46 protein-coding genes and 1 other annotated feature (1 of these 47 only partly in view) are annotated in these 46502 nt (G+C 38.8%); of the genes, 3 read left to right on the top strand and 43 right to left on the bottom strand.

The window, feature by feature from the left end; all coding sequences use genetic code 11:
* Positions 1 to 116 precede the first annotated feature (116 nt).
* Positions 117 to 932, top strand: coding sequence for a Cof-type HAD-IIB family hydrolase (locus tag BM057_RS03690; RefSeq protein WP_047391473.1), 816 nt, complete (start codon positions 117 to 119; stop codon positions 930 to 932).
* Positions 933 to 1356: 424 nt separating this feature from the next.
* Here BM057_RS03690 and BM057_RS03685 read toward each other — a convergent pair whose 3' ends face one another.
* The 19 genes from BM057_RS03685 to BM057_RS03595 form a co-directional block, all read right to left on the bottom strand.
* On the bottom strand, positions 1357 to 2262 hold the full coding sequence (locus BM057_RS03685; RefSeq protein ID WP_081981939.1) for a YitT family protein: 906 nt from the start codon (positions 2260 to 2262) through the stop codon (positions 1357 to 1359).
* Between the two features lie 207 nt (positions 2263 to 2469).
* Positions 2470 to 2886 (bottom strand): OsmC family protein, encoded by a 417-nt coding sequence (locus BM057_RS03680; protein ID WP_177186163.1) that lies wholly within the window; start codon positions 2884 to 2886, stop codon positions 2470 to 2472.
* 55 nt (positions 2887 to 2941) lie between these two features.
* Complete coding sequence (locus BM057_RS03675) at positions 2942 to 3373, bottom strand: hypothetical protein (protein WP_047391355.1); 432 nt, start codon at positions 3371 to 3373, stop codon at positions 2942 to 2944.
* A 269-nt stretch (positions 3374 to 3642) separates the two neighbouring features.
* Positions 3643 to 3990 (bottom strand): 50S ribosomal protein L19, encoded by a 348-nt coding sequence (gene rplS / locus BM057_RS03670; protein WP_047391354.1) that lies wholly within the window; start codon positions 3988 to 3990, stop codon positions 3643 to 3645.
* 129 nt (positions 3991 to 4119) lie between these two features.
* Entirely contained in the window at positions 4120 to 4878 is a 759-nt protein-coding gene (trmD, locus tag BM057_RS03665; protein WP_092091542.1) for a tRNA (guanosine(37)-N1)-methyltransferase TrmD, read from the bottom strand.
* On the bottom strand, positions 4875 to 5390 hold the full coding sequence (rimM, locus tag BM057_RS03660; protein WP_245741789.1) for a ribosome maturation factor RimM: 516 nt from the start codon (positions 5388 to 5390) through the stop codon (positions 4875 to 4877). Before rimM ends, trmD begins: the two co-directional genes overlap by 4 nt.
* A 273-nt stretch (positions 5391 to 5663) precedes the next feature.
* Positions 5664 to 5906 carry a KH domain-containing protein gene (locus BM057_RS03655; protein ID WP_047391348.1) on the bottom strand — a complete coding sequence of 81 codons (243 nt, stop codon included), beginning with the start codon at positions 5904 to 5906 and terminating at the stop codon, positions 5664 to 5666.
* A gap of 17 nt (positions 5907 to 5923) precedes the next feature.
* Positions 5924 to 6196, bottom strand: coding sequence for a 30S ribosomal protein S16 (gene rpsP / locus BM057_RS03650; RefSeq protein WP_047391346.1), 273 nt, complete (start codon positions 6194 to 6196; stop codon positions 5924 to 5926).
* An 83-nt stretch (positions 6197 to 6279) separates the two neighbouring features.
* Positions 6280 to 7719: a signal recognition particle protein gene (gene ffh / locus BM057_RS03645; protein ID WP_047391344.1), complete on the bottom strand. Its 1440-nt coding sequence runs from the start codon at positions 7717 to 7719 to the stop codon at positions 6280 to 6282.
* Between the two features lie 21 nt (positions 7720 to 7740).
* Positions 7741 to 8079 carry a putative DNA-binding protein gene (locus BM057_RS03640; RefSeq protein ID WP_092091538.1) on the bottom strand — a complete coding sequence of 113 codons (339 nt, stop codon included), beginning with the start codon at positions 8077 to 8079 and terminating at the stop codon, positions 7741 to 7743.
* 621 nt (positions 8080 to 8700) lie between these two features.
* Complete coding sequence (ftsY, locus tag BM057_RS03635; RefSeq protein WP_092091536.1) at positions 8701 to 9708, bottom strand: signal recognition particle-docking protein FtsY; 1008 nt, start codon at positions 9706 to 9708, stop codon at positions 8701 to 8703.
* Between the two features lie 35 nt (positions 9709 to 9743).
* Entirely contained in the window at positions 9744 to 10559 is an 816-nt protein-coding gene (locus BM057_RS03630) for a Cof-type HAD-IIB family hydrolase (RefSeq protein WP_092091534.1), read from the bottom strand.
* A 38-nt stretch (positions 10560 to 10597) separates the two neighbouring features.
* Positions 10598 to 14152, bottom strand: a complete 3555-nt coding sequence (gene smc / locus BM057_RS03625) for a chromosome segregation protein SMC (protein WP_092091532.1) — start codon at positions 14150 to 14152, stop codon at positions 10598 to 10600.
* A gap of 25 nt (positions 14153 to 14177) precedes the next feature.
* Complete coding sequence (rnc, locus tag BM057_RS03620) at positions 14178 to 14873, bottom strand: ribonuclease III (protein ID WP_047391332.1); 696 nt, start codon at positions 14871 to 14873, stop codon at positions 14178 to 14180.
* Between the two features lie 288 nt (positions 14874 to 15161).
* Positions 15162 to 15401, bottom strand: a complete 240-nt coding sequence (gene acpP / locus BM057_RS03615; protein ID WP_047391329.1) for an acyl carrier protein — start codon at positions 15399 to 15401, stop codon at positions 15162 to 15164.
* Between the two features lie 112 nt (positions 15402 to 15513).
* A complete protein-coding gene (gene plsX, locus BM057_RS03610; protein WP_092091530.1) occupies positions 15514 to 16524 on the bottom strand; it encodes a phosphate acyltransferase PlsX in 1011 nt (336 codons plus the stop codon).
* A 30-nt stretch (positions 16525 to 16554) separates the two neighbouring features.
* Complete coding sequence (gene recG, locus BM057_RS03605; protein WP_245741791.1) at positions 16555 to 18594, bottom strand: ATP-dependent DNA helicase RecG; 2040 nt, start codon at positions 18592 to 18594, stop codon at positions 16555 to 16557.
* A gap of 538 nt (positions 18595 to 19132) precedes the next feature.
* Positions 19133 to 20767: a DAK2 domain-containing protein gene (locus BM057_RS03600; RefSeq protein WP_177186165.1), complete on the bottom strand. Its 1635-nt coding sequence runs from the start codon at positions 20765 to 20767 to the stop codon at positions 19133 to 19135.
* 96 nt (positions 20768 to 20863) lie between these two features.
* Entirely contained in the window at positions 20864 to 21226 is a 363-nt protein-coding gene (locus tag BM057_RS03595) for an Asp23/Gls24 family envelope stress response protein (protein ID WP_047391321.1), read from the bottom strand.
* 290 nt (positions 21227 to 21516) lie between these two features.
* On the opposite strand from BM057_RS03595, the gene rpmB reads away from it, so the two are divergent.
* Positions 21517 to 21705, top strand: a complete 189-nt coding sequence (gene rpmB / locus BM057_RS03590) for a 50S ribosomal protein L28 (RefSeq protein WP_047391318.1) — start codon at positions 21517 to 21519, stop codon at positions 21703 to 21705.
* Positions 21706 to 21773: 68 nt separating this feature from the next.
* Here the strand turns inward: rpmB and BM057_RS03585 are convergent, their stop codons facing one another.
* The 21 genes from BM057_RS03585 to BM057_RS03485 all read right to left on the bottom strand — a co-directional run bounded on the left by BM057_RS03585 (position 21774) and on the right by BM057_RS03485 (position 43447).
* The gene (locus BM057_RS03585; RefSeq protein WP_092091528.1) at positions 21774 to 22439 is read right to left on the bottom strand and encodes a thiamine diphosphokinase; all 666 of its coding nucleotides are present in this window, start codon (positions 22437 to 22439) and stop codon (positions 21774 to 21776) included.
* On the bottom strand, positions 22432 to 23088 hold the full coding sequence (rpe, locus tag BM057_RS03580; RefSeq protein WP_047391313.1) for a ribulose-phosphate 3-epimerase: 657 nt from the start codon (positions 23086 to 23088) through the stop codon (positions 22432 to 22434). The genes BM057_RS03585 and rpe overlap by 8 nt, the downstream gene beginning before the upstream one ends.
* Positions 23089 to 23098: 10 nt before the next feature.
* A complete protein-coding gene (gene rsgA / locus BM057_RS03575; RefSeq protein WP_092091526.1) occupies positions 23099 to 23998 on the bottom strand; it encodes a ribosome small subunit-dependent GTPase A in 900 nt (299 codons plus the stop codon).
* Between the two features lie 441 nt (positions 23999 to 24439).
* Complete coding sequence (gene pknB, locus BM057_RS03570; RefSeq protein WP_092091524.1) at positions 24440 to 26479, bottom strand: Stk1 family PASTA domain-containing Ser/Thr kinase; 2040 nt, start codon at positions 26477 to 26479, stop codon at positions 24440 to 24442.
* Entirely contained in the window at positions 26466 to 27227 is a 762-nt protein-coding gene (locus BM057_RS03565; protein WP_092091522.1) for a Stp1/IreP family PP2C-type Ser/Thr phosphatase, read from the bottom strand. The genes pknB and BM057_RS03565 overlap by 14 nt, the downstream gene beginning before the upstream one ends.
* 46 nt (positions 27228 to 27273) lie before the next feature.
* Positions 27274 to 28632 (bottom strand): 16S rRNA (cytosine(967)-C(5))-methyltransferase RsmB, encoded by a 1359-nt coding sequence (gene rsmB / locus BM057_RS03560; protein ID WP_092091520.1) that lies wholly within the window; start codon positions 28630 to 28632, stop codon positions 27274 to 27276.
* A gap of 1 nt (position 28633) precedes the next feature.
* A complete protein-coding gene (fmt, locus tag BM057_RS03555) occupies positions 28634 to 29575 on the bottom strand; it encodes a methionyl-tRNA formyltransferase (protein WP_092091518.1) in 942 nt (313 codons plus the stop codon).
* A gap of 16 nt (positions 29576 to 29591) precedes the next feature.
* On the bottom strand, positions 29592 to 32012 hold the full coding sequence (priA, locus tag BM057_RS03550) for a primosomal protein N' (RefSeq protein WP_092091516.1): 2421 nt from the start codon (positions 32010 to 32012) through the stop codon (positions 29592 to 29594).
* 8 nt (positions 32013 to 32020) lie between these two features.
* Complete coding sequence (gene coaBC / locus BM057_RS03545; protein WP_092091514.1) at positions 32021 to 33235, bottom strand: bifunctional phosphopantothenoylcysteine decarboxylase/phosphopantothenate--cysteine ligase CoaBC; 1215 nt, start codon at positions 33233 to 33235, stop codon at positions 32021 to 32023.
* 269 nt (positions 33236 to 33504) lie between these two features.
* The gene (gene rpoZ / locus BM057_RS03540; RefSeq protein ID WP_047391293.1) at positions 33505 to 33723 is read right to left on the bottom strand and encodes a DNA-directed RNA polymerase subunit omega; all 219 of its coding nucleotides are present in this window, start codon (positions 33721 to 33723) and stop codon (positions 33505 to 33507) included.
* Between the two features lie 5 nt (positions 33724 to 33728).
* On the bottom strand, positions 33729 to 34343 hold the full coding sequence (gmk, locus tag BM057_RS03535; protein ID WP_047391291.1) for a guanylate kinase: 615 nt from the start codon (positions 34341 to 34343) through the stop codon (positions 33729 to 33731).
* Between the two features lie 48 nt (positions 34344 to 34391).
* Entirely contained in the window at positions 34392 to 34622 is a 231-nt protein-coding gene (locus BM057_RS03530; RefSeq protein WP_047391288.1) for a YdbC family protein, read from the bottom strand.
* 302 nt (positions 34623 to 34924) lie between these two features.
* Positions 34925 to 35548 carry a V-type ATP synthase subunit D gene (locus tag BM057_RS03525; RefSeq protein WP_092091512.1) on the bottom strand — a complete coding sequence of 208 codons (624 nt, stop codon included), beginning with the start codon at positions 35546 to 35548 and terminating at the stop codon, positions 34925 to 34927.
* A gap of 6 nt (positions 35549 to 35554) precedes the next feature.
* Positions 35555 to 36934: a V-type ATP synthase subunit B gene (locus BM057_RS03520; protein ID WP_047391282.1), complete on the bottom strand. Its 1380-nt coding sequence runs from the start codon at positions 36932 to 36934 to the stop codon at positions 35555 to 35557.
* Positions 36927 to 38711, bottom strand: a complete 1785-nt coding sequence (locus tag BM057_RS03515) for a V-type ATP synthase subunit A (RefSeq protein ID WP_047391279.1) — start codon at positions 38709 to 38711, stop codon at positions 36927 to 36929. Before BM057_RS03515 ends, BM057_RS03520 begins: the two co-directional genes overlap by 8 nt.
* Before the next feature lie 12 nt (positions 38712 to 38723).
* On the bottom strand, positions 38724 to 39035 hold the full coding sequence (locus BM057_RS03510) for a V-type ATP synthase subunit F (RefSeq protein WP_047391276.1): 312 nt from the start codon (positions 39033 to 39035) through the stop codon (positions 38724 to 38726).
* Complete coding sequence (locus tag BM057_RS03505) at positions 39025 to 40029, bottom strand: V-type ATP synthase subunit C (RefSeq protein WP_047391274.1); 1005 nt, start codon at positions 40027 to 40029, stop codon at positions 39025 to 39027. Before BM057_RS03505 ends, BM057_RS03510 begins: the two co-directional genes overlap by 11 nt.
* 13 nt (positions 40030 to 40042) lie before the next feature.
* A complete protein-coding gene (locus BM057_RS03500) occupies positions 40043 to 40624 on the bottom strand; it encodes a V-type ATP synthase subunit E (protein WP_047391272.1) in 582 nt (193 codons plus the stop codon).
* Positions 40625 to 40668: 44 nt separating this feature from the next.
* Positions 40669 to 41148: a V-type ATP synthase subunit K gene (locus BM057_RS03495; RefSeq protein WP_047391270.1), complete on the bottom strand. Its 480-nt coding sequence runs from the start codon at positions 41146 to 41148 to the stop codon at positions 40669 to 40671.
* A gap of 30 nt (positions 41149 to 41178) precedes the next feature.
* The gene (locus tag BM057_RS03490) at positions 41179 to 43134 is read right to left on the bottom strand and encodes a V-type ATP synthase subunit I (protein ID WP_092091510.1); all 1956 of its coding nucleotides are present in this window, start codon (positions 43132 to 43134) and stop codon (positions 41179 to 41181) included.
* Positions 43121 to 43447, bottom strand: coding sequence for a hypothetical protein (locus BM057_RS03485; protein WP_047391266.1), 327 nt, complete (start codon positions 43445 to 43447; stop codon positions 43121 to 43123). The genes BM057_RS03490 and BM057_RS03485 overlap by 14 nt, the downstream gene beginning before the upstream one ends.
* A 50-nt stretch (positions 43448 to 43497) precedes the next feature.
* Positions 43498 to 43543, bottom strand: a sequence feature (sodium ion sensor (DUF1646 type); this cis-regulatory element may regulate processes involved in with the transportation of sodium ions).
* 225 nt (positions 43544 to 43768) lie between these two features.
* On the opposite strand from BM057_RS03485, the gene BM057_RS03480 reads away from it, so the two are divergent.
* On the top strand, positions 43769 to 44107 hold the full coding sequence (locus tag BM057_RS03480) for a hypothetical protein (RefSeq protein ID WP_092091508.1): 339 nt from the start codon (positions 43769 to 43771) through the stop codon (positions 44105 to 44107).
* A gap of 165 nt (positions 44108 to 44272) precedes the next feature.
* Here BM057_RS03480 and BM057_RS03475 read toward each other — a convergent pair whose 3' ends face one another.
* The 3 genes in view from BM057_RS03475 to BM057_RS03465 are tightly spaced (at most 18 nt apart) and all read right to left on the bottom strand, a layout consistent with a single transcriptional unit that may run on beyond the window.
* Entirely contained in the window at positions 44273 to 44956 is a 684-nt protein-coding gene (locus tag BM057_RS03475) for an ABC transporter permease (protein WP_081981938.1), read from the bottom strand.
* A gap of 2 nt (positions 44957 to 44958) precedes the next feature.
* Entirely contained in the window at positions 44959 to 45897 is a 939-nt protein-coding gene (locus BM057_RS03470) for an osmoprotectant ABC transporter substrate-binding protein (protein WP_047391360.1), read from the bottom strand.
* 18 nt (positions 45898 to 45915) lie between these two features.
* Positions 45916 to 46502, bottom strand: partial view of an ABC transporter permease gene (locus tag BM057_RS03465; RefSeq protein WP_047391264.1) — the 3' portion only. 49 nt of this gene lie beyond the right edge of the window; 587 of the gene's 636 nt are visible here — the last part of the coding sequence; its start codon lies off the right edge, out of view; its stop codon occupies positions 45916 to 45918.

Raw genomic sequence — 46502 nt, 5'->3', positions numbered from 1 at the left:
CATGTAGATACTCCTTACTTTGGTTTCGTCGCTTTAAAGTATACCGTATCTACATGGCTTTTTTATATTTTTTTCTTTATGCATTTCATTTTACAACTAACCAATTGGAGGAGAACATGAAAAGAAAACTGATTGCGCTTGATTTAGACGGCACAACTTTGAATAATCATTCTATTTTGACCGATCGTACCGCTGATATTCTGCAGCATCTTCAAAAAGCAGGACATATCGTGAGCATTGCGACTGGACGTCCTTACCGAAATAGTAAACAATACTACGAACAACTTCAACTTGATACGCCTATCGTTAACTTCAACGGTGCGCTTTGCCATAAACCAAAGGAACTGGCTTGGGAATCACAATATCACAAAACTTTAGATCGTGAAATTGCCCTTGATATGCTTTCTTTGAGAAAAGAAATGGACATTCAGCTTATTGCAGCTGAATTAAGGGATCAAGTCTATATTGATGATGACTTTATTCCTTATGCTGACTTCTTCCCAAATGAACAGCAGAAAAAAATGAAACTTTCTAAAGACAGCTTAAGAGAAGAACCTACTTCTGTCAGTGTCTTCACGGCTAAAGAAAACCAAACAACGATCACCGAGCGAATCATTGAGCGTTATGGAGATGCGGTGGAAGTAAGGACATGGGGCGGTCATGCACCCTGCTTGGAAGTTGTAGCTGCAGGTGTACAAAAAGCATTAGGTGTCGAGCGGATTGCCAGCGTCTATCATATTCAGCGCGAAGATATTTTAGCTTTTGGGGACGAAGCAAATGATTATGAGATGATTCAATATGCTGGTCATGGTGTTGCTATGAGCAATGGAATCGAAGAACTCAAAGCTGTTGCAAATGACGTTACCACGTTGACGAATCATGAAAATGGCCTAGCTCACTATTTAAAAAAATACTTCAAGCTATCCATTTAAAAAAGCTTTCCATTAAAATAAGACCGATGCAGAGGGGCAATAGCCTCAGCACCGGTCTTTTCTTTTCTATCTTTTTAGGTTCTTCCTCTTTTAACGTTGGTAAAGAGATTTTCTCCGGTCGATGGGCTACTGATGGAAAGCCATGAGAACACATGGAGCCGAAAATCGCGTCTCAATGATTGCAAGCTTCAAACTTAGTGTAACGGCTAAAGCCTAACACTAAGTGATTCACATTGCATCTTTTTTCATGGCTGTCAGTAGCCCTATGCGCCTCCTGAAATTTCTAGAAATAGGATTCTAATGAGTTTAGCATTAAAAAAATTGATTTTTTACAGACCAACGTTAACTATTGTAGAACCTCTTTTTACTCAAATCTTCATTTAAACAAATTTCTTAAATCAAACCGCGTTCTTCCTGTTAGGCTTTAAACGTGATTGTCTTGCTTTTTCCATTTCTTTTGCTGGTCACTATTCCAAAATTCACCTAATACTTTAGTCGTTTGCATAAAGTTAACAAAAGCAGCAGCATCTGCTTCTCGGACAGCTTGTTCCAAGTCATACATTTCATACCTTGTGATGACAGTCATTAAGACGGAACGATCCGTTTGACTAAAGGCACCTTTGGCCGGTATCACAGTGATTCCTCTGATCAACTTGCTGTGGATGGAAGAAACAATGGCTTGCGGATCTTGCGTTACGATCATCGCAGTAATCTTTTGATGACTAGTGTGGATCGCATCGATCACTTTCGTTACCACGTAAATGGATAATAATGTATAAAAGGCATATTCCCAACCATATAAAAAGCCTGCAATAATAACGATCATCACGTTGATCGCCATCATTAGCGTTCCTATTGTTTTTCCGGTCGTCTTAGCCAATACCATTGAAATGATGTCCATTCCGCCTGTTGAGAATCCATATTTCAAAGCAAATCCGATTCCAAGACCGGCAATCACTCCGCCAAACAAAGCGTTCATGATAGGATCAGGTGTCAGTGCTTTGACGGGAAGAATCAACATGAAAACAGAAATCAACAGAGAAGAAATAAAACTATATAAGGTAAATCTTCTGCCAATTTTTATCCATCCGATAATAGCGATAGGAATATTAAAGAGCAGAATCAATATCCCAACTTCGACTTTAAATTGAAGAAAGTCCCTCATTGCATCAGACATTAACTGTGCAACTCCAGTAATACCTGAAGCATAAACATTTGCTGGAATAAAGAAGTTATTCAATGCTACAGCGTTAGTAATAGCAGAAAAAAAGATAAAAAAGATAATTTTAAATTGTTCGACCCATTGGATCGGAGCTTTTAATTTTTTCATGTACAGACCTCCATTGATTTTTTCTTTGCATCTATTCAACTGTTTTTAGTTCGATGAAAAACAGTTTCAACAAAAAAGACGAATCTCTTTTGAACCAGATGATTCGTCTTTCTTTTTTCGATTCTAACATTTCTAGTATTGCAAATTCAATGTATTCAACATGACTTTACATTTCTCTTTCTTAAACAAAAATATAACCGTCATTTTTTAAGCGATTGTTTTGATTTCCACAGTTGAACTACCTTGAAGAAGTTTTGAAACAGGACAACGTTTTTCTGCTTGTTGGACAATACGTTGTGCGTTTTCAAACGGCATCTCTTTGATTTGTGCATACGCCACCACTTCGAAAAAATAGCCGCTGCCTGAAGGTTCTGGAACAAAATCAACATGTACTTCTACTGTACTCTCGTTCTCCAGGCCTCTGCCTTTCAATATTGCTTTGATCGTCGCATTTAAGCAAGTGCTTAACGACATACCTAAAAGTTCTTCAGGATTTGTACCTGGGTCTTTTGAAGTAGGACTGGAAACAGTGACACTTAGCCCACCATTTTTTACGTAAACTTTTCCATCTACGCCGTCCTGGTTAACCACTTCTGTATGAAATAAACTGTTTTCTATTTGCATCTTTTAAACCTCTTTTACTCCATGATTCTTAATAAATAGAACAATATTTATAATTTTATGCTGGATCTAAAACTTGACTGATCTCGGGCAGCAGCGCTTTTGCGATAGATGAGCCAAAAACCATCATTTCGTATACTGGTAAAATATCATCACTAGTCCTGCCAAGCAGTTTTAAATAAATTTCGCCGTCTCCACCTAGACAAACGGTATAATAACCAGATTTAAGCTGATTTAGTTCATTGATCAGATCTAGCACTGCTTCTCGTTTTGAATAATCCGCAACATAAGCCAATCGATGGTATGTAATTTGATAATCAATGACAGGATTGTCTTTGCTATCGAATACAATCCCAAATGGCAATGATTGTGTTTCTGACAAGCGAAAGTTTCCATTATACAGTATCTGCCCTTTTTGGATGACATTTTTTTTCAATGGTATTTTTTTTGAACGCAATAATTCTTCAAAGTTATCTGTTAAAGTTGTCAATTTAAATCCCCCTAATGATTCTTTTAGATGAATCTTATCTCCTAAGAGATCTCCGCCTTTTCCACCCTATCGATACGTCATTTTACTAGAAAAACTGAAGAACGTATGCTAAGAATTTTCTTTTTCGAAATCTCAATGTCTTTTCATCACTATTTAAAATTATAACGTAAACAACTGTAAAAAAACAATTGAAATGCGAGGAATCGATAAAAGAGCCCAAAACAAAAGACTCAAGAACATCTGTTGATGGCCTTGAGTCTTTTATTTTTTTAACGACGACGTTCTTGGATACGAGCTGCTTTACCATGCAAGTTACGGATGTAGTACAATTTAGCACGACGAACTTTACCATGGCGAGTAACTTCGATTTTAGCAACACGTGGAGTGTGTACTGGGAAAGTACGTTCCACACCAACACCGTAAGATACTTTACGGACTGTGTAAGTTTCGCTCACACCAGAACCGCGGCGTTTGATTACAACACCTTCAAAGATCTGTACACGTTCTCTGTCGCCTTCGACGATTTTCGCATGTACTCGAACAGTATCTCCAGGACGGAAATCAGGGATGTCTGAACGTAACTGTTCATTGTTGATTGCATCAATTAATTGACTCATTTTTTCTTTCTCCTTCCAACAAACATTCATATGCCTATGTAGACAAAGCGGAACATCGTTATTTTGGTGGTTTTTTCCACTTACCAAGTTAGTTTAGCATATCTAGATATAGGTGTAAAGTAAAAATACTTATTCTTTTTCCTCATCTGTATGTTTTTCTTCAACCATCACTTCAGCCAACCATTTTTTCTGTTCATCGCTCATCATGAATATTTCCAATAAATCTGGCCTTCTTTGGTAGGTCCTTCTGATTGCTTCTTTTTCCTGCCATTCTTTGATTTTTTGATGGTTACCGCTCATTAAAACTTCTGGCACACGCATTCCTTTATATTCAGCTGGTCTAGTATATTGAGGATGTTCCAACAATCCAGTAGAAAAAGAATCTGTGACAGCAGACACTTCATTCCCCAAGACACCTGGAAGCAAGCGGACTGTAGCATCGATCATTACCATAGCTCCTAATTCTCCGCCTGTCAACACAAAATCGCCAAGTGAAACTTCATCCGTTACAATGGAGCGTATTCTCTCATCATAGCCTTCATAGTGACCGCAAATGAAAATAAGGTGCTCTTCTTTCGACAATTCTTCCGCCTTTTGCTGACTAAACTTTTCTCCAGCCGGGTCTAATAAAATCACTCTTTTTTTTGTCTCTGGTTTTTCTTTTTTGATAGCTTCAAAAGCATCCAAGATAGGCTGGGCTTTCAGCAGCATGCCTGCGCCTCCACCATACGGATAATCATCAACATGTTTATGTTTATCATCTGTATAGTCTCTAAAATCAGCCACTTTTACAGAAACCAGTTCTTTTTCGATTGCTTTACCAATGATCGATTCCGAGAGCGGCCCTTCAAACATTCGCGGAAAAATAGAGAGGATATCAATGTTCATAATTCTTCCAATCCTTCCAAAAGATGCACGATAACCTTTCCAGCCTCTAAATCCACTTGTAGTACTACTTCTTCGATATAAGGAAGAAGGAGATCTTTTTGATTTGCACGACCGATCACCCATACGTCATTTGCACCGGGAGATAAAACTTCTTTTACCTTACCTAGTTCCCTCCCCGTGTCATCAAACACATCTAATCCTACGATCTCATGGACATAATATTCATTTTCAGAAAGTTCAGTCAATTGATCTTCTCTTATTTTCAATGTCGCTCCTTTAAAGGCTTCCACGGATTCAATTGTTGGGTATCCTTCAAAGCTCAGCAAATAAAAATTTTTATGTTGGCGCTGTGACGCAACGATCAGTAATTGTGGTTTTTGGTTTTCTTGATATAAATATAACTTCGAGCCGATTTTAAATCTTTCTTCTGGAAAATCTGTTGTAGATAAAACACGAACTTCGCCTTTGATGCCATGAGTATTGACGATTTTCCCTACATTATAAGTTTCCACTGTTACTATCCTCCAATTCATGAGATTTCTTTTGCATGATGATTATCAGTTATGTATATTTTTCAAATGATTTTGATGAGCTTTTTTGTGTATACGTGATACAGCTCGTTTCGCCTTACATTTTCTGTTGTTAACTTTCTGCTATAACAGTGTCAAAGAATTTTCAGGCTCCCTTTATCTTCAAAATATACACCTGTTTCAAACAGTTTTGTTCTTTTAATACACAAAAAGATCTGGGTAGTTTATGCCCAGACCTTTTTATCATACGGAATATTAAATATCGACAATCGTTAATCTTACACGTTTTGGTCCTTTTACTTTAACGCTATATACGATTGTACGTATCGCTTTAGCTACTCGGCCCTTTTTCCCAATCACTCGTCCAATATCGTCCGGGTGAACGGACAAATGATATTCATAAAACTCATCTGACTCTGTAACTTCTAACGCTACTTCATCAGGATGGCTAACGAGCGGATGAACAATGGTAAGAATGAGTTCTTTCATGTCTGTCATATTAAACATCCTTTTTCTTACTTACTGTTTTTTGAATCGTGGAATTTTTTCATGATTCCTTCTCTAGAAAGGATATTACGAACAGTATCAGATGGTTGAGCACCATTTGCCAACCAGTTTAGTACAGATTCTTCTTTAATCGTAACTTGATCTTCTTTAGCTACAGGGTTGTAAGTTCCAACTTCTTCGATGAAGCGTCCGTCACGTGGAGAACGTGAATCAGCTACAACCATACGATAGAAAGGTTTTCTTTTAGAACCCATGCGTTTCAAACGAATTTTTACGGCCATTTATTTACACCTCCATTAACAATATCACAAGGAACAGTTTAACAGTTATTTCATACGTTGTAAAGTGTTTTTTCTTTACAGTCTTATTTTTTCTTTTTTCGGACCATTTTTTTCTTTTTCTTCTTTTTGTTGATGCCGGCTTTCTTGTTCATTTGGTTAAAAGCCATCTTTCCTAATTTCCCTTTTGCGCCTTTTCCAAATAGGTTATCCATTCCTGAAAGGTTTCCCTTAGACATTTGATTCATCATTTTTTTCGACTCGTTGAACTGTTTAATGAGTCGATTGACTTCAACTAATGGTCTGCCAGAACCTTTTGCAATTCTTTTCCGGCGGCTTTGTGACAAGATATCCGGATTTTCACGTTCTGCTCCTGTCATGGACAAAACGATGGCTTTCATGCGAGCTGTGTCTTTCGGGTCAACTTGGATTTGATCCAGTCCAGGTATGTTGTTCATACCCGGAATCATTTTGATGATATCTTCCAAAGGTCCCATCTTATTGACTTGATCCATCTGATCGATAAAATCATTCAAATCAAATGTGTTCTCTCGAATCTTTTCTGCCATTTCTTCTGCTTTTTTCTCATCGACATCTTGTTGGGCTTTTTCGATCAGCGTCAGCATGTCTCCCATACCTAGAATTCGACTAGCCATACGATCAGGATAGAAAGCATCTATAGCATCTAACTTTTCACCTTGACCGACAAATTTAATCGGTTTTCCGGTAACGGCCCGAATAGATAGTGCTGCTCCACCACGAGTGTCTCCATCTAACTTAGTCAGGACAACTCCCGTAATATCTAATTGTTCATTAAAAGATTTCGCTACGTTCGCAGCTTCTTGACCAGTCATTGCGTCTACCACTAAGAAGATTTCATTAGGTTGAGTCGCAGCTTTGATTTCGCTTAATTCTGCCATCAAGGTTTCATCGATTTGCAGACGTCCGGCCGTATCAATGAAGACTACGTCGCGTCCTTCATTTTTAGCTTGTTCGATTCCTTTTTCTGCTATTTCGATCGGGCTGACTTGGTCTCCCATTGAAAAGACTGGAATATTCAACTGCTCACCTAGTGTTTGCAGCTGTTCAATGGCAGCTGGACGATAAATATCGGCAGCAACCATCATTGGCCGTTTATGATCTTTTTCTCGCAAGTAATTGGCCAACTTTCCAGCTGTAGTTGTTTTCCCAGCTCCTTGGAGGCCGACCATCATAATGACTGTCGGCGGTTTTGGAGAAAATTCGATTCCTTCTTTTCCGCCACCCATTAGATCGGTCAATTCGTCATTAACGATTTTGATGATCTGTTGACCAGGGTTTAAGTTTTCAAGTACTTCAGAACCAACTGCTCGTTCGCTGACTTTCTTTACAAAATCTTTGACAACTTTAAAATTCACGTCCGCTTCTAGCAAAGCTAGTCGGACTTCTCGCATCATTTCTTTTACATCCGCTTCGGATACTTTCCCTTTTCGGCGCAACTTAGTCATTGCGTTTTGAAGACGTTCTGTTAATCCTTCAAATGCCATTCTTTCTCCTCATTTCTTCCGTTACTCTTTATTATTTTTCAATTGTGTTATCAGATGCTGCAAAGTCAAATCTTCTTTATATGCAGTTTCAGTATAATCTTCTATTGCTTCAATCGCTCTGTTTAACGAAACAAAATTTTCTAGTAAATGCAGTTTTTCCTCATATTCTAATAAGATTTTTTCTGTTCTTTTGATGTTATCATAGATTGCTTGACGACTAACATCAAATTCTTCAGCAATCTCTCCTAAAGAAAAATCATCTGCATAATAAAGCTGCATATATTCTTTCTGTTTATCCGTTAATAAAGCACCATAAAAATCAAACAACGCATTCATTTTATTGTTTTTTTCCAATTCCATGCTTTTTACTCCATTCTAAAGTACTGTAAAGGAATTAACGTTTACATACTTCTTAAGATTACCGATTTTTCCTATATAAGTCAATAAGCTCTATTTCTTTTTCAGCGAAACATCACGCTAGCTTTTCTAACGATAGGCGCCAAATGAATCTTCTTTTGTAAGATGGGCTGAAGTCATTGATTCTACAATATTTAACGTTGGTTTGTAAAATATCAATTTTTTTAATGCTAAACTCGTTAGAATCAAATTTCAGGAGGCGCATAGGGCTACTGATAGCCATGAAAAAAGATGCAATGTGAATCACTTAACTTAGTGTTAGGCTTTAGTCGTTACACTAAGTTTGAAGCTTGTAAGCATTGAGACGCGATTTTCGGCTCAATGTGTTCTCATCGCATTTCATCAGTAGTCCATCGACCGGAGGAAATTTCTTTATCAACGTTAAGTTAAAAGAGGAAGAAGCAAATCATTTCGGCAACACAAAAGGGAATAAAAGCCAAAAGAAAGACCCCTAAAAAAGAGAAGCCTCTTTTTTAGGAGCTGACTACATGCCCATCTTTATTCTTTTCAAAGACACCTATTTTCTGACTTCAACGAAACATATCTTTCAATCGTTTATTTAGATCAGATCGTTTCTTTGATCAGCTCACTGAATAAGCCGTAAATATAGTCTGTTGAATCAAATGCTTTCAAATCGTCCATGCTTTCCCCTAAACCAACAAACTTCACAGGAATCCCTAGTTCGTTTCGAATCGCAAGCACAATTCCGCCCTTAGCTGTGCCATCTAGCTTCGTTAGAACGATTCCTGTAACATCAGTGGTTTCTTTAAATTGGCGAGCTTGAATAAGTGCATTTTGACCTGTGGTAGCATCTAGCACCAGTAAGACTTCATGAGGTGCGTCGGGGACTTCTTTTTGGATAACCCGTTTGATTTTCTCTAATTCTTTCATCAAGTTGATTTTATTTTGCAAACGTCCAGCTGTATCGATCAAAAGGACATCTGCTTGTTCTTCTTTTGCTTTTTTGACAGCATCAAATGCAACAGAAGCTGGATCTCCGCCTTCTTTTCCAGTAATTACTTCTGCATGAACGCGTTCTCCCCAGATTTTTAGTTGTTCGATTGCTCCCGCCCGGAATGTGTCTCCGGCTGCAAGCAAAACTTTTTTTCCATCTGATTTATACTGATGTGCCAGCTTTGCAATTGAAGTTGTTTTTCCAACCCCATTAACACCTACAAACAAAATAACCGTCAATTCATTTTTCTTTAACTGAACAGGCTGTTCGTCGATTTCATTTTCTTCATAAATCTCCACCATTTTTTCAATGATAACCTGCTGAACTTCATTTTGGCTTTTTGCGTTTTTCAGCTTAACTTCTTGTCGCAAAGCATCGGTGATTTCCATGGTAACATCAAAACCAACATCTGCACCGATCAGAATCTCTTCAAGTTCTTCGAAAAAGTCTTCATCTACTTTACGGAAATTAGCAAATAAAGCATTCATCTTTTCAGAAAAAGACGAACGGGTTTTTTCTAACCCTTTTTCATACTTTTCAGCAACTTCATCTTGTTGAATGGGTTCTTCTTTTTTTTCGCCAGTAAAAGCTTGCTTGATTTTATCAAATAATCCCATATTGTCACCTCTTTGCTTTTATTTGTCATCCTGCTTCAGACTTGTTGAAAAATCAATGTTTCCATCGCATGAGCGACTCCATGTGCTTCATTCGTTTTGGTGATATATTGCGCTTTTTCTTTGACCGGTATTGTAGCATTTTCCATTGCAACGCCCATACCGGCAAACTCGATCATCGATAAGTCATTCTCTTCGTCCCCTAAAGCCATCACTTCTTCAGGATCGATAGAAAGCAACTCACATAAAACGGCGATTCCTGTAGCCTTGCTAACGCCCTTTTTCATCATCTCAAACAAAATCGGTCTTGATTTGACACAAGAATACCGTTCTAAATATGCCTCTGGGATATTGGCTAAGGCTTCGTTCAAGGTACTGGTTTCATAACAATAAATAATTTTATTAAAAGTATGGTCATCTGAGAAATCATCCAAAGTGGCTGATACAAATGGCAATGCCGGTTCCGTTTTAGGATACCAAGATTCCCTGCCTTCAGGATGAGGCAATTCATAAATATTTTCCAGATCGATCAAACTACAAGGAACATTCAGCTCTTGACTTAAAGCGTATAAATCTGCTGCTTCTTTTTTGGTCAATGTCTGTTGTGAAACCACTTTTCCTGTTTCAGAAAGCTGAACTAAGCCTCCGTTGTAAGTGATGACATAATCATCCAGTTCTCTTAAATTCAGCTCTTCTAATATATCGACGACGCTTAACAGAGGTCTTCCTGTACAAACGACTATTTTGATTCCTAAATCTTTTGCCTTTTTGATTGCTTCTTTGTTTTCTGTTGAAATTTTCCGATCGTTGTTCAATAATGTTCCATCTAGATCGATGGCGACTAATTTTATCATCGATTAATCATCACTTTCTGCTGATATTATAAACTACTTTACACATTGACTTCTTCCAGACGAACTGAAACTACCTTCGATACACCGGATTCTTGCATGGTTACGCCATATAAGGCATTAGCTTCTTCCATTGTACCTTTACGATGCGTAATCACGATAAATTGAGTTTCTTCTTCAAATTTTCTTAAATAGCGGCCAAAACGAACCACATTTGCTTCATCTAATGCTGCTTCAACCTCGTCCAATACACAAAACGGAACAGGTCGAACTTGTAAAATCGAAAATAATAAAGCGATCGCTGTCAGTGCTCTTTCTCCGCCTGAAAGCAAACTCAATTGTTGAAGCTTTTTGCCGGGCGGCTGCGCAATGATCTCGATACCAGTGGTCAATAAATTGTTTGGATCAGTCAGTTTAAGTTCTGCAGAACCACCACCAAACAGCTGAGTGAAGACTAAGTTGAATTTTCCTTGAATAGCCGTAAACATTTGCGAGAATCTTCGTGTTACTTCTTCATCCATTTCATCCATCGTTTCCAACAAACTATTTCTAGCCATCGATAAGTCTTCTTTTTGTTCAATCAAAAAAGTATAGCGTTCATTGACTCTTTCAAACTCTTCAATGGCATTCAAGTTGACTGGACCCAATTCTTCGATTCCTTGTTTTAATAGTTTTACTTGCCGTTTCGCTTCTTCTAACGGCACTGCTAAAGGAAAGTCTTTTAAAGCCGCTTCATACGTTATTGCATAAGTTCCGCTCAATAGTTCAAGACGTGACTCGACTGCGCTGTCTAAACGGCTTGCAGCTACTTCTTCTGCAGTTCGCTGTTCCAAGACAGCTTGCTTTTGATTATTTTTTCGAATAATGGCTTGAGTCAAAGATTCAAGCTGTTCTTCTCCATTTTCTTGTTCTGTTTTTAATGATTGCCAATGTTTTTCAAGTTCTGACTTTTTCTGTGTGGCTTCTGCCAGCTGTTCCTTCACTTCTTTTTGAGATAGCAAATGCCCATTGTCTGATACATCGGTTGCTGTCAGCTGTGTTTCCAATTGTTCAGCACTTTTTTTGGTTTCTGCACGTTGCTGCGCAAGACGTTTTTGTTCTTTCAGCAAGTAAGCGACTTGTTCTTTTACAGCAGCCAAATGTGTTGAAGATTGCTGGATGGTTTCTGTCAGCTGACTTTTCTTTGCTTCTTTCTCATCATTTTGAGCAGAGAGCCATTCCATTCTTTCTTTGATCAGCTGGCGTTTTTTTTGAGCTTCTTCAATCGCACTGTCGATTTTTTTCAGAGCTGCTGCATTCTCGTCTGCTTCTTCTTTAGCGGCATTGCTTTCGAATGCTTGTGCTTTTAGCTCTCTTTCCAAGTGATTTTTTTCATCCCGTAATCGATTCAGTTTGCTTTTTGATTCTTGCTCTTCCATGCGCAATTCTTCTCCTACTTTACGCAAAGTTTCCAGCTCAAATTCAATTTTCTTTTCTTGTTGCTTCATGCCACGCACATCAATTTCTTTTTCCTGCATGGCGGCGTCCATTTTTTTAATTTGTTCTTCTAACGTCTGCAAGTCATTTTTTCGACCAAGCAGGCTGCCTTTGTTGCCTTTTTTGCTGGCTCCGCCTGTCATTGAACCACCTGCATTCATCACATCTCCTTCAAGAGAAACAACACGGTATTTATAATGCAGCAGTTTAGCCAACTGGTTAGCGGATGACAAGTTTTCGGTAATCAATGTCGTTCCCAGTAAATAGTGCAAGACCCGTTCAATTTCTGGCGGATAAGAAATGATTTCACTGCCTATGCCAACAAAGCCGCTTACCGCTCTAGCTTTAATCAAAGCGGCTTCCGGTAAACGACGGGGCTTAATTGTCGTTAAGGGTAAAAAGGTTGCTCTGCCTAAATGACGTTGTTTTAAAAACTCGATCGCTTTTTTTCCGCTCATATCATCTTCTACAATGATATGTTGACTAGAAGCACCTAAAGCAATATCTAACGCCAATGTTAAAGACTTAGGAACGACGATCAGTTCTGCTACTGCTCCAATCATGCCTTTGATTTGTTCTTTATTTTTTAGTACTTCTCGAACACCTTGATAAAAGCCGGCGTAGTCTTCACTTAATTCTTGCAGGCTTTCTCTTTTAGCTTTTGCTTGTTGAACAATACGCATGGCATCATACAACTGATTTTCTTTTTTCTCTCTAGTTGTTCTCATTTGTTGCAATGCTGTTTGCTTTTCTTGGTAATGCAACAGTTTTTCTGCTACTGTCTGCTGACTGTCTTTTAAGGCTTGTTCTTGTTCAGTAATTTGTTCTTTCAATTTCTTTTCACGATCTAACATCGACGCTTTTGCTGCAGATGTACGCATCTTTTTTTGCTCATATTGACTTGAAGATTTCTTCAAATACATTTGCTCATTCTTCAAGCTTGTTTCTTGCTGCATCCACTCGATGTATTCATCTCGCAAGTCAGCTTCCATCTCTTTTTGATCTCCAGAAAGCATACGAAACTCTTTTTCAGCTTTCGTTAACGTGCGACTTAATTGTGTTTTTTCTTTTTCTTTATCTGCCAAAGCTTGTTGCGTTTCATTTGCTTCCTGTTCGAGCTGTTCTAATAAAGACGTTAGCTGTTGGAGATTTTGAACCATTTTTTCTCTATTTTCTTGTGAATTTTTGTTTCTTTCTGATAAAAGATTTTTTTGTCCATCAAGCTGCTCGATTTTTTTCACTAATTGCAACCGATTGGAATGACAGGTTTCAATTTGTTCTTTTAACGTTTGTTGTTCATTATGCAGCGTTCTGCTATCACGTTCCAATTGGCTGATTTCTTCTTGGAAGTATGTCAATCGTTGCTGACAAGCATCAATGGCCATCTTTTTTTGATGGATCTCTGATGTTAGTTGATCGATTTCAACAGCTGTCAAGGCAATTTCAATATCATGCAATTGGCTCTTTTGCATCAAGTAGTCTTTCGCTATGCTGCTTTGTTCTCGCAAAGGTTCGACTTGAGCAGCCAATTCATAAACGATATCTTGGACACGATTTAAATTATCTTTTGTTTCAACTAATTTTTGTTCTGCACTTTTCTTGCGTTTTTTATACTTCAATACTCCAGCAGCTTCTTCAAATATTACCCGTCGTTCTTCAGGTTTACTATTAAAGATCGACTCTACTTTTCCTTGCGAAATAATAGAAAAAGATTCTCTTCCCAATCCTGAATCCATAAATAGATCCACGATATCCTTCAAGCGGCAAGCTTGTTGGTTAATAAAAAACTCGCTCTCGCCAGAACGAAGAATACGCCTTGTGATACTGGCTTCCGTATAATCAAGCGGCAAAAAATGGTCTTCATTATCCAGCACAAGGGTAACTTCAGCAATATTTACTGGTTTACGTGATTCAGACCCTGAAAAAATAATATCTGGCATTTTCCCGCCACGTAAGCTTCGGGCAGATTGTTCTCCCATAACCCAGCGAATGGCTTCAATAATATTGCTTTTTCCACTTCCGTTTGGTCCAACGATAGCTGTTACACCTTCATTAAATTCAATTACCGTCTTCTCGGCAAATGACTTGAAACCAGCAATGTCTATTCTTTTTAACTGCACTGCACTCCTGGCCCCTTCCTATTTTTTATAGCTGTTGTAATTGTTCTAACGCATTTGCAGCAGCAACTTGTTCTGCCGCTTTTTTCGTTTTTCCTTTGCCTTCGCCCAGCTTTTTGCCTTCTGCCATCACTTCGACAAGAAATTCCTTCTGATGGGCTGGGCCAGCTTCTTCAACCAATAGATATTGAATAGCCACTTCTCCCTTTTGTTGTAAAAATTCTTGCAGATTCGTTTTTGGATCCATCACATGTGAAAAAGCACCGGACGCGATTCTTGGGTAAATGGTCTGTTCTAAAAAGTCGACCACTTTTTCCAGCCCTTGATCCAAGTACAAAGCTCCGATAAAAGATTCGAATAAATCGCATAACATCGCCGGTCTTTTGCGTCCGTTCATTCTTTCTTCGCCCTTGCCTAGACGGATTTGCTGATCAAATCCATACTCTTTTGCAAACTGGCTTAGACTAGCTTCACAAACAATTGCTGCTCTCAAGCGAGTCAGTTTTCCTTCCGGTTGATTAGGATAGCGTTCAAATAAGTACCTTGAGACGGTTAACTCTAAAACTGCATCCCCTAAAAATTCGATTCGTTCATTATCACGTAATTTGAGCTCTCGATGCTCATTCACATATGATGAATGGGTAAACGCTTCTTTAAGATAGGAAGTATTTTTAAACGTGATGCCAAAAGTATCGTTTAAATAATTTAAAAATTCTTCATTCATATTTCATTCCCCATTTCATTTTTGGTCATGTTCCTGCTCCATTATACTGGTTTTCCCTTTAAAAATAAACTCCTATCTAAAATAGAAGGAGTTGGTAGAGGCTTGAAAATCGTCTTTTTATAAAATGAATATTTTTATTGCTTACTCATGACTGGCAAAACCAAAAAAGCAAGAAACGTCATATTCTTCCGTTTCTTGCTTTTATCTGTTTTTAAAAAGGTGATACTTATTTGCTAATGAACGTATTACATTAGCAAATAACTTTTTTTAAGAGGCGATCTTTATTTTCTAGTGGTTTGCATCAATATAGCTTACAGCATCGCCTACTGTCGCAATTTTTTCAGCATCTTCATCAGAGATCTCTGTACCAAAGACATCTTCCATTTCCATAACAAGTTCCACGATATCTAATGAGTCAGCACCTAGATCTTCTTTAAAAGTCATATCAGATGTTACTCGTTCTTCGTCAACGCCAAATCGGTCAACGATAATCTTTTTTACCGTTTCGAAAGTTTCATTTTGAGACACGCATTACACCTCCGTCTGCTAAATTTATCACCGAGTTTTTTTAACTTCTCTTCTATTCTAACGTTATTCCCAAAAGAAGTCTATCTTTTTTTGCTCTTTTTGTTCTTGCCCTTTAGCCCTTTTCTGTTGCTTGATGTTCGAAATAATGCACCACGTCTGTAACGACGTTAGAGGCTAGAATGTTACGAATTTGTTTGATCGTATGATAAATAGCTTCTTTTTCAGCAGAGCCATGCGTTTTAACTACAGGAGCTTTCAACCCTAATAAAACAGATCCTCCGTGTTTCGAATAATCTAACACATCTTTTAAATCGGACAGCCCATCTTTTAATAATAAGCCGCCGAATTTGGCTTTCATTCCATTTTCCATGATTGTTTTTTTAATGAGGCTGACCATATTCAATGCTGTTCCTTCAATTGTTTTTAAAACCGCATTTCCTGTAAAGCCATCTGTGACCACAACATCAGCTACGCCATTTAATAATTCTCTTGCTTCGACATTTCCTATAAAGTGGATTTCTTGATTTTCTTTTAATAATTGAAAAGCTTGTTTTGTTACTTCATTCCCTTTGTTTTCTTCTGTCCCATTATTTAACAAACCAACACGAGGTTTGCTGACACCTTGGATTGCTTGTGCATAGTAGCTTCCAAGAGTGGCAAATTGATTAATATTAGCAGGTTTGCAATCTGCATTTGCTCCTACATCCATCAAGTTAAAAGAGGACACATTTCCATTTAGAGTTGGTAAAGTAACCATTAAGCCTGGACGGTCGATTCCTTTGATCCGTCCTACGATCAAGAGACCTGACGCTAATAAAGCACCTGTGTTCCCAGCTGAAAACAAAGCGTCAGCTCTTCCTTCTTTTACTGCTCGAGCTGCTAAAACCATAGAAGCTTCTTTTTTTCTTCTAACGGATCTCACTGGATCGTCATCACTTTCAATTTTTTCGTCTGTGTGCACGATCGTGATGTGTTTTTCATCAGTCAAATGCTCACGAATCATGGATTCCTTTCCATACAACTCAAATTCTATATCATCGAATTCTTTCGCCGCTAAAACGACACCTTCTACGATTGCTTTTGGTGCGTGGTCCCCACCCATTGCGTCTATTGCGATTTTCATCTTTACTTCTCCCCTTTACTTGCTGATTTTTCAGCTAAATGTACCTGTTTCAATTTGTTCTTGGTTTACTTTTTCTCTTAAAGCGGCATACTGATGATCACTTAAAAAATGTTCTGAATGAACAAGTTCAGCTGCTTCTTCTCTTGCAGCTTCTAAAGCACCAAAGTCACTGACGATGTCACCGACTTTAAAATCAGGGGTTCCTGATTGCTTATGACCGAAAACGTCGCCCGGTCCTCTTAATTCCAAATCTTTTTCACTCAAAATAAAGCCATTAGTTGTTTCAGTCATAATTTTCATGCGTTCTATTCCTGCTTCGCTTTTTGGATTGGCTACTAGAATACAGTAAGAAGCTTTATTGCCACGGCCAACGCGACCTCTTAACTGGTGCAGCTGTGCAAGTCCAAAACGGTCAGCATCATAAATGACCATGGTTGTGGCATTCGGCACATTGACACCGACTTCGATAACTGTTGTTGAAACGAGTACTTGCACCTCATTTTGCTTAAAGGTTTCCATCACGGTATCTTTTTCTTCAGCTTTCATTTGTCCATGCAATAAACCAACCTGATAACGACCTTGGTAGTAAGCTGTTAGACGTTTATAAATATCTGTAGCATTTTTAACATCCAAGTTTTCAGATTTTTCGATCAATGGACAAATGACATATGCTTGGGAACCTTGATTTAATTGTCTTTCAACAAATTCTAATGTGTGCTCAAAGTTTTTCGGTCTTGTCCATGTCGTTTCAATCGGTATTCTACCGGCAGGCATTTCATCGATACTGGATACATCCATTTCTCCATAAGCTGTGATAGCTAATGTTCTTGGGATAGGTGTAGCAGTCATAAACAAAACATCCGGCTCAGTGCCTTTATCACTTAATGTCTTCCGCTGATTGACACCAAAGCGGTGCTGTTCATCTGTGATCACCAGCCCTAAATCGGCAAATTGAACTGTGTCTTGGATCAAAGCATGTGTTCCAATAATCAGATCGATCTCGCCATTTTTTAATTGTGCTAAAATTTCTTTCCGTTCCTTTGCCTTTGTAGAACCTGTCAGCAATGCTACTTTAACTTCTAATGGATCGAATAAACTTGCAAAAGTTTCCATATGTTGTTCTGCCAAAATTTCTGTCGGCACCATTAATGCAGATTGTACTTGAGCTGTTACAGCAGCGTACACTGCGATTGCTGCTACGATCGTCTTCCCGCTTCCCACGTCTCCCTGCAATAACCGATGCATATGAACAGGCTTCTTAAGATCAGCACAAATTTCATTGACAACGCGTTTTTGCGCAGTTGTTAATTCAAAAGGCAAAGTTTGAATAAATTGCTTTAGACGAGCAATATCATAATCCACTGAAACACCGGCGTTTGCTGTCTTTTGTTTTTTGCGTAAGAATTGCATTTTGAGCTGGTACACAAGAAATTCTTCAAAAATCGTTTCTCTTCTGGCTTGTCTAGCTTGTTCTTCTGAAGAAGGAAAATGCATCGCATAGACCGCTTCTTTACGAGAAATCAAGCGGTATTTTTCCCTTAATGCTTCTGGAACAGTTTCAGGAATAAAATCTTGATATTCTTGGTAAGCAGCTTTGATCAGATTGACGAATGTCTTTTGTTTGATCTTTTTTGTCGTATGGTAAACAGATGAATAGTCTTGACTGGAAGAAGAAGCGCCCAGCACCTTTATTCCTGCTAAACTTTTCCGTTTTTCATCCCACTTTCCATAAATCGTGATCTCTTCTCCTAATACAATGTTCTTCTTTAAGTAAGGCTGATTAAAAAACGAGACAGTGATCACATCACGATCGATTTTCAACCGAAAGGACAACCGATTCTTTTTATAGCCAAAACGGCTGACGACTGGCTCTGATACAACCTCTCCTTTTAAGGAGGCCTTTTCTTGATCCTCGATCTCGTAAATTCCTTTCACTTGGATATCTTCATACCGAAATGGAAAATGAGTCAGCAAGTCTTCAATGGTTACGATCCCAAGTTCAGCTAAAGCTGCTTGTCTTTTTTCTCCAACATTTGCAAGTACCGTCACAGGATCATAAATAGATTTCATCTTGTTGGATCGTATTCTTGCTTCCAGCATCTGCGAATACAATCTTCTCTCCTTTCTTTTTCTATATTAAGCTCAACTTTCAACAGCTTATTGATAACGGAACTTTTCTTTGCCTCTTATTCATCAAAAACCATTGAACGTTTTTTTGACAGAATGAAAAAAGAAGAAGATGAGACCACTGTCTCAGCCTCTTCGCTTTTTTGGTTCTTCCTCTTTTAACGTTAGTAAAGAAATTTCCTACAGTCGATGGGCTACTGATGGAAAGCCATGAGAACACATTGAGCCGTAAATCGCGTCTCAATGCTTGCAAGCTTCAAACTTAGTGTAACGGCTAAAGCCTAACACTAAATGATTCACATTGCATCTTTTTTCATGGCTATCAGTAGCCCTATGCGCCTCCTGAAATTTCTAGAAATAGGATTCTAACGAGTTTAGCATTAAAAAAATGATATTTTACAGACCAACGTTAAATATTGTAGAACCCGCTTTTTCGCTATTTGTTGCATGGTAATATTTTCGCTGATCCTTGCTCTATTGTCTATTCGACAGATAGTAAATAAGGATAGACCGGTTGTTTTCCTTCATGGATATCCACTTCTACTTCTTCATAGCGGTCTTCGATCTCTTTGGCAATTTCTTCAGCTTCTGATTGAGAAGAACCTTCACCAAGTAAAATTGTAACGATTTCGCTATCTTCTGAAATCATTTGTTCTAATGTTTCCAATACGGCATCTTTAAGATCTGCTTTCGCTAACTTGATCTTGCCGTCAATGATTCCCATGTAATCATCTTTTTTGATTTTCACATGATCGATTTCAGTATCGCGGATCGCATTGGTGATCTGTCCACTAATGACATTACCTAGCTCTTTTGTCATTTCGGCTTTGTTCGTTTCTAAGTCGTTGGTTTCATTAAAAGCTAGCATAGCTGTCATCCCTTGAGAAATGGTTCTGCTTGGAACTACAGCTACAGGGATATCACTTGCTTCCGCTGCTTGTTCAGCTGCCATAAAGATATTTTTATTATTTGGCAAAATAATCACTTTTTCAGCATGTGCTTCATTGATCGCATTTAAAATATCTTCTGTACTTGGATTCATTGTTTGGCCACCATTGATCAGTACACTGACCCCTAAGCTTTTGAACAGTGACTGAACGCCTTCCCCCGCTGCAATAGCGACAATACCAAATGGTTCTTTTTTAGCAGGCATCGTTTTTTCGTGTTCATCGTGGTCTTTAATCGCTTCATGCTGTTCACGCATATTATCGACTTTTATTTTGATCAATGAACCAAACTTTTGTCCATAGTTCATCACTTCACCCGGATGTTCAGTATGTACATGGACTTTAATGATCTCATCATCATTTACAACGAGTAAAGAATCACCGATTTGATTTAAATGATTACGGAATGTGTCATAATCAAATTCACTATCAACTGTTTCTCCTTCACCGATACGGACCATGATTTCTGTACAGTAACCGTATTTAATATCTTCCGTTGCCATGTGGCTCTGCACACTTCTATGATGCTCTGCATTGACCATTTCTGTCATTTCAGCAGGAGTCGGTTGATGAGCTTCTTGTTCAACAACTTTGCCAGATAAAGCTTCCAAGAATCCTTCATAAACATAAACAAGACCTTGTCCACCGCTATCTACAACGCCTACTTCCTTTAAAACAGGTAATAGATCAGGAGTTTTAGCTAGAGCTTTTTTGGCAACGTTCAATACCGTTTTCATCACTTCAACTGTATCTGTTGTTTGTTCAGCTTTTTTCTCCCCTGCTTTAGCTGCTTCTCTAGCAACTGTCAAAATCGTTCCTTCTACAGGCTTCATGACCGCTTTGTAAGCTGTTTCTACACCGCTTGTAAAAGCGCCAGCTAATTCTTTAGCAGTCAACGTTTCTTTGTTTAAGATTCCTTTACCGAAACCTCTGAACAATTGAGAAAGGATAACACCAGAGTTTCCTCTAGCCCCCATCAATAATCCTTTAGATAATGCAGCAGCTAACTCTCCTACATGATCACTCGTGTTATCTCTAACAGCTTTTGCTCCGCTTGTCATCGATAGGTTCATATTCGTTCCAGTATCTCCGTCCGGAACTGGAAACACGTTCAGTGAATTGACATATTCTGCATTTTTTTCAAGACGTTCTGCGCCAGCAGCCACCATCGAACGAAACTGCTTCGCTTCAACTACTTCTACTTTCACTACTCATTTCCTCCTTGTGTCACATCTAACCTCTATCGTGTGACATTCAACCATTTCTTAATCTTGTATTACTCGTACGCCCTGAACATATACATTAACTGTATTGGCGGACACGCCTAACATCGATTCTAAATTGTATCTAACTTTTTCTTGTACATTGCGACATACTTCTGAGATCTTTGTGCCATAGCTAACGATAATATAAACGTCTACAGCTACACCGTTCTCTTCTTGACGGACAAGAACGCCTTTTGAATAATTTTCTTTTTTTAAGATTTCATTTAAGTTATCGCGAATTTGGTTTTTACTTGCCATTCCAACAATTCCAAAAATTTCAGTTGCGGCTCCTCCAACAACTGTTGCAATAACATCATTTGAAATATCGATGGTGCCAAACTGCGTATTGATTTTAACAGCCATGTTAAAAATCCTCCTCTTGACTAAAAAGCCATAAATTACTCATTATATTGTAGCACAGGCCAACAGAGAAGAAAAGGTATATCCGGCTTTAAGCCTTTTTCTATCCCTTCATCAATTTAAAAAAATAGCTCTCTCGAGACTAAAAAGTTTATACCGCTCTGCTATTTTAAACATGTCAAGTAAATTTACTTGAAAGAAAATCCTTGCAAAACAAGAAAAGATATGCTAAATTATTTTAAGTATAAGACTGATTGAAGCTTTGCTTCAGGTATGGCAAAGGAGGAAAGAAAATGGCTAAACAATGTTATGTTACAGGAAGAAAAGCAAAAAGCGGAAACAACCGCTCTCATGCATTAAATAAAACAAAACGTTCTTTTGGTGCTAACTTGCAAAAAGTTCGCATCTTAGTTGACGGAAAACCTAAAAGAGTTTGGGTTTCAGCTCGCGCTCTTAAATCAGGAAAAGTTGAACGCGTTTAATAGGAATGCGGTCTAAAAAGATCAAAGGCAGGAGATTGCTCCCGCCTTTTTTTGTTGCGCTCAATAATTTATGATCCTTTTTCACTGTTGTCTTTACTTTGAATCACTGCTACAATTCCTTCAGTAAAAGAAAATTCAGCTGTTCCTTCAAGGAATTCATTGCTGGCTAAAGAAATAGGATAATCGAAATCCTTTTTCTTCAATGGATATTTTGTTCGAACGAGTGATAGTGCCTTGACAGGCGTCATGCAGACAAAAGCTAGATACTTTTTGTCTGCTTCTTTTTCGATTTGATAAGAACCTGGCAAATAAAAGGAAATCGTATTTTGCAGATCGATCAAATGGATCTTTTGAGCATGCTGCTTAAATCGCGGCTGTAACACTAAAAATAAGTTGCTCAACAAATGATCCATTCTTCCAGCCGTGGCACCGTAAAGAATAATTTCGCTCGCTTGGTAAGTCGTCAATGCCAATTGAATCGCTAATTCTGTATCCGTGTCATCTTTCTCAGAAGGAAATGTCTTAACATCTTTGACTTTACGATTGATCATTTCCCATTCTTCATTATTTACAGAATCAAAATCTCCGATCGCAGTCATTGGTATCATTCCAGCTTCGAGCAAACGGATCGTACCATAGTCTACACCGATCCATTGAGCCGTTTTCTTGATCTCTTCATTTAAGAATGGAATAGATGCGCCAGGACCTCCAAGCATAATCCCGATTTTAGTCATAAGCGACAGCTTCTCTCAATGCTTCCATTTGTTTTGCAGGTTCATCCGCACGATAAACATAAGAGCCAGCTACGAAAACAGTTGCCCCAGCTTCCCAGCATTCTTTAGCCGTTTCAGGAACGATTCCGCCATCAACTTCTATCTCGAAAGACAAATTCATTTCTTTCTTTATAGAAGCTAATGTTTTGATCTTCTCAACCATTGTGGGAATGAAGCCTTGCCCGCCAAAACCAGGATTAACGGTCATCACGAGTACAAGATCAACATCAGCCAACACGGGACGAACGGTCTCTACTGATGTGCCTGGATTTAATACGATCCCAGCTTTCACACCTTGCTGTTTGATCATTTGGATGGCTCGATGAATGTGAGGGGTGCTTTCGACTTGAACAGATAAAATATCTGCACCTGCTTTAGCAAAATCAGCAATATAGCGTTCAGGATTTTCGATCATCAAATGGCAATCAAGCGGCAACTTTGTGATCGGCCGGATCGCAGAAACCACATTTGGTCCAAAAGTGATGTTGGGAACAAAGTGTCCATCCATTACATCGACATGTATGTAATCTGCCCCTCCTTTTTCCACTGTTTGAATGTCCCGCGCAAGATGTGCAAAGTCTGCACTTAAAATAGATGGTGCGATTTTCATGTTCTCTTCCTCATTTCTTCTTTTTTGTATAGTCTGGTTTTTGCCGTTCGATCTCGTCTAGAAACTGTAAATAATGTTGATAACGATAGTCTGCTATCAACTCATTCTTTACATTTTCTTTTACTTGACACCCCGGTTCTTTTCGATGTAAACAGCCTCTAAATTTGCATTGATCTTGAATAGCTAAGAACTCTGGAAAACATTCTCTTAATTCATCAGCTGCAATATCCATGAATTCAATGGCACTAAAGCCAGGTGTATCAGCCACCAATCCATCAAACAAGGGAAGTAATTCGACATGACGAGTGGTATGTTTTCCTCTTCCTAATGATTGAGAAATTTCACCTGTTTTCAAAACCAAATGAGGTGAAATGGCATTTAACAACGTAGATTTTCCTGCTCCTGATTGCCCCATAAAAACAGTTAGTTTTTCAGAAAACCACTCCGTTAGTTTTTCAATCGCCTCTTGATCATCATGAGGTTCTGGTAAAATGAAAGTGTAACCGATGTTTGTGTAATCTTGTTGTATCTTCTGTATTTTTTTATTTTCTTCCTCATTGATGAGATCTGTTTTTGTCACATAGATGATTGCTTGTATGTTTTTACTTTCTAGCACTGCTAAAAAACGGTCCAACAGCTGTGTTGAAAAAGCAGGTTCAGCCGCCGACATGATCACAACGCCAAGATCTACATTAGCTACGGGAGGACGAATCAATTCATTTTTTCGCGGCAGTAGTTCTGTGATCATTCCTTCTTCTTGGTTCAAACTTTCGAATTGAACGAAATCTCCGACTAAAGGAGTCAATTGACGTTTTCTAAAGTTCCCCCTGCCTCTCGTTTGAAACGTTTTTCCTTGATCATAAACGTAGTAAAAGCCGCTAAGTGCTTTTCTGATTTGTCCTTTAGACAACTCGTTTCCTCCTTTGGGTTTCTTCTCCTTTTAACTTTACTCAAAGCCTCTTTAGAATGCAACCAGAAAACATTTGTAAACAGATGAAAATAAAGGTTCTTCCTCTTTTAACGTTGGTAAAGAAATTTCCTACGGTCGATGGGCTACTGATGGAAAGCCATGAGAACACATTGAACCGAAAATCGCGTCTCAATGCTTGCAAGCTTCAAACTTAGTGTAACGGCTAAAGCTTAACACTAAGTGATTCACATTGCATCTTTTTTCATGGCTATCAGTAGCCCTATACGCCTCCTGAAATTTCTAGAAATAGGATTCTAACGAGCTTAGTATTAAAAAAATTGATTTTTTACAGACCAACGTTAACTATTGTAGAACCAAAATAAAAAGGAGCTGTTTTAAAACAGATCCCTTTTATTTATTCGGTTTAAAAATGTATTTTCCTTAGCCTTCATCATTCGTTTCGTCAGATTCCGGCTGTATATTAGCTTTTTCTTCAATAACTTCTCCGTCTCTTACAATACGATAACGTCCGGTTTCACCTTCTTTAAGAGTGAAAGAAAGAACGGTGTCAGTATCTTCGTCAATAGAAAATTGTTGATAAATATTATCGATTGAATTTTGTTCATCTTCAAGATAAATTTCTATCTGATTCTCTTTACTTTTTGATTCTTCACTGCTCTTTTCCTCATCAGAATCGCCTTCTTCAGCAGTTTCTTTCGTTTCTTGATAAGGAATACTTACAGTAATATTAAAACGTTCAACCGGCACCTCTTTCGGACCAAGAGAGAGTACAACTGATAGAGAATCGCCTTTATAGAAGATTTTGCCTGCTTCAATGGATTGCGAGATCACATAACCGCTTGGAATATCTTCAGAATGTTCTTGCGTCAATGACAACTCCAGGCCGTTTTCATTTGCATAGTCTTCCACGCCTTTTTGAGAGTAGCCGTCTAAGTCACGCATTTTGATTCCTCTTTTTCCTGTGCTGACGATCAATGTTACGGTTGTTTCGCTAGGGATCACCTCATTGTCTTCTTCAATATCTTGCGAGATGATCACCCCTTCAGGAACAGTTTCGCTGCTTTCTTGCTGCTGCTCGACAGTAAAACCAAGGTCTGTTAATGCTGCACGTGTTTCTTCATAAGATTCTCCTACATAATCTTTAAAGGCAACCGTTTTTTTGCCAGAGCTGACATATAAAAGGACTGTTGTTTTTTCTTTTACACTAGCGCCAGCTGCAGGATCTGTCCGAATCGCCAATTCTTCTGCGATCTTTTCATTCGGCTCTTGGCTTACGTCTTCTACAGCTAAGTTAGCTTGCGTTAACGTTTCTTTTGCTTTTTCTTCTGTTAATCCTTCTATGTTTGGCACCGTTACATCTTTGGGAGATAGTAGAATGAGTAGAGAAACAAAAACGATCAACATTGCAGCTATGGCCAAAAGAAACCACATAAGCTTGCGTTTTTTCTTTTTAGGCTTCTTTTTTAAAGACTGTCCTTGATGATGAGCAGTCTTTTTTTCTGTTGGCTGCTCAAGATCTTTTTCAGAAGTGATCGGTACCGCATCCCCATCATATTGATGAGTTTGCGTATCAATAGGTGTGAGCACCTTTGTATCTTCTTGCATGCTTACAGGCATAAAAGGCGCTTCAGCACTTCTTTCTGGAGATAGGGCAGTTTCAAGATCTTCAGCCATTTCACGAACTGATTTATAGCGGTCAGCCGTTTCTTTTGCTGTCGCTTTCAACACAACATTCTCAAGCGGTTGCGGGATCAAATAGTCAATTTTCTTTACAGAGGGAATAGGTTCTTGAAAATGTTTGAGCGCAATAGAAACAGCGGATTCACCTTCAAAAGGAACTTTTCCGATCAGCAGCTCATACAAAATGATACCTAAAGAATAGATATCAGATTGATTTGTCGCCATTCCACCTCTTGCTTGTTCAGGAGACAAGTAATGGACGGATCCTAACAATGAATTTGTTTGTGTGATGGAAGACTGAGAAACAGCAACAGCAATCCCAAAATCTGTGATTTTGATGACGTCATTTTCATCGATCAATATATTTTGTGGTTTCAAATCACGGTGAATAATACGGTTTTGATGAGCGTATTCCACTGCTGAAAGGATTTGTTCCATAATATTAATGACTTTTGGATAAGCAATGGGATAATGATTTTGTATGTATTGCTTCAAGTCCATGCCTTTTACGTATTCCATTACAATGTATTGATTATGGTCTTCCTCTCCCACATCGTAAATACCAACAATGTTCGGATGCACAAGCTCTGTGGCCGCTAGAGCTTCTCTTTTAAAGCGTCTGATGGTGTCCTCATCATCTCTAAAATCATAACGCAAGACTTTCACTGCTACATCACGATCAAGAATCAAGTCATGAGCCAGATAAACATTTGCCATTCCACCTGTTCCTACAGGCTTTTTGACTTTGTAGCGTCCATTCAGTTTCTTACCAGCTTCCATCTTCTTTTCCCTCCTTTCTCTTATCAAAATCGATCAGCATAACGGTGATGTTGTCTAATCCGCCTCTTTCATTTGCTAAAGAAACCAAATAGCTGACCTTTTCTTTCAAAGTGGCAGTTCCTGTCAGAATTTCTTTGATTTCTTCATTTTTCACCATATTTGTCAATCCGTCTGAACACAACAAAATAAACTCACCTTGCTGATAAAGATAAGTCGTTAGATCAATATCTAGCTCTTCCAATACCCCAAGAGAGCGAGTCAACACGTTTTTACGCGGATGATTTTCGGCTTCCTCAAAAGAAATTTCTCCGCTTTTGATCAGTTCCTGTACAAGCGAATGATCTTCTGTCATTTGCTCTATTTCCCCATTTGTTAATCGATAAGCACGACTGTCTCCAATATTCGCGACAACGAAACCATCTTTTACCGCTGCAACTGCAACAAGTGTCGTTCCCATACCTTCTAAATCGGGAAATTGTTCCGCTTTTTCAACTAACCGCTTATTCTCACGATCGATAGCTGATTTCAGCCACTCTTTCGCCTCTTCTGTTTGACTTAAATGCGTTTCGCTCCAAGCATGTCCTAAATGCGAAACGACCATTTCACTTGCGACGTCACCCGCTTGATGGCCGCCCATGCCGTCACACAAAATGGATAATGTGCACTCAGAATGATTATTAAAATAACCAGCAAAATCTTGATTATTCTTTCTTCTCATTCCAACATCACTTTCTAAAGCTACCCTCATAGTTCCACCTCTTTTTAAATGATCTGCTTGATCCTGCATCAACTTTTTATATTTTTCTCAAACAGCAAATAAAAAAGCCATCTGTATAAAAATCATCAGGATAGATATGCAACATGTCATCTGTGATACAATTTTTAGCTTTTCCTTCCACTTCAACCGGAATTCTTTCAAATTCAGGTTGCTCTGTTAGAAACTTAGCGACGGTCTGATCATTCTCTTCAGTGGTTATTGTACAAGTACTATAGACTAGAAGTCCACCACTTTTTAGTTTTGGGGCAACTTGTTTTAAAATATCCAGTTGGATGGCTTGTAACTGTTTAAAGTCTGATTCCTTTTTTGTATATTTGATATCAGGCTTGCGGCGCATCAATCCTAGCCCTGAACATGGTGCGTCAACTAATATCCGGTCAAAAGTAGCATCAGCAAAAACGGTATCTACTTGTCGAGCATCTAGCGTCATGCCTTCAACGACTTCTCCAACATGGAGACGGTCGGCATTTTCTTTGATCAGATTTACTTTATGTGCATGAAGATCCAATGCTGTCACTTTCCCTCCAGCATCTTTTGACAAATACTGGGCAATATGGGTCGTCTTTCCGCCTGGTGCTGCGCATGCGTCTAATACTTGATGATCTGGTGCCACCTTTAAAGCCGGCGCAACCAGTTGAGAAGATTCATCTTGAATCGTTAACTTTCCTTCTTTAAATAAAACAGAAGATGCAAAGTGCCCAGAATCTGCCACGATTCCTACAGAAGAAAGCTCACTTGGCCGAGGAGAAAAACCCTCTTCCTTCATTGAAGATAACGCTTCTTCCATAGAAATGAAATGAGGATTGAAACGTGCACTTGGGTGGCTCGGCAGCAATAGTGAGAGGCCCAGTGCTTTTGTTTTTTCAAAACCGATTTCACAAACAAATTTTTCAACGAGCCACTTTGGCATACTGACTTCAACGCTTAGCCTTTCGATTGGGTCTTTGATCGCTTCAATAGATGGGAACCCTTTCCTCTCAGCATTTCTTAAAACACCATTGACAAATTGACTGATTCCTTTGAAATGACCACGTTTTTTTGCAATTTCAACTGCTTCGTTGACAACAGCATGTATTGGGATCCGTTCCAAATAAACCATTTGATAGACAGAAAGACGTAACAAATTTCTGACCCATCCATCTAACTTCTGATTTTTTTTAATAAAAGGCGTCAAATAATAATCTAACGTCAGCTTTCGTTGAAGGACACCATATACTAACTCAGTTAGCAAGTGAGCATCGACTGAGCTGAGTGATCGTTTACTAATCGTATCATTGATCAATAAATTAGAATAAGAACCACTTTTTTCAATTTTTTCCAAAATCGTCATGGCTTGATAACGACTGGTTTGCTGGATATGCTTTTCATTTGTCATCTTAGTCGAATTTTTCTCCTACTCTTAACTGATTCCCCACACCGCTTAAATAGGCAGGTGTATCCATTTGTTTTTTGCCTGAAGGTTGCAAAACATCTATGGTTAAGGTCGTTTGATCGCCGCAAGCTATGATCAGTTGATTTTTGTCGAGCGCCACGATTGTTCCCGGTTCTTTGTCTGTTGTTTCTTCCAAAGGAGTAACAGCATGGATTTTGATCCGTTTTCCGTCTAATTCAGTATATGCTCCTGGCCAAGGACGCATCCCTCTCACTTGATAGTCGATTTCTTGAGCAGATTTTTGCCAATTTATCTTTTCTTCTTCTCGTTTGATGTTTGGAGAAAAAGTGACTTTTTCTTCATTTTGAGGAACAGCAGTAATATTGCCTTTCAATAATTCAGGCAGTGTGTCGATCAGTAAATCTCTTCCCAACAAGCTCAAACGGTCAAACAAGGTGCCCACATCATCTTCTCTTGTGATGGTTAGCGAGCGTTGTGCCAGAATATCTCCAGCATCCATTTTCTTTTCCATATAAATGATAGAGATACCCGTTTCTTTTTCACCTTTGATCAATGCGTAATGCACAGGGGCACCGCCACGATATTTTGGCAATAGCGAAGCATGTACGTTAATGGCACCAAAAGTTGGAACATCTAACAACTTAGTCGGCAAAAACTGTCCGAATGCTGCAGTGACGATAAGGTCAGGCTGCCACTCAATGATTTGTTCCATTTCTTTTGATCCAGAAATTTTTTCTGGTTGCAAGACAGGTATCTCGTGTTTCACGGCTGCTTCTTTTACAGGCGAGGGTGTTAAAATTTTTTTTCTTCCTACTGGTCTATCCGGTTGGGTTACAACACCGATCACTTCATATTCTGATGAAATGAGTGCTTCTAAAATCGGCACAGAAAATGCCGGCGTTCCCATAAAAACGATTTTTGTCATTTTTTCATCCTCTTTTCTAAATAAAGTCCATCGGTTCTGAATCGATCGCGATCTGCAGCCCCTTGCTGATTTCCTTTTGTGATTGATTTAATAACTGATGCAACATTGGTTTCAGCATCGGTTCATACTTATATTTGATGAGTATTTGATAATAATATTTTTTATTGACTCTAGCAATCGCTTTAGGGGTAGGACCTAAAACAATCGTATCTTTTTGCAAATGAGGAAGTAAAAAATGAATGATTTCCTGCATTTTTCTAGCTGCTATCCGTTCTTCTTCGTGGCTTGCCGTAATAGAAACCGTAAAGTAATAGGGTGGATAGTTTCCTTGGTGACGAACATTCATCTCCATTTGATAGAAATGGTCATAATCGTGTTTTTGGGCAAACTGAACCGCATAATGCTCTGGATTAAAGGTTTGCACAACCACTTCTCCTATTAAATCTGCTCTTCCGGCTCTGCCGCTGACTTGTGTTAACAATTGAAAGGTTTTCTCGCTTGAACGAAAATCTGGCAACCCTAGTGCAGTGTCCGCATTCAACACCCCTACTAACGTAATATTAGGAAAATCAAGTCCTTTAGCAATCATCTGAGTTCCCAGCAAGATATCCGCTTCTTGGTTTCCAAAAGCTGTCAGCAGCTTCTCGTGAGCACCTTTTTTGCGCGTCGTATCAACATCCATGCGAATCACACGTGCATCTGGAAAAACAGCTTCTAATTCCTCTTGTACTTTTTGCGTACCTGTTCCATAATAACGAATTTTTGGGCTATGACAGACTGGACATTGATGTGGAATGGCTTCCTCATGACCACAATAGTGACATTTCATCGTTCGGGTATCCATATGCAGTGTCAGTGAAATATCACAATTAGGGCACGGAAGGACAAAGCCGCAATCTCGACACATGACAAAAGAAGAATAGCCGCGACGATTCAGAAGCAAAACGATTTGTTCCCCTTTCTTAATGCGATCGCGAATACCATCTTGTAAAGGAATAGAGAAACTGGACCGATTTCCTTCTTTCATTTCTTGTCGCATATCGACGACTTTGACAAGCGGTAAAGCTTTTTTATTGACCCGTTCAGGAAGTTCCAGCAACTGATAAACTTTTTTCTGTGCCCGAGCCCTTGATTCTAGAGAAGGTGTGGCACTTCCTAAGATAACTGGACACGAATGATATTTTCCGCGCCAAATCGCTGCATCACGCGCATGATACCTAGGATTTTCACTTTGTTTATAAGAAGATTCATGTTCTTCATCTATAATGATCACACCAATATTTTTAACAGGAGCAAAAATAGAAGAACGAGCGCCCACGACAACTTTTGCTTCTTCTCTTTCTATTTTCCGCCACTCATCATATTTTTCTCCAACAGACAAACCACTATGCAGAACAGCTACTTCATCTCCAAAGCGTCCTTTAAAGCTTTTGACCATTTGCGGTGTTAAGGCAATTTCAGGCACTAGCATCAGAGCCGTTTGTTTTTTTTCTAAAACGGCAGCGATCGTTTGCAAATAGATTTCAGTTTTTCCGCTTCCTGTTACACCTTTTAATAAAAACACATCATCCCGCTGTTCGTTGACAGCATGATGAATAGCTTCAAAAGCTTTTTGTTGCGCACTTGTTAACGGCAGCGGTTTAGTCCGTTCAAAATCGATGTGTTCAAAAGGATCACGATAGACTTCTTCTTCAACAATCCTTAACCAACCTTTTTTTTCAGCCTCTCGCACTGAAGCTGACTGAATAGCGTAATCTTTTTTCAACGCTTCTGTACTCGATCTCTTTTTGCTTAAAGATAGCTGCTGCAATACATCCAACAGCTGTTTTTGCTTTTTAGCTGTTTTTCTCAAACCCGCTTTTTCTTCTTCCAGTTGTTCAAAAGACAGTCTAGGTTCTATTTTTCTGATTTTCTTTTTATTGACTTTGTCTTTTACAATATAAACTGTTTCTACGGCTTCTTTTTTCTTCAGCTCTGCCATTTTCGGCAAAACACCTCGATCTTCCGCTTCTTGCCAGCTGATTTCATTTTTCCCTTTAAACAAATCAAAAAAATGATCTTCTGGGATTTCATCAATCAAACGAATTTTCTTTTCATACGTTGATTTTAAAGCAGCAGGCAGCATCGTTTGATAACAGGTGATCTGAAAGCTGAAAGTTTTGTCTGCCATTTCTTTTCCTAATTGAAGCAATTCTTCATTTAAAACAGGATAAAGATCCATGACATCTGTAATCTTCTTTAATTCACCTTCAAAGGCTGGTTGATCGACGATGTTTACCACAAAACCTTGAACTTTTCTGCTGCCCTTTCCAAATGGCACTTCTACCCGCATTCCAGGAACGATTTGGTCTTGATAGGCAGTCGGTATATAGTAATCATAAGGTTGATTGGTCTGCATCGTTGGAACGTCAACAATCACTTTGGCAAATAGATCCAACTTTTTCCTCACCTTTGCTTTCTTAATTTTCCTGCGATTTCATCTAAGATCAAAGCAGCTACTTCCTTTTTACTCCGTACAGATACCGAAATAGGGTCTTTGTCCGTTGTAAAAATCGTCACTTCATTTGTGTCTTTGTTAAACCCAGCTTGTGGATTCGATACATCGTTTGCGATTATCATATCAGCTTTTTTCTTTTGCAGTTTGCTTTCAGCATAGCGGGCAACATCATGTGTCTCAGCTGCAAAGCCTGCTAAGTATTGATGTTGCTTATGCTTGCCCAAGTAAGCTAGAATATCTTTTGTTTGTTTCATTTTTAATGTCATCTCTTGATTGCTACTTGTTTTTTTCATTTTCTGTTTCTCTTGATGATCCGGTTTATAGTCTGAAACAGCTGCAGCCATAATCACAATATCGCTTTCCTGATAATGTTTGTTCATCTCTACAAACATGTCTTCAGCAGATTCAACAGCAACAACAGAAACGCCAAAAGGATTTGGCAACCCTGAAGCTGAAACTAGTGTCACTTCCGCTCCTGCATCGCGAGCAACTTCTGCCAACTGATAGCCCATTTTTCCAGATGAATCGTTTGTGATATAACGTACTGGGTCAATTCTTTCTTTCGTTCCGCCTGCTGAAATCAGCACTTTTCGACCTGTTAGCGCAAGCGAAGAATCAAGGCGAATAAGATGAAGCTGAAGCATCTCAATAATCTTTTCAGGTTCCGGCATACGCCCTTTTCCTTCATATCCTTCTGCTAAAAATCCGGTATCTGGCTCCATCAACATACGGCCGTCTTTTTTCAATGTTTCCATATTCCGTACAGTAGCCGGATTCTCGAGCATATGAGTATTCATAGCAGGAACGATAAAAATAGGAGCTGTAGTTGCCAGTAAAGCTGTAGAAACAAAATCATCCGCCATTCCGTTTGCCATTTTAGCTATGATATTAGCAGTAGCCGGCACAACTAAAGCAGCATCTGCCCAGTCTGCTAAATGAATATGACTGACTGATTCTTTGTCTTCTTTGTCAAAGATTTCTGTATAGACCGGTTGTTTCGTTAAAATTTGAAAGGTGTAAGGGGTGATAAACTGAACAGCGGATTGAGTCATCGCCACTTTTACCTGGGCGCCTTTTTTGATCAATTGTCTAACAAGATCCGCTGTTTTGTATACGGCAATTCCCCCACAAAGGTAAACAGCGATTTTTTTGTCTTTTAACATATTCTGTCCCTCTTTCCTATTACACTCTTTTATATTTTACTAGAAAAAACTGCTTTTTTCCATACTCCTCCTGATTCCTATTCTATTCATCTGTGCTTAAACATTTTTCTCTTTATGCGACACATCAACATTGCTTTCTAAGAAGCTTCCGTCTGATGATTTTCACAGTATGTGTCTTCTGAATATCCTGCCTACACCGTCAAAAGAGCAAAAAAAAGTGCTCTAAAGTTTAGATTCAACCTTAAAGCACTGATCATATACATCCGTATTTATTGTTTGTCCGGTCCTACTGTTTTGGGATCGATCACTAGATCGCCCGCTGCAACTTCTTCTAGCGCTTTGCCCACATTCTTATAAGACTTATAATCTTCTAACATCTGCATAGAGCCGCCATCTAATTCACGAGCTCTTTTACTTGCTACAGTAACTAAAGAATATTTAGACTCGATTTTTTCTAATAATGTATCAATAGAAGGATATAACATCATCTTCCTTACATCTCCTCAATAATTTTTCTATACTGATTCACAACTCGAGGCACTTTTAAATGCTCACTCTCAATAATATGCTTGATTTTATTTACAGCATTTTCGACTTTATCATTTTCTACGGCATAATCATAATACCGCATCATTTTGATTTCTTCAACGGCTTTTTCTAAACGTTTCTCTACCACAGCCATTTCATCTGTTCCTCTGTGCATGATCCGTGATTTGAGTTCTTTGATATCTGGCGGTGTCAAGAAAATAAAAACTCCTTCAGGCATTTTTGAACGCACTTGCATTGCTCCATTGACTTCGATCTCTAAAAAGACATCTTGTCCACTGTTTAAAGTATCTTCAACATACTTAAGGGGTGTACCATAATAGTTGTCAACATACTGAGCATACTCCAGCAGGCCGCCGCTTTCGATCAACGCTTCAAATTCTTCTTTTGATCTAAAGAAGTAGTCGACACCATCTTTTTCTCCAGCTCTCATTTTTCTGGTTGTCATAGAAATCGAGTACGCAAAGTCCATTTCACCACTATCAAAAATTGCTTTTCTAACTGTACCTTTTCCCACTCCTGAAGGTCCAGAAAGAACAATCAATATCCCACGCTCTGTCATGCTTTTAACCATCCTATCTAAAAAAACTATGACTCATTAAAAACTGCTCTATGCTTTTTCGGCAGAGTTTCTAAAGAACTCCTCCAGTTTTTTCATTTCTTCGTTGCTGAGCGTAATACCTTTGCCCATCTTTTCGTGATCCGGTGACCAAGTCCGTAAATCGAATTTTGGTGCATTTCCATTCCAGCTGACCAGATTCAATTCTTTTCGCCAGCCTTTGTTGTTCTCAGAAAGGACTAAAATATTTTCCAAAATCTCAAAAGAAATTTTACTAGGCATACGTTTCACCTCTTTTAACTAGAGATACAGTTTTTTAACGGTTCTTTTTTTATCTTTACTGATTAGTGTACCATAAATCAAGTGGATGAAACAGGACTTTTATGAATGTTTTCGATTTCACTTATTTTGATAGCTTCTTTACATTGATGTCCATCGGTTTTGTGAATATAAATAAGACAAGAGGACATCCCCTTGCCTTATTTAAACATCAAAATGATCAAAAAATAATCCTCGCATACGAGTGCATTGTAAACTTTTTTCCATCGGCACGAGATCTAATAGAGCGATCACCATGATTTTCATTATCCCATGTCTTTGACTTTCATCAAACGCGTAATTTCAGCACGTTCATTTTCATCTAGTTTCATTTGAATAAAGTAAATGGTTTCTTCTAGTTGAGGAATCGTTCGGTACTCAAGCGCATTTACTCGACGTCTTGTCCCTTCGATTTCATCTGCCAGCAGCTGGCAAGTTTTTTCAATTTCCGACAATTCAAGCAACTCTGTCATGACTTCTGCCATCTCAGCTACAGATTCATCCAGTTCACTGTTCGAGTTTAAATATCCGTATTGGATATCACTTGAATCTTCACCTTCAAAATCAAAATTCATGACTGGAACGCGTACACTCATGACATTTTTTTCATAAATGTTTAAACTGACGGTTCTTGGCGGTACAGCCACCAATTCTTCAATATACTTCTCATTCAATAAAGATTTTGCCATTACAAATGATTGCATGGCATTGATCAGTTTCTCTTCTACCGCTGCACGCAAGGCATTGTTCTTTTTGACTAACGAAATAAATTGACGCATCAGTTCATCTTGTTTATCTTTTAGTAATTTATGTCCACGAGATGCCATACTCAATCGTTCTTTTAAGTTTGCCAACTCCATTCGAGTAGGATTGACATTTAACTTAGCCATTTAGACTCACTCCCCTTTTTGTGGTAAGTATTCGTCTAACATATCGTCTTTGATCCGTTTCAATTCAGTTCTTGGCAAGATAGACAATAATTGCCAACCTAGGTTTAAGGATTCTTCAATAGAACGGTTTGTATAGAAACCTTGGTTAACATACTCTTCTTCAAACTTAGTTGCAAAGTCAGCGAATTTCTTATCTGTATCTGTCAGTGCTGAATCTCCCAATACGACGGCCAACTCTTTTGCTTGTTTTCCTTCTGCATAAGCAGCAAATAATTGGTTCATGGTCGCAGCATGGTCTTTTCTTGTCTTGCCTTCACCAGTTCCTTTATCTTTCAAACGTGACAAGGATGGCAATACATCAACTGGAGGTTCGATTCCGTTATTGTATAACTCACGAGAAAGAATGATTTGTCCTTCTGTGATATAACCTGTCAAGTCTGGAATTGGATGTGTTTTATCATCTTCAGGCATGGTCAAGATCGGAATCTGCGTCACAGAACCTTTCAATCCTCTTATTCGACCAGCACGTTCATACAAGGTAGCCAAGTTTGTGTACAAGTAACCAGGATAACCACGACGCCCCGGCACTTCCCGACGAGCAGCTGAAATTTCGCGTAAAGCTTCACAATAGTTGGTCATGTCAGTCATAATAACGAGCACGTGCATATCTTTTTCATACGCAAGATATTCAGCTGCCGTCAATGCCATTTTTGGGGTTGCGATCCGTTCGATAGCCGGATCATTTGCTAAGTTCAAGAACATCACTGATCGATCGATCGCCCCTGTTTTTCGGAAGTCTTCCATGAAAAACTCAGCTTCTTCAAATGTAATCCCGATGCCGGCAAAAACAACAGCAAATTTTTCATCCGAATTCAAAACAGTTGCTTGACGCGCAATCTGAGCGGCCAATTCTTTATGCGGCAAACCAGAACCTGAGAATACGGGCAACTTTTGTCCACGTACCAAAGTATTCAAATGGTCGATCGTAGAAATCCCTGTTTGAATAAATTCATCAGGATAATCACGAGCCATTGGATTGATTGCTTCACCGTTGATATCTAACATTTTTTCTGGAATGATATTCGGGCCGCCATCATTGACTTGTCCCATACCATTGAAGACACGTCCAACCATATCTTCTGAAACCCCTAATGATAGAGGTTTACCTGTAAAGCGGACTTTTGTATCTCTTAAGTTGATTCCTGCAGAACCTTCGAAAATCTGTACCATTGCTTTATCGCCAGCGATCTCAAGAACTTGTCCTCTTCTCTTTTCGCCGTTTTGCATTTGAATATCGACCAACTCGTCAAATTTAACGCCTTCGACACCTTCAACAGTCATTAGAGGTCCTACAACTTCATTAATTGTACGGTATTCTTTAAGCATTTTCTTCCATTCCTCCTCTTTCAACTATTTGGTGGATGGTTTCTTTTACCGTTTCACGAATGGTCTTAAATTCTTCAATTTGATCTTCATGGATATATTTTCCACGAGCGATCCGGTCACGGACTTCAATCGTACCTTCCATGATCTCATCAAAGTAAGCACCTAATTCCATACCATGGTTGGCTTCATCTTCAAAGGATAGAATCGTTGTCAACATTTCAAATTGCTTTTGAATAGAGGTGTAAGTATCTACATCATCAAATGCATTTTGTTGCAGATAGTCTTCCCGAATCATCCGAGAAACAGCTAATTTCAAGCGATCTCTTTCAGACAAGGACTCAGCACCAACTAATTGGACGATTTCTTGCAGTTCAGCTTCGTCTTGCAGCAAAGCCATGCTGCGGATGACCATGTTTGTCCAATCTGTATCTAACTCTTTACCGATATAAGCTGTCATTTCATTTTGATAAAGAGAATAGGACTCTAGCCAGTTGATAGATGGGAAGTGACGTTTCTGTGCTAAACTGCTATCTAGTCCCCAGAAAACTTTTGCTACCCGCATCGTATTTTGCGTAACGGGTTCTGACGTATCTCCACCTGGAGGCGAAACGGCACCAATCGCTGTAATGCTGCCTTCGCGTCCTTCATTCCCTAAAGCGATCACTTTTCCGGCACGTTCATAAAATTCTGCGATCCGACTTCCCAAGTAAGCAGGGTAACCTTCATCACCTGGCATTTCTTCTAAACGTCCAGACATTTCACGTAGCGCTTCTGCCCAACGAGAGGTTGAATCCGCCATGATTGCAACACTATAACCCATATCTCGGAAGTATTCAGCAAGCGTGATACCTGTATAAATAGAAGCTTCACGTGCAGCAACCGGCATATTAGATGTATTGGCAATCAGAATGGTCCGCGCCATGATTGATTCGCCTGTGTTTGGGTCGATCAACTCAGGAAACTCGTTGATAACGTCTGTCATTTCATTTCCGCGTTCACCGCAACCTACATAAACAACGATATCTACATCGGCATATTTAGCAATTTGGTGCTGAACAACTGTTTTACCGGCACCAAATGGTCCAGGAACAGCAGCAGATCCGCCTTTTGCTACAGGAAACAGCGTATCGATCACGCGTTGACCTGTGACTAAAGGAGCCGTTGGATTAAGCTTTCTTGCTGTTGGGCGACCACGGCGAACCGGCCATTTTTGTGTCATGGTCAATTCTTTGTCGCCTTCTTCTGTTTCAATTACTGCAACCGTTTCGGTGATGTTGAATGCACCTTGTTCAAGTTTTTTTACGGTTCCTTCGATTCCGGCTGGAACCATGATTTTGTGCAGAACAACAGGTGTTTCTTGCACGGTTCCAATCACATCGCCTGTGGTCACTCGTGCACCAACTTCAGCCGTTGGAACAAATGTCCATTGTTTTGTCCGATCAAGCGGTTCTACAGCAACACCCCGGTTTAGAAAGTTGCTCTCAACTTGTTCTAAAAACTTGTCTAATGGACGTTGGATTCCATCAAACATTTGAGAAATCAATCCAGGAGCAAGTTCAACTGATAATGCTTCACCCGTTGATTCTACTGGTTCGCCAGGTCCAACCATTGAAGTTTCTTCATATACTTGGATAGAGGCAATATTACCTCGCATTTCAATAATCTCGCCAATTAAACCAAGATTTCCAACTCTACAGATATCTTGAATATTGGCTTCTTCCATCCCTTCAGCCGTTACAAGCGGACCAGAGACACTTACGATTTTACCTTTGTTCAAACTGGTTACCTCCTATAAAATATTTTGTCCCACTGCTTTTTCCACGTTCTCTTGGATCCGTTTTTTACCAATATTCAAAGAACCTTTATGGTTTGGGATCAGAATAACGGCAGGTTCGATCACATCGTCATAACGTTTCACCGTGTCTGGTATTTGTTCTGCCAGTGGTTCAGTAAGATAAATGATGCCATACTCTTCTTTTGCTAATCGGTCAACATAGCGTCTAGCTTCTCTAGCATCTGAAGCGAAGAAAACGTCAAACCCAAGCATTTTAAAAGGCATTACTGAATCTTTGTCCCCAACAACACCTATTTTACGAGCCATAGTTTTCACGCATCCTTTCTCTTATACGATCTGTTCCTAATTGATTTTCTTTACCAGCTAAAATCATTCGGATATTCTTAACTTCTGTTTCTTTAGCATACAAGTAGGCAAGAATCGGCAATGGACCAAATGTTTCTAGTTTTGCATCTTTTAGCCGGTTCATAATAGCATTGTCTGTAGCCAAATCAATTCTGACCGGTGACAGTTCTTGTGTTTCAGGCAAGATCGCTTCTTCAACGATATGCCCGTATTTGCCCTCAAGCAGTACTTTGCCTGCTGTTGCCAAATCTTCATTTCCCAAACGGACAAGTTCTTCTTTCGGTATACTACCAGAACTAGAAAGAATCGTTATCAAGAAATTACGTGTTCTCTTTTGGCTGATTGCTCTTGAAAGAGTCGATAGATTATTTAGATCAATATAATGCTTGATAAAATCAATAATCTTTTGATCTCCGATTTTTTCAGCTAAATGTCTTAAATGAGTAAAATATCGACGATCAAGAATAATATCGACAGCTTGAATGTTTTGATATTCTGCATAATCCCTTTCAACTTCTGCTATGGATGCAAGAAATTCAGGGTCTAATTCTTCTGATCTCCCTGTCCAAACGGCATCCCGGTACGTAGACAATGAAAATCTTCCGATGGGGATGATCAAGGAACTAAAGTCTTCTCCTGTAAACTTTTCTTTTAACATCACTTTCAGATTATGATAGGCATAGCGTAAAGAAAACAACCCAACCAAAGCGGGTTCAGGACTGATTTCAAACATTTCTTCATAAACGCGTTGCAGTTCATGTGTCAGCAGCTCATCATAGTCCCCTGTTTGAAGTAACTGGTCGACATCATCGCGATAGGGGGTATCATTTAACACTGCTACTGCTTCTCTGAAAGTAGGTGCCTGCAGCATACGCTCATATTGATCGTTTTGAAGGAGACGACTTTCATAAACACGCACTCGTGCATTAGCACCAACAAATGCAGTTGTTTTCATTCTTTTCTCCTCCTTATTGGAACAATCTTTGTGATACGTCTGCAACCAACTCTTCTTTTGAGTCTTCAATCATATCTTCAAAGAAATAATTGTAGTCAATTCCTTTGTGACGAATAAGAAATCCGGCTTTTTTAGAGATCACTTCTTTCGACAAGTCGATAGGATAAAGATCTGCTGTTTCTTCTTTCAGCCAGTCAGCTGTCAATTTGTCCGTTGACTTTTCACCTAACACTAGTGTTATTCCTTCATCTGCTTCAAATTGCTGTAGAACACCGAGTAAAAAAGCTTTAAATTGAGTATCATCCCAATTTTCCATTTGTGCTTTTGCTTGGTCAAATACCAGTGTGAGTGCTTTTTGTTTCTCTGCAAGCAACTGGTTTCTCTTTTTAACAGCTAAAGCATTTTTGTCTTGTTCGTATTGGGTTTGTAATTGTTGATCGATTTGAGCACTTTTATGCAGCTTGTCTTCCTCTAGCGCTTTTTCAGTTTCTGCTACTTTTTCAGCAGCTTGGGCTTGAGCTTCTTGAATCTTTTTTTGCATCTCTAACCTTTTATTTTCAATCAATCGATCCGTAAGCAACTTCAACTCTGCCATAATGTCCCTCCATTCTTTTTTTGTCGTTTAATTAGAATGAATGACTAGCCATTCAATACAAGCAAGAAAGAAATAACGAAACCTAAGATTGCATAAGTTTCAACCATGGCAGAGTAAATGATCCCTTTTGTAGCATGTTCAGGTCTTTTAGCCAAGATTTGGATACCGGAAGAAGCTACGCGACCTTGAGAGATCCCTGAGAACAACCCAGTAAATGCAATTGGCATAGCAGCCATCAAGTAGTATAATCCTTGAGCCAAAGTCGTATCTGCTCCTGTGTTCAAGTAGATCAAGAAAGCAATAACAAATCCGTACAATCCTTGAGTACCAGGCAATAGTTGTAAGATCAAAGCTTGTCCGAATTTTTCAGGTTGTTCTGTTGTCAAAGCTGCAGCAGCTTCCCCTGTCATTCCTACACCTTTAGCAGATCCAATCCCTGCAAAAATTGTTGCAACCGCGATCCCCATAGCTGCAAAGAATAAGCCACCGTTATTTTCGGATAAAAAAGTTAACCAGTTTTCCATTTGTAAATTCCTCCATTTTATATGAATCGTTTATTTTTCTTGTTTAAGATAAATATTTTTTTCAAGTGTCTTCAATGGTTGCAAAGCTCTTCCGCCACCTTCATAAAATTTCCCAAAGAATTCGACGTATTGCAAACGTGCTGTATGCACATATGCACTCAAGTAAGTGAGGAACATATTTAATGCATGCAAGAAGACAAAGAGTAGGATACCCACTGTAAACTTAGCGATTGGCGGAAGAAAATCAACAATCATGTTAAACGCTAACGCGATACTTCCGCCGGATACACCTAATGCCATCAGTCGAGTATAACTAACAAGGTCGCCGACATAACCTGTCACACCGTACAAGTTATAAAGACCTAGCGCAAAACCTAGTCCTTTATTCTTCGAAGCCAATGTAGAAATGGCAAGAATACCAACCACGTTTACGCCGATGAGCAGATAGCTAGCCATTCTTAAGACAGGATTGCTGTAAACCATCATATCAACAACCAGTAATGCAATACCGATCAATATACCAGCCCAAGCTGTTCCATCAATGTAGCTCGATGCTCTTTGCTCTTGCTGCCATTTGATTTTTCCATTCAAGAACAGCCCATACACCATTTGGATAAATCCAAAAACAACTGATAACAGTAATATGGTAATCACATCATCTGTTGTTGAGAGAAGCTGAATGGGCATAGTATATCCTAAGAAGCTGCCATAGATCAGTCCCCAAACCATTACTGCATAAGAAAGCAAATGGAAGAATTTAATAAATCTTCTTGCTCCACGGTCTAGATTGAGTCCTTTCAATGCCACAAGTGAACCAAGCCACAACAATAATCCATATCCAAAGTCAGCACTCATCATCCCAAAGAAAACCAAATAAAATGGCGTCATATGAGGTGTGGGGTCGATGTCATTGTATTTCGGCAGACTGTACATTTCAGTAACACTTTCGAAAGGTTCGACTAACGCATTGTTTTTCAGCACCACTGGAACAGCATCATAATCTTTCATTTTGATTTCATCATCGATGATCGCATAATGTTCTTCGCCCAGTTCTTCGGTCAACAAGCTTTTCAAAGAAGACACTTGCTCTTCTTCTAACCATCCATTCAAAATAAACAGGTTTGTTCCATTCATCAACAACACTTTTGCATTCTCGCGTTGGACTAAATTGTAATAATACTCTTCAGTCAACTCTAAATCAGTGATGGATGTTTTGAATTGACGCAGACGATCCTTTATGTCTTTTTCATTTTTATCAAGCGCCTTTTTTGAAGCCAGAATTTTTTTTAATTCTTCATCTGGTTTAGACGCATAAGGATAATTTACATTTGTGAATTGGTATTTCTTCAATACTTTCTCCACGTCTTCAAAATGTTCCGCTGGTGTGATCACTAAGTAAGCTGCTTCATCTCTATGCTGGAAAATTTCTTCCAGATAAGCTGATCCAACATCTTTGATCGCCTCTTTAAACGCAAGTACATTTCCAGAAGGAACGATTCCTAGTCTTCCAGTTGTTGCCTTGAATGTTTTTAAATCATTCGGGTTAAAATCTAGCGCTTCCCAGTTTCGCAAATAATTTTCGGCATCTGTCAATTCTTTTCTTTTTTGATTTAAAGACGTGATTTGCTTTTCTAAAGCTTTTACTTCTCCAACAACTTCATCACTAGAAAAATGCTGTACTTGTTGTTCAAGTTCTTTCAGCGTCAACTCTTTTCTTCCTTGTTTCATCTTTTTCAATAGACCTGGTTGTGGGACATATTGTGAAAGATAAGCTAGCGTGCTCTGCACGTCTTTCAATTTTTCTTCATACTCACTGCGTTTTTTAGGGTGCGTTTCTTGAGAATAGTATTGGAGCAGCTCATTTTCTTCTAGAGTCGATAAATCAAACAATTCTAGCTTTTGCAGTTCCTGCACGGCTTTCAACAGTTGATCTTTACGGCTTTGTTCTGCCAGTAAAGTGATTTGTTTCATTTTAGCTATTGCCATAGCGTTTAACCACCACCTTCACTATATCGTTAACCACATCATTTGTGTTTTTATCGACTGTTTCTTCCATTTGTCGTATATCCTGAGTCAATTGCATATTTTCTTGCTCTTGATCTTGGTTCAATTGATGTGCAAATTCTTTTCCCTTTGCATCTCGATATTCAGCAAGTTCTTGATTTAAACGATCTCTCTTTTGTTGGATTGTTTGTTCAGCTTCAGAAAGAACATCTGCTGCTTTCTTATCAGTTTCTTTTTTCAGCTCTTCTATTCTTTCTTCAGCCTCTTTCACATATTCAACTGCTTCCAATCCCATTTCAGCACCTCCTTTGCTTAAAACGAAAAAAGGGCATTATCTTATCAAATTTCTCCTCACCCCAGAAGAAAATACCTTGAAAGCTAATGCCCAACCGTTTTTATTATTTAACTACTCCTAATTTATCAAAAATAGAAAACGATGTCAATCTCGTTTTCGATATAAAAGCGTTGACAACGGGATTTTCAAGACTTTTGCAAATCAGTACAAGCCATTTTATACCTTTCTGTCTTTTAAAAAATAAAAGCTGTAAAGCTCTTGCATTTTTGAACGTTTGTTCGTATAATAAGAGCAACGAACAAACGTTTGGAGGAACGGAAAATGTCTAGATCGAATGCTGTTAAAAACACAACAGTTACTTTTTTTCAAAAAACGAAACAATTGGTAAAAGAAATCCATACTGAAAAGCCACTCTCTCAGATGCCACTTTATCAAATCCGCTTTTTCCTAAACCAAGCCTTTCAAAGATCATCATTAGTTATTATTCAAATATCAGACAAACAAAATATGAATCACTTTTATGAATATTATGGAACAGTCACTGCAGCAGTAGATGAGGATAAAAGAATTGTTTTAGAAAATCCTGATCAAAAAACAACCGCTTTGATCAATCTTGCTGATATCCGCTACATACGCCTTGCTGAAAATGTGGCCGTATAAGGTTGAAAATTATTCTTTTTTTATCTTTGCCATTAAAAAAGGAATCAGATTTGATGACTTTGGTGCCGCATTTAAGCACCGTACATCAAATCTGATTCCTTTTTCGTTAGCGTTTCTCTACTTGACTACTTTCGCCACTGTATTGGAATCTATGAAACAAATGGATTATTCTTTTCTTCCAGAAAAACGAGTAGACCGTGTAGGATCCAATTTCTTTTCGATCCAACCAAGAATAATATCTGAAATAACGGCCATCAAAGCTGTCGGTATCGCTCCAGCTAAAATAATGGCACCTCCATCTGTTGCATTGACCCCTCTTGTGATAATATCTCCTAAACCGCCAGCCCCAATAAACGTTCCTATTGCAGCAATTCCGATCCCAACTACAAGAGCATTACGGATACCGCCCATAATGACGGATAAAGCTAAAGGCAGTTCAACCATTCTTGTTACTTGGCTTCGCGTCATCCCCATTCCTTTTCCGCTGTCTAGTAAGTTTTCATCAACACTTCGAACACCAGCATAAGTGTTTTTCAAAATAGGCAGTAAGGAATAGAGAAAAATAGTCGCTACTACAGTATTAGCGCCTAATCCAAGTCCTAACATCAAGATGGACAACATCGCTAATGAAGGAATCGTTTGTAAGACATTGGCGATCCCCAATACCCAGTTGGCTAATTTTCCATGTCGAGAGATCCAAAAACCTAATGGGATCCCAATAATAGCGGCAAACAATACACCATAAATCGACATCAGAAAATGACGGAAAAATTGATTTAATACATATTGCCCGTTTTCAGAAAAATAGTAGATCAGTTGATTGAAAAGGCTCATATCTGTAATTTCCATCTTTATTCGCCTCCTTCACTAGTTTGAACATCTTCAAAAAAGTTGTGTTCTTTTAAAAAGTCTTGGGCAACAACTTGAGGTTCAAGTAAATTATTATCTGCTTGATAGTTCAAGTTTTGCATTTGCTCGTCATCGATCTGTCCTTGAAGTTTTAAGAGCACGCCTTCCAAGTCAGGATATTTTTCCAATATTTCTTTCGTAGCAACAGGACTAGCATCATATGGCGGGAACAAGTTTAGATCATCTTCTAATACGACAAGATCATAACTAGCAATTCTTCCATCAGTCGAGTACCCTAACACTATATCCATCTCGCCGGCTGCTAAAGCATCGTAAACTAATCCGATCTGCATTGGATAAACACGTTTAAAGTCAAAGTTGTAAAGATCTAAGAAGGCTGCATATCCGTCTCCTTCACGTTTAAGCCATGAAGTGTCAGCTCCAGCGTTCAACTGATCGGCATATGGTTCCAAGTCGCTTATTTTTTCAAGATGATACTTTTCAGCTGTTTCTTGAGTCACCATAAATGCATAAGAGTTGGCAAACCCATAAGAAGGGAACCATTTTTGGTTAAATTGCTTGTCAAATCCTTCAATAACTTTTTCTAAAGCCAGTTCTGGATCAGTGATCGGTTCTTGGTTCAGTTCACCTGTCAAAGAAGTTCCAGTATATTTCACACCTGAAACATCTGCATCTCCATTCAGCAGCGCACGCTCATTTACAGACGAAGATCCTAAGTTATTAATCACTTGCGTATCTACATCAAGGTAATGCTCAATCATTCCTTCTACTATAAAGCTCATAATTTGTCCTTCAGTTGTTGCTAAACCGGCTATTTTGATTCCTTCTTGATCACCTGTTCCTCCTAGCCCCGGCAAAGAACAAGCTGACAATAGAAAGACGCTAAAAAGTAGAAAAACTAATTTGATCTCTTTTTTCAAATTCATTCTGCTGTCCTCCTATCTCTCGTCACGCAAATTGATCGGAGTAACTTTTTGTTCTACTTTTCCCAAAAGGAAGTCCACTAGCAAAGCCAGCAAAGTAACGGGAATCGTTCCTCCAATGATCAACTCAGGTACATATAAATTTAATCCATTAAAAATAAAATCACCTAAACCGCCACCGCCAATGTAGGAAGCCAACGTTGCCCATGCAACAACATAAACACCTGATAAGCGAATGCCTGCCATAATGACCGGTGCAGCTTGAGGCAATTCGACGGTAAAAATAGATTGCAGGCTGGTCATCCCCATTCCTTTAGCTGCATCTACTAAGTCACCTTTTACCCCCTTCATCCCAATATACGTATTCCGTAAAATCGGCATCAAAGAATATAAGAACAAAGCGACGATCGCAGGTACTTTTCCTATTCCAAACAAAGGAATCATCAAAGCCAGCAACGCAAGGGAAGGAATCGTCTGTAGAATTGTAATGATGCTAATAATAGCTGTTGCTGCTCGATCAAATCTAGTCAACAAAATTCCAAGTGGAACAGCTACAATGATTCCGAGAACTAAGGAAATCGCTGAAATATACAAATGTTCCC

This window comes from Pisciglobus halotolerans, from assembly GCF_900113675.1.
GTDB lineage: Bacteria > Bacillota > Bacilli > Lactobacillales > Carnobacteriaceae > Pisciglobus > Pisciglobus halotolerans.
Note: the sequence above shows the minus strand (reverse complement) of the source record. Positions and strands in the feature narration are given on the sequence as shown.

Excerpts from the sequence above, each read along its gene's own strand:
- BM057_RS03690 (WP_047391473.1), top strand. The coding sequence starts at position 117 with ATGAAAAGAAAACTGATTGCGCTTGATTTAGACGGCACAACTTTGAAT.
- BM057_RS03685 (WP_081981939.1), bottom strand. The coding sequence starts at position 2,262 with ATGAAAAAATTAAAAGCTCCGATCCAATGGGTCGAACAATTTAAAATT.
- BM057_RS03680 (WP_177186163.1), bottom strand. The coding sequence starts at position 2,886 with ATGCAAATAGAAAACAGTTTATTTCATACAGAAGTGGTTAACCAGGAC.
- rplS (WP_047391354.1), bottom strand. The coding sequence starts at position 3,990 with ATGAGTCAATTAATTGATGCAATCAACAATGAACAGTTACGTTCAGAC.
- trmD (WP_092091542.1), bottom strand. The coding sequence starts at position 4,878 with ATGAACATTGATATCCTCTCTATTTTTCCGCGAATGTTTGAAGGGCCG.
- BM057_RS03655 (WP_047391348.1), bottom strand. The coding sequence starts at position 5,906 with ATGACAGACATGAAAGAACTCATTCTTACCATTGTTCATCCGCTCGTT.
- rpsP (WP_047391346.1), bottom strand. The coding sequence starts at position 6,196 with ATGGCCGTAAAAATTCGTTTGAAACGCATGGGTTCTAAAAGAAAACCT.
- ffh (WP_047391344.1), bottom strand. The coding sequence starts at position 7,719 with ATGGCATTTGAAGGATTAACAGAACGTCTTCAAAACGCAATGACTAAG.
- BM057_RS03640 (WP_092091538.1), bottom strand. The coding sequence starts at position 8,079 with ATGGAATTGGAAAAAAACAATAAAATGAATGCGTTGTTTGATTTTTAT.
- ftsY (WP_092091536.1), bottom strand. The coding sequence starts at position 9,708 with ATGGGATTATTTGATAAAATCAAGCAAGCTTTTACTGGCGAAAAAAAA.
- BM057_RS03630 (WP_092091534.1), bottom strand. The coding sequence starts at position 10,559 with ATGATAAAATTAGTCGCCATCGATCTAGATGGAACATTATTGAACAAC.
- rnc (WP_047391332.1), bottom strand. The coding sequence starts at position 14,873 with ATGAATGAAGAATTTTTAAATTATTTAAACGATACTTTTGGCATCACG.
- plsX (WP_092091530.1), bottom strand. The coding sequence starts at position 16,524 with ATGAAAATCGCAATAGACGCAATGGGTGGGGACCACGCACCAAAAGCA.
- recG (WP_245741791.1), bottom strand. The coding sequence starts at position 18,594 with ATGAAATCTATTTATGATCCTGTGACGGTACTTGCAAATGTTGGAGAA.
- BM057_RS03600 (WP_177186165.1), bottom strand. The coding sequence starts at position 20,767 with ATGGTGGCTGCTGGCGCAGAACGTCTTGAAAAAAATGCAGAATATGTC.
- BM057_RS03595 (WP_047391321.1), bottom strand. The coding sequence starts at position 21,226 with ATGGCTGTTAAAATCAATACGCAGTTTGGCACCATCGATATTTCAAAT.
- rpmB (WP_047391318.1), top strand. The coding sequence starts at position 21,517 with ATGGCTAAACAATGTTATGTTACAGGAAGAAAAGCAAAAAGCGGAAAC.
- BM057_RS03585 (WP_092091528.1), bottom strand. The coding sequence starts at position 22,439 with ATGACTAAAATCGGGATTATGCTTGGAGGTCCTGGCGCATCTATTCCA.
- rpe (WP_047391313.1), bottom strand. The coding sequence starts at position 23,088 with ATGAAAATCGCACCATCTATTTTAAGTGCAGACTTTGCACATCTTGCG.
- pknB (WP_092091524.1), bottom strand. The coding sequence starts at position 26,479 with ATGGAAGCTGGTAAGAAACTGAATGGACGCTACAAAGTCAAAAAGCCT.
- BM057_RS03565 (WP_092091522.1), bottom strand. The coding sequence starts at position 27,227 with ATGAGGGTAGCTTTAGAAAGTGATGTTGGAATGAGAAGAAAGAATAAT.
- rsmB (WP_092091520.1), bottom strand. The coding sequence starts at position 28,632 with ATGACAAATGAAAAGCATATCCAGCAAACCAGTCGTTATCAAGCCATG.
- fmt (WP_092091518.1), bottom strand. The coding sequence starts at position 29,575 with ATGACAAAAATCGTTTTTATGGGAACGCCGGCATTTTCTGTGCCGATT.
- coaBC (WP_092091514.1), bottom strand. The coding sequence starts at position 33,235 with ATGTTAAAAGACAAAAAAATCGCTGTTTACCTTTGTGGGGGAATTGCC.
- rpoZ (WP_047391293.1), bottom strand. The coding sequence starts at position 33,723 with ATGATGTTATATCCTTCTATTGATACATTATTAGAAAAAATCGAGTCT.
- gmk (WP_047391291.1), bottom strand. The coding sequence starts at position 34,343 with ATGACAGAGCGTGGGATATTGATTGTTCTTTCTGGACCTTCAGGAGTG.
- BM057_RS03530 (WP_047391288.1), bottom strand. The coding sequence starts at position 34,622 with ATGCCTAGTAAAATTTCTTTTGAGATTTTGGAAAATATTTTAGTCCTT.
- BM057_RS03525 (WP_092091512.1), bottom strand. The coding sequence starts at position 35,548 with ATGGCTAAGTTAAATGTCAATCCTACTCGAATGGAGTTGGCAAACTTA.
- BM057_RS03520 (WP_047391282.1), bottom strand. The coding sequence starts at position 36,934 with ATGCTTAAAGAATACCGTACAATTAATGAAGTTGTAGGACCTCTAATG.
- BM057_RS03510 (WP_047391276.1), bottom strand. The coding sequence starts at position 39,035 with ATGGCTCGTAAAATAGGTGTTGTTGGGGACAAAGATTCAGTAATGCCT.
- BM057_RS03505 (WP_047391274.1), bottom strand. The coding sequence starts at position 40,029 with ATGAAAACAACTGCATTTGTTGGTGCTAATGCACGAGTGCGTGTTTAT.
- BM057_RS03500 (WP_047391272.1), bottom strand. The coding sequence starts at position 40,624 with ATGGCAGAGTTGAAGTTGCTTACGGATCGATTGATTGAAAATAAAAGG.
- BM057_RS03495 (WP_047391270.1), bottom strand. The coding sequence starts at position 41,148 with ATGGAAAACTGGTTAACTTTTTTATCCGAAAATAACGGTGGCTTATTC.
- BM057_RS03490 (WP_092091510.1), bottom strand. The coding sequence starts at position 43,134 with ATGGCAATAGCTAAAATGAAACAAATCACTTTACTGGCAGAACAAAGC.
- BM057_RS03485 (WP_047391266.1), bottom strand. The coding sequence starts at position 43,447 with ATGGGATTGGAAGCAGTTGAATATGTGAAAGAGGCTGAAGAAAGAATA.
- BM057_RS03480 (WP_092091508.1), top strand. The coding sequence starts at position 43,769 with ATGTCTAGATCGAATGCTGTTAAAAACACAACAGTTACTTTTTTTCAA.
- BM057_RS03475 (WP_081981938.1), bottom strand. The coding sequence starts at position 44,956 with ATGGAAATTACAGATATGAGCCTTTTCAATCAACTGATCTACTATTTT.